Annotated in this window: 51 protein-coding genes, 1 tRNA gene and 2 pseudogenes (1 of these 54 cut by a window edge); 26 read left to right on the forward strand and 28 right to left on the reverse strand. The window is 66.5% G+C overall.

Annotated features, from left to right (window positions below; all coding sequences use genetic code 11):
- Nucleotides 1-116: 116 nt before the first annotated feature.
- Complete coding sequence (locus POM99_RS01815; protein WP_277275373.1) at nt 117-470, forward strand: GNAT family acetyltransferase; 354 nt, start codon at nt 117-119, stop codon at nt 468-470.
- Here the strand turns inward: POM99_RS01815 and POM99_RS01820 are convergent.
- Nucleotides 467-1,318 carry a DODA-type extradiol aromatic ring-opening family dioxygenase gene (locus tag POM99_RS01820; protein WP_277275082.1) on the reverse strand — a complete coding sequence of 284 codons (852 nt, stop codon included), beginning with the start codon at nt 1,316-1,318 and terminating at the stop codon, nt 467-469. The genes POM99_RS01815 and POM99_RS01820 overlap by 4 nt on opposite strands.
- 275 nt (nt 1,319-1,593) lie before the next feature.
- On the opposite strand from POM99_RS01820, the gene POM99_RS01825 reads away from it, so the two are divergent.
- Entirely contained in the window at nt 1,594-5,046 is a 3,453-nt protein-coding gene (locus POM99_RS01825; protein WP_277275083.1) for a trifunctional glycoside hydrolase family 18/polysaccharide deacetylase/glycosyltransferase family 2 protein, read from the forward strand.
- On the opposite strand, the gene POM99_RS01830 is transcribed toward POM99_RS01825, so the two are convergent.
- From POM99_RS01830 to POM99_RS01845, 4 genes are read right to left on the reverse strand one after another with little or no spacing between them, the layout of a single operon-like run.
- Complete coding sequence (locus tag POM99_RS01830) at nt 5,002-6,339, reverse strand: sensor histidine kinase (RefSeq protein WP_277275084.1); 1,338 nt, start codon at nt 6,337-6,339, stop codon at nt 5,002-5,004. The two genes, POM99_RS01825 and POM99_RS01830, sit on opposite strands and share 45 nt — an antisense overlap.
- 4 nt (nt 6,340-6,343) lie before the next feature.
- Nucleotides 6,344-7,039, reverse strand: a complete 696-nt coding sequence (locus POM99_RS01835; RefSeq protein WP_277275085.1) for a response regulator transcription factor — start codon at nt 7,037-7,039, stop codon at nt 6,344-6,346.
- Between the two features lie 57 nt (nt 7,040-7,096).
- The gene (locus POM99_RS01840; protein WP_277275086.1) at nt 7,097-7,852 is read right to left on the reverse strand and encodes a hypothetical protein; all 756 of its coding nucleotides are present in this window, start codon (nt 7,850-7,852) and stop codon (nt 7,097-7,099) included.
- Nucleotides 7,849-8,544 (reverse strand): RNA polymerase sigma factor, encoded by a 696-nt coding sequence (locus POM99_RS01845; RefSeq protein WP_277275087.1) that lies wholly within the window; start codon nt 8,542-8,544, stop codon nt 7,849-7,851. The genes POM99_RS01840 and POM99_RS01845 overlap by 4 nt, the downstream gene beginning before the upstream one ends.
- A 305-nt stretch (nt 8,545-8,849) precedes the next feature.
- Here POM99_RS01845 and POM99_RS01850 point away from each other — a divergent pair, with 305 nt between their 5' ends.
- Nucleotides 8,850-11,990, forward strand: coding sequence for an autotransporter domain-containing protein (locus POM99_RS01850; RefSeq protein WP_277275088.1), 3,141 nt, complete (start codon nt 8,850-8,852; stop codon nt 11,988-11,990).
- Nucleotides 11,991-12,068: 78 nt separating this feature from the next.
- On the opposite strand, the gene POM99_RS01855 is transcribed toward POM99_RS01850, so the two are convergent.
- Nucleotides 12,069-13,214 (reverse strand): aminotransferase class I/II-fold pyridoxal phosphate-dependent enzyme, encoded by a 1,146-nt coding sequence (locus tag POM99_RS01855; RefSeq protein ID WP_277275089.1) that lies wholly within the window; start codon nt 13,212-13,214, stop codon nt 12,069-12,071.
- Between the two features lie 233 nt (nt 13,215-13,447).
- Between POM99_RS01855 and POM99_RS01860 the strand changes: the two genes are divergently transcribed.
- A complete protein-coding gene (locus POM99_RS01860; RefSeq protein ID WP_277275090.1) occupies nt 13,448-13,801 on the forward strand; it encodes a hypothetical protein in 354 nt (117 codons plus the stop codon).
- Nucleotides 13,802-13,867: 66 nt separating this feature from the next.
- On the opposite strand, the gene POM99_RS01865 is transcribed toward POM99_RS01860, so the two are convergent.
- From POM99_RS01865 to POM99_RS01875, 3 genes are read right to left on the reverse strand one after another with little or no spacing between them, the layout of a single operon-like run.
- Nucleotides 13,868-15,454: a DHA2 family efflux MFS transporter permease subunit gene (locus POM99_RS01865; RefSeq protein ID WP_277275091.1), complete on the reverse strand. Its 1,587-nt coding sequence runs from the start codon at nt 15,452-15,454 to the stop codon at nt 13,868-13,870.
- A complete protein-coding gene (locus tag POM99_RS01870; protein ID WP_277275092.1) occupies nt 15,451-16,617 on the reverse strand; it encodes an HlyD family secretion protein in 1,167 nt (388 codons plus the stop codon). The genes POM99_RS01865 and POM99_RS01870 overlap by 4 nt, the downstream gene beginning before the upstream one ends.
- Nucleotides 16,614-18,074: an efflux transporter outer membrane subunit gene (locus POM99_RS01875; protein ID WP_277275093.1), complete on the reverse strand. Its 1,461-nt coding sequence runs from the start codon at nt 18,072-18,074 to the stop codon at nt 16,614-16,616. Before POM99_RS01875 ends, POM99_RS01870 begins: the two co-directional genes overlap by 4 nt.
- A 69-nt stretch (nt 18,075-18,143) precedes the next feature.
- Between POM99_RS01875 and POM99_RS01880 the strand changes: the two genes are divergently transcribed.
- Nucleotides 18,144-18,791, forward strand: coding sequence for a TetR/AcrR family transcriptional regulator (locus tag POM99_RS01880; RefSeq protein WP_277275094.1), 648 nt, complete (start codon nt 18,144-18,146; stop codon nt 18,789-18,791).
- 24 nt (nt 18,792-18,815) lie between these two features.
- Here the strand turns inward: POM99_RS01880 and POM99_RS01885 are convergent.
- From POM99_RS01885 to POM99_RS01900, 5 genes and pseudogenes are all read right to left on the reverse strand, one after another.
- Nucleotides 18,816-18,889 (reverse strand) — tRNA-Cys (locus POM99_RS01885).
- Nucleotides 18,890-18,966: 77 nt separating this feature from the next.
- On the reverse strand, nt 18,967-20,349 hold the full coding sequence (locus POM99_RS01890; protein ID WP_277275095.1) for an RNB domain-containing ribonuclease: 1,383 nt from the start codon (nt 20,347-20,349) through the stop codon (nt 18,967-18,969).
- 3 nt (nt 20,350-20,352) lie between these two features.
- A pseudogene (locus POM99_RS22560) lies at nt 20,353-20,403 on the reverse strand (hypothetical protein); the annotation flags it as partial.
- Nucleotides 20,381-21,160: pseudogene (locus tag POM99_RS01895) on the reverse strand (crotonase/enoyl-CoA hydratase family protein); the annotation flags it as partial. The pseudogenes POM99_RS22560 and POM99_RS01895, both read right to left, overlap by 23 nt.
- Nucleotides 21,161-21,288: 128 nt before the next feature.
- Nucleotides 21,289-22,488 (reverse strand): LL-diaminopimelate aminotransferase, encoded by a 1,200-nt coding sequence (locus tag POM99_RS01900; protein ID WP_277275097.1) that lies wholly within the window; start codon nt 22,486-22,488, stop codon nt 21,289-21,291.
- Nucleotides 22,489-22,668: 180 nt separating this feature from the next.
- Between POM99_RS01900 and POM99_RS01905 the strand changes: the two genes are divergently transcribed.
- Both POM99_RS01905 and POM99_RS01910 read left to right on the forward strand, forming a co-directional pair.
- Complete coding sequence (locus POM99_RS01905; protein WP_277275098.1) at nt 22,669-24,558, forward strand: PHA/PHB synthase family protein; 1,890 nt, start codon at nt 22,669-22,671, stop codon at nt 24,556-24,558.
- Nucleotides 24,559-24,704: 146 nt separating this feature from the next.
- Entirely contained in the window at nt 24,705-25,646 is a 942-nt protein-coding gene (locus POM99_RS01910) for a phasin family protein (RefSeq protein ID WP_277275099.1), read from the forward strand.
- Between the two features lie 111 nt (nt 25,647-25,757).
- On the opposite strand, the gene POM99_RS01915 is transcribed toward POM99_RS01910, so the two are convergent.
- A complete protein-coding gene (locus tag POM99_RS01915; protein WP_277275100.1) occupies nt 25,758-26,309 on the reverse strand; it encodes a glutathione peroxidase in 552 nt (183 codons plus the stop codon).
- 126 nt (nt 26,310-26,435) lie between these two features.
- On the opposite strand from POM99_RS01915, the gene POM99_RS01920 reads away from it, so the two are divergent.
- Nucleotides 26,436-26,852: a DUF983 domain-containing protein gene (locus tag POM99_RS01920; protein ID WP_277275101.1), complete on the forward strand. Its 417-nt coding sequence runs from the start codon at nt 26,436-26,438 to the stop codon at nt 26,850-26,852.
- 1 nt (nt 26,853) lies between these two features.
- Here the strand turns inward: POM99_RS01920 and POM99_RS01925 are convergent, their stop codons facing one another.
- Genes POM99_RS01925 through POM99_RS01935 form a run of 3 tightly spaced genes read right to left on the reverse strand, consistent with a single transcriptional unit; the run spans nt 26,854 to nt 28,914 of the window.
- Complete coding sequence (locus POM99_RS01925; protein ID WP_277275102.1) at nt 26,854-27,537, reverse strand: glutathione S-transferase family protein; 684 nt, start codon at nt 27,535-27,537, stop codon at nt 26,854-26,856.
- A 31-nt stretch (nt 27,538-27,568) separates the two neighbouring features.
- Complete coding sequence (locus tag POM99_RS01930) at nt 27,569-28,204, reverse strand: CoA transferase subunit B (RefSeq protein ID WP_277275374.1); 636 nt, start codon at nt 28,202-28,204, stop codon at nt 27,569-27,571.
- Complete coding sequence (locus POM99_RS01935; RefSeq protein WP_277275103.1) at nt 28,204-28,914, reverse strand: CoA transferase subunit A; 711 nt, start codon at nt 28,912-28,914, stop codon at nt 28,204-28,206. The genes POM99_RS01930 and POM99_RS01935 overlap by 1 nt, the downstream gene beginning before the upstream one ends.
- Before the next feature lie 89 nt (nt 28,915-29,003).
- On the opposite strand from POM99_RS01935, the gene POM99_RS01940 reads away from it, so the two are divergent.
- The gene (locus tag POM99_RS01940; protein WP_277275104.1) at nt 29,004-29,876 is read left to right on the forward strand and encodes a LysR family transcriptional regulator; all 873 of its coding nucleotides are present in this window, start codon (nt 29,004-29,006) and stop codon (nt 29,874-29,876) included.
- A gap of 205 nt (nt 29,877-30,081) precedes the next feature.
- Here the strand turns inward: POM99_RS01940 and POM99_RS01945 are convergent, their stop codons facing one another.
- The gene (locus POM99_RS01945) at nt 30,082-30,726 is read right to left on the reverse strand and encodes an HAD-IA family hydrolase (protein WP_277275105.1); all 645 of its coding nucleotides are present in this window, start codon (nt 30,724-30,726) and stop codon (nt 30,082-30,084) included.
- Nucleotides 30,727-30,866: 140 nt separating this feature from the next.
- On the opposite strand from POM99_RS01945, the gene POM99_RS01950 reads away from it, so the two are divergent.
- From POM99_RS01950 to POM99_RS01965, 4 genes are all read left to right on the forward strand, one after another.
- The gene (locus tag POM99_RS01950; protein WP_277275106.1) at nt 30,867-31,646 is read left to right on the forward strand and encodes a universal stress protein; all 780 of its coding nucleotides are present in this window, start codon (nt 30,867-30,869) and stop codon (nt 31,644-31,646) included.
- 67 nt (nt 31,647-31,713) lie between these two features.
- Nucleotides 31,714-32,163, forward strand: a complete 450-nt coding sequence (locus tag POM99_RS01955; RefSeq protein ID WP_277275107.1) for a COG3650 family protein — start codon at nt 31,714-31,716, stop codon at nt 32,161-32,163.
- A 28-nt stretch (nt 32,164-32,191) separates the two neighbouring features.
- The gene (locus POM99_RS01960; RefSeq protein ID WP_277275108.1) at nt 32,192-32,953 is read left to right on the forward strand and encodes a class I SAM-dependent methyltransferase; all 762 of its coding nucleotides are present in this window, start codon (nt 32,192-32,194) and stop codon (nt 32,951-32,953) included.
- Between the two features lie 277 nt (nt 32,954-33,230).
- Complete coding sequence (locus POM99_RS01965) at nt 33,231-35,543, forward strand: CDC48 family AAA ATPase (RefSeq protein ID WP_277275109.1); 2,313 nt, start codon at nt 33,231-33,233, stop codon at nt 35,541-35,543.
- 73 nt (nt 35,544-35,616) lie between these two features.
- On the opposite strand, the gene POM99_RS01970 is transcribed toward POM99_RS01965, so the two are convergent.
- Nucleotides 35,617-36,957 (reverse strand): sensor histidine kinase, encoded by a 1,341-nt coding sequence (locus tag POM99_RS01970; RefSeq protein ID WP_277275110.1) that lies wholly within the window; start codon nt 36,955-36,957, stop codon nt 35,617-35,619.
- Nucleotides 36,958-37,138: 181 nt separating this feature from the next.
- Here POM99_RS01970 and rpmH point away from each other — a divergent pair, with 181 nt between their 5' ends.
- The 5 genes from rpmH (at nt 37,139) to yihA (ending at nt 40,678) form a co-directional block, all read left to right on the forward strand.
- Nucleotides 37,139-37,273 carry a 50S ribosomal protein L34 gene (rpmH, locus tag POM99_RS01975; RefSeq protein WP_277275111.1) on the forward strand — a complete coding sequence of 45 codons (135 nt, stop codon included), beginning with the start codon at nt 37,139-37,141 and terminating at the stop codon, nt 37,271-37,273.
- Nucleotides 37,274-37,290: 17 nt separating this feature from the next.
- The gene (gene rnpA, locus POM99_RS01980) at nt 37,291-37,713 is read left to right on the forward strand and encodes a ribonuclease P protein component (RefSeq protein ID WP_277275112.1); all 423 of its coding nucleotides are present in this window, start codon (nt 37,291-37,293) and stop codon (nt 37,711-37,713) included.
- Between the two features lie 136 nt (nt 37,714-37,849).
- Nucleotides 37,850-38,059: a membrane protein insertion efficiency factor YidD gene (gene yidD, locus POM99_RS01985; RefSeq protein ID WP_277275113.1), complete on the forward strand. Its 210-nt coding sequence runs from the start codon at nt 37,850-37,852 to the stop codon at nt 38,057-38,059.
- Nucleotides 38,060-38,119: 60 nt separating this feature from the next.
- Nucleotides 38,120-39,919 carry a membrane protein insertase YidC gene (gene yidC, locus POM99_RS01990; RefSeq protein WP_277275114.1) on the forward strand — a complete coding sequence of 600 codons (1,800 nt, stop codon included), beginning with the start codon at nt 38,120-38,122 and terminating at the stop codon, nt 39,917-39,919.
- A 132-nt stretch (nt 39,920-40,051) separates the two neighbouring features.
- A complete protein-coding gene (gene yihA, locus POM99_RS01995; protein ID WP_277275375.1) occupies nt 40,052-40,678 on the forward strand; it encodes a ribosome biogenesis GTP-binding protein YihA/YsxC in 627 nt (208 codons plus the stop codon).
- A gap of 140 nt (nt 40,679-40,818) precedes the next feature.
- On the opposite strand, the gene POM99_RS02000 is transcribed toward yihA, so the two are convergent.
- Nucleotides 40,819-42,690 carry a putative bifunctional diguanylate cyclase/phosphodiesterase gene (locus POM99_RS02000; protein ID WP_277275115.1) on the reverse strand — a complete coding sequence of 624 codons (1,872 nt, stop codon included), beginning with the start codon at nt 42,688-42,690 and terminating at the stop codon, nt 40,819-40,821.
- A gap of 208 nt (nt 42,691-42,898) precedes the next feature.
- Here POM99_RS02000 and POM99_RS02005 point away from each other — a divergent pair, with 208 nt between their 5' ends.
- Complete coding sequence (locus POM99_RS02005) at nt 42,899-43,564, forward strand: glutathione S-transferase family protein (RefSeq protein ID WP_277275116.1); 666 nt, start codon at nt 42,899-42,901, stop codon at nt 43,562-43,564.
- Between the two features lie 2 nt (nt 43,565-43,566).
- The gene (gene dapE, locus POM99_RS02010; protein ID WP_277275117.1) at nt 43,567-44,697 is read left to right on the forward strand and encodes a succinyl-diaminopimelate desuccinylase; all 1,131 of its coding nucleotides are present in this window, start codon (nt 43,567-43,569) and stop codon (nt 44,695-44,697) included.
- A 50-nt stretch (nt 44,698-44,747) separates the two neighbouring features.
- On the opposite strand, the gene POM99_RS02015 is transcribed toward dapE, so the two are convergent.
- The 4 genes from POM99_RS02015 to POM99_RS02030 all read right to left on the reverse strand — a co-directional run bounded on the left by POM99_RS02015 (nt 44,748) and on the right by POM99_RS02030 (nt 48,022).
- The gene (locus POM99_RS02015; protein WP_277275118.1) at nt 44,748-45,353 is read right to left on the reverse strand and encodes a hypothetical protein; all 606 of its coding nucleotides are present in this window, start codon (nt 45,351-45,353) and stop codon (nt 44,748-44,750) included.
- A 190-nt stretch (nt 45,354-45,543) separates the two neighbouring features.
- A complete protein-coding gene (locus tag POM99_RS02020) occupies nt 45,544-46,128 on the reverse strand; it encodes a Smr/MutS family protein (protein WP_277275119.1) in 585 nt (194 codons plus the stop codon).
- Nucleotides 46,125-47,318, reverse strand: coding sequence for a murein transglycosylase A (gene mltA, locus POM99_RS02025; RefSeq protein ID WP_277275120.1), 1,194 nt, complete (start codon nt 47,316-47,318; stop codon nt 46,125-46,127). The genes POM99_RS02020 and mltA overlap by 4 nt, the downstream gene beginning before the upstream one ends.
- Nucleotides 47,319-47,344: 26 nt before the next feature.
- Nucleotides 47,345-48,022, reverse strand: coding sequence for a Tim44/TimA family putative adaptor protein (locus tag POM99_RS02030; protein ID WP_277275121.1), 678 nt, complete (start codon nt 48,020-48,022; stop codon nt 47,345-47,347).
- Nucleotides 48,023-48,297: 275 nt separating this feature from the next.
- Between POM99_RS02030 and secB the strand changes: the two genes are divergently transcribed.
- The 5 genes from secB to POM99_RS02055 all read left to right on the forward strand — a co-directional run bounded on the left by secB (nt 48,298) and on the right by POM99_RS02055 (nt 53,418).
- The gene (secB, locus tag POM99_RS02035; protein ID WP_277275122.1) at nt 48,298-48,816 is read left to right on the forward strand and encodes a protein-export chaperone SecB; all 519 of its coding nucleotides are present in this window, start codon (nt 48,298-48,300) and stop codon (nt 48,814-48,816) included.
- A 28-nt stretch (nt 48,817-48,844) separates the two neighbouring features.
- Complete coding sequence (gene murJ / locus POM99_RS02040; protein WP_277275123.1) at nt 48,845-50,422, forward strand: murein biosynthesis integral membrane protein MurJ; 1,578 nt, start codon at nt 48,845-48,847, stop codon at nt 50,420-50,422.
- A gap of 6 nt (nt 50,423-50,428) precedes the next feature.
- Nucleotides 50,429-51,448 carry a tryptophan--tRNA ligase gene (gene trpS / locus POM99_RS02045; RefSeq protein WP_277275124.1) on the forward strand — a complete coding sequence of 340 codons (1,020 nt, stop codon included), beginning with the start codon at nt 50,429-50,431 and terminating at the stop codon, nt 51,446-51,448.
- A 162-nt stretch (nt 51,449-51,610) separates the two neighbouring features.
- Entirely contained in the window at nt 51,611-52,294 is a 684-nt protein-coding gene (locus POM99_RS02050; RefSeq protein WP_277275125.1) for a DUF4136 domain-containing protein, read from the forward strand.
- Nucleotides 52,295-52,446: 152 nt separating this feature from the next.
- On the forward strand, nt 52,447-53,418 hold the full coding sequence (locus tag POM99_RS02055; RefSeq protein ID WP_277275126.1) for a hypothetical protein: 972 nt from the start codon (nt 52,447-52,449) through the stop codon (nt 53,416-53,418).
- Nucleotides 53,419-53,465: 47 nt separating this feature from the next.
- Here the strand turns inward: POM99_RS02055 and dut are convergent, their stop codons facing one another.
- Both dut and POM99_RS02065 read right to left on the reverse strand, forming a co-directional pair.
- Nucleotides 53,466-53,936 (reverse strand): dUTP diphosphatase, encoded by a 471-nt coding sequence (dut, locus tag POM99_RS02060; RefSeq protein ID WP_277275127.1) that lies wholly within the window; start codon nt 53,934-53,936, stop codon nt 53,466-53,468.
- Complete coding sequence (locus POM99_RS02065) at nt 53,923-55,191, reverse strand: bifunctional phosphopantothenoylcysteine decarboxylase/phosphopantothenate synthase (protein ID WP_277275128.1); 1,269 nt, start codon at nt 55,189-55,191, stop codon at nt 53,923-53,925. Before POM99_RS02065 ends, dut begins: the two co-directional genes overlap by 14 nt.
- A 101-nt stretch (nt 55,192-55,292) precedes the next feature.
- Between POM99_RS02065 and POM99_RS02070 the strand changes: the two genes are divergently transcribed.
- On the forward strand, nt 55,293-55,715 hold the full coding sequence (locus tag POM99_RS02070; protein ID WP_277275129.1) for a hypothetical protein: 423 nt from the start codon (nt 55,293-55,295) through the stop codon (nt 55,713-55,715).
- On the opposite strand, the gene POM99_RS02075 is transcribed toward POM99_RS02070, so the two are convergent.
- On the reverse strand, nt 55,712-56,638 hold the 3' portion of the coding sequence (locus tag POM99_RS02075) for an acyltransferase family protein (RefSeq protein ID WP_277275130.1). Its footprint extends 198 nt past the window's final position; 927 of the gene's 1,125 nt are visible here — the last part of the coding sequence; its start codon lies off the right edge, out of view; its stop codon occupies nt 55,712-55,714. The two genes, POM99_RS02070 and POM99_RS02075, sit on opposite strands and share 4 nt — an antisense overlap.

A 56,638-nucleotide genomic window follows, 5' to 3' on the forward strand; every position in this document is an offset into this window, starting at 1 on the left:
TGACGGCGCGCGACGGCATGCGCGGGCCCCTCCCATGGACTACCGGGATAACCGCCTGCCAGACCGATAGGGGGGTCAGTTTTACGCGCCGATCAGGGGGTCAACTTTGAACGCCGATTGACACCCGCCCGTGGAATGATCCCGCCACCGATTTCCGGCTGGCGGTGGAGGGCGCGGGCAGCGCGGTCCTGCTGGCCGAGGACGCGGGCGCACTGGCCGGTGCGGTGATGGTCGGCTTCGATGGCCACCGGGGCTGGGTCTATTATCTCGGCGTCAATCCGGCGAGGCAGCGGCTGGGCCATGGCCGTACGCTGATGGCGGCGGCGGAACAGTGGCTGTCCGCCCGTCAATGCCCCAAGATCATGCTGATGGTGCGGCACGACAATGCCGCGACCCAGGCCTTTTATGCCGCGCTGGGTTATGATGCACAGGCCGTGGAAACGCTGGGCAAGCGGCTCGACGGGCGCTAGGCCGCCACGCGCTCGGCGATCAGGTCGAACCCGGTTGGCGTGGTGTCCTGCCCGAAACGATAGGACGAGGCGGTGATCCCGCCGCGCATCCGGGCCTCCGAATAGACGCAGGTTGCCGGATCGTCCCCCGCCGCACCCACCGCCACGAACAGGGGGACCAGGTGATCCTCGCGCGCATGGGCCACCCGGGCAAAGGGTGCCGTGCTCCAGCGCAGCATCGCCGCGGCGCGTTCTTCCGGCGGCAGGTCGATCAGCGCATGGCGCAGCCACGCGTCGAACCCAGCGCTGGGTTCAAACGCGCGTTCGTCAAACAGCCGCAGGTTGTGATAGGAAAATCCCGATCCGATGATCAGCACGCCTTCATCGCGCAGCGGGGCCAGGGCGCGACCCAAGGCGAGATGCGCGGCGGGATCATAATCCTGCCGCATCGACAGGCTGACCACCGGAACATCCGCCTGCGGATAGATTGGCTGCAGCATCGAGAACGTGCCGTGGTCAAACCCGCGCTGTGGATCGCGCGCCACGGGAATGCCGGCTTCAGCCGCCAGTTTGACCACGCGCTCTGCCACGGCGGGAGAGCCCGGCGCCGGATAGCGGATGTGGTAGGTGTGTTCGGGAAAGCCCGAATAGTCATAGACCATGTCCGGCTCTGCCGCGGTCGAAACGGCAAAACCCGGCTCTTCCCAATGGCCCGAAACGGCCAGCACGGCCGTGGGCGGTTCGGGCAGCTGCGCGGGCAGCGCCTTCAGCGAGGCTTCCAGCCAGTCGAAGCTGCGGCGAAATTCGCCTTCCAGCCAGGGCCATGGTCCGCCGCCGTGCGAAAGGAAGAAAACGGGCTGTCTGTTCATTCCGCCAATCTAGTGTGGCGGCCGCCTGGCGGAAGAGCGGAAAATCCCGGCCAGACCGTTCGAAAAAGGCGAACAGGCCGCAACGTTGCCTATTTGTAATGTCCTGCTCACGCGCCGGTTCGCCGCCGACGCCTAGAGCGGTTTCCGACGATGGACAGGCCCCGAATCGCGACGTGACGGTCCCCTGTTCCGATTCAATCAGGGCCTTCCATCGTCACCCCGCCCCGCCCAAGCCCCGCAGCGCCGCTGCGCCATGACCTCCGGGGGAAGCGCAGTTGTCACGCCCAATCTTTTTCGATCCCACGGGTAGCCGCCGCCGCTGGACACGCCGCGGCGGTTTTGCGCTGCTGGGCCTGCTGCTGGTGCTCGCTGCGATATTCGCCACCACGCTGGTCACCGTGCCGGCCAGCCAGCCTCTGCCGTTGGGGTTTGAACGGCTTGCCCCGCTACGCTTCAAGTCGCAGGTCAGCCGCCTGTCCCACCGCATCCAGGACCTGTTCGGCCGCCACCCGGTTGCCGCTGCACGGGGCAAGCCCGATGCGCTGACCGTCGGGTTCTACACCAGCTGGTCCGATGGCAGCGCGGAAACACTGGCGCGCCGTATCGGACAGCTGGACTGGGTTGCCCCCACCCTGATGAGCATGGACCACGCCGGTCGACTGGTGGTGACGGAAGATGGCCCGTTGCGACGCGTGCTGGCCGGCTCGATCCATCGTCCGCTGGTGGTCGATGTGCTTCAGAACGCCTCCGGCGGGGTCTGGGATGGTGGTGGCGCAGCCGCCGTCATGGCCGATCCAGTGAAGCGCAAGGCGCTGGTCGATGGCATCTCCGCCGCGTTGGATCGCAATGGTGACAGCGGCGTGATGATCGACTTCGAAAACCTGCCCGCACGCGGCGTGGCGGCAGAGCGGCAGTTCGCGGCAGACCTGCATGCGCGCCTCGCGCCGCGCCACCGCGTGGTCGCCGTCACCATGCCGATCGACGATGCCGCATGGGTTGCGCGCGATTTCCTGCCCGTGACCGACCGCGTGGTGCTGATGGCCTATGACGAGCACTGGCAGGGCGGCAAGGCCGGCCCCATTGCCTCCAACGCGTGGTTTGCCACGCACCTTGCGCAGCAGCTGAAGGGCGTCCCTTCCGGCAAGGTCATCGTGGCACTCGGCAATTATGGCTATGATTGGCATGATGGCCGCGCCGATGCATTGACGGTCGAAGAAGCCTGGCTTTCCGCGCACGACAGCGGAACGAAACCGATGTGGGACAAGGGCAGCGGCAACGCAGGCTTCGCCTTTGATGATGATGTCGACGGCAGCCCCAGCACGCCCGGTGTCCGCCATGATGTGTGGATGCTCGATGCCGCGGCCAGCTGGAACCAGATGCAGATGCTCAGCCGGCTGGATGTCGGTTCGGTGGCGCTGTGGCGGCTGGGTTCCGAAGACCCCGGCTTCTGGACCGCACTGTCAAGCTGGCGCAGCAAGCGCCCCGGCACGCCTGATCTGTCCGCCATTCGCCAGGCCAGCAATGTCGATGTGGAAGGACAGGGCGAAATCCTGCGCGTTGATGCCACGCCGCAGACCGGCGCCCGCTCGCTCGAATGGGATCCGCATTCCCGGCTGGCCATTGGCGAACGCTATGATTCGCTGCCCACGCCTTTCGTCGTGCGGCGCACCGGCGCGCGGCCAAAGCTGGTGGCGCTCACCTTCGACGATGGCCCCGATCCCAAATACACGCCGCAGATCCTTTCGGTGCTGGAACGCTACCACGTGCCAGGCACCTTCTTCGTCATCGGTGAAAACGGCGTTCAGAACCGCCGCATGCTGCAGCGCATGGTCGCCGATGGGGATGAGATCGGCAACCACAGCTATACCCATCCCAACATGGCGGAAGAAAGCGACGCCGGGATCAAGCTTGAACTCAATGCCACGCAACGGCTGATCGAGGCCTATACCGGCCGCTCCACCCGCCTGTTCCGCGCCCCCTATTTCGGCGATGCCGAACCGACCACGCCCGATGAACTCGGCCCGGCGCTCGTGGCGCAGCAGCAGGGCTATACCGTGGTCGGCCTTCACGCCGATCCGGGTGACTGGAAAAAGCGCACCGCCGACGACATCGTGGCACGGACGGTTGCTTCAGTGGAAGGCGCCACGCCCGATCGCACCGTCAACGTCATCCTGCTGCACGATGGCGGTGGTGACCGTTCGCAGACCGCGCTGGCGCTGCCGCAGATCATCACGCGACTTGAGGCGGACGGCTATCGCTTCGTCCCCGCCTCCACGCTCGCCGGGCTGAAGCGTGATGACGTGATGCCCAAGGTGGCCGGGTGGGACCTGCTGGCCGTGCGCGCAGATGTCGGCATCTTCTCGCTGCTGTCGATGATGCTGGGCGCGCTCAACTGGATATTCTTCTTCGCCATCGCGCTGGGCGTGATCCGCGCCGTGGGCATGACCGGGCTCGCCCTGCTCCCCGGCCGCCGCCTGATGCCTCCGCCAGAGCCGGAAGGCCAGCCGCTCGTCACTGTCATCATCCCTGCCTTCAACGAAGAACGCGTGATCGAATCGTCCGTGCGGCGCATCCTCGCCAGTGATTATGCCGCGATGCAGGTGATCGTGGCTGATGATGGATCGAAGGACCGCACCAGCGCCATCGTGGCCGAGGCCTTCGGCAACGATCCGCGCGTCCAGCTGATGACGCTGGTCAATGGCGGCAAGGCCAAGGCGCTCAACCGCGCGCTTGCCCATGCCGAGGGTGAGATCGTCGTGGCGCTGGATGCCGATACCCAGTTCGAACCGCAGACCATTGCCCGGCTGGTGCGCTGGTTCGTGGCCGAAGAGATCGGTGCCGTGGCCGGCAACGCCAAGGTGGGCAACCGCGTCAACATCGTCACCCGCTGGCAGGCGGTGGAATATGTCACCGCGCAGAACATCGAACGCCGCGCCCTGACCGGGTTCGATGCGATCATGGTCGTGCCCGGCGCGGTCGGCGCGTGGCGGCGCAGCGCGCTGGAGCAGGTTGGCGGTTTCCCCGAAGATACCCTGGCCGAGGACCAGGACCTGACCATCGCCATCCAGCGCAAGGGCTGGAAGATCGCCTATGACGAACAGGCCGTGGCCTGGACCGAAGCGCCCGAAACGCTGCGCGCCCTTGGCAAGCAGCGCTTCCGCTGGGCCTTCGGCACGCTGCAGTGCCTGTGGAAGCACCGCTGCGTGCTGCGCGATCGCAATCCCTCGGGCCTTGCCTTCATCGGCATGCCGCAGGCCTGGCTGTTCCAGATCGTCTTCGCGATGATCTCGCCCCTGATTGACCTTGCGCTGGCGGTCTCGATCATCGGCACGATCATCCGCGTGGGCGAACACGGCGTGGCCCAGACCCAGACCGACGTGCTGCGCATGGCGCTCTATTGGGCGGCCTTCACCACCGTTGATCTTGCGTGCGGCCTCGTCGCCTACCGGCTCGATGTGCGCGAACGCAGGCTGCCGGTGCTGCTGCTGCTGACCCAGCGCTTCGTCTATCGTCAGCTGATGTACGGCGTGGTGATCCGCGCGGTCGGTGCCGCGCTTTCGGGTCTGGGCATCGGCTGGGGCAAACTGGAACGCACCGGGCGGGTCAACACGCCCGAAGGTCCGCAGGGGCCGCAAGGGCCGCAGGGGCCGGGCAACGCAGTCGCCGCGCCCTCCGCTCCGCCCTCAACGGGGCAGGCGCAGGATCGCCACGAGGCCGCTTTCGCCTGACAGCACCAGTTCGCCACCATGGAGCCGCGCCACCGCGGCCACCATGGCCAGGCCCAGCCCGCCGCCCGGCAGCGTGCGCGCATTGTCCAGCCTGACGAAGCGCTCCACCACCCGTCCGCGGTCCTCGGCGGCAATGCCGGGGCCGTCGTCGCTCACGCTGATCTCGGCCCAGGTGCTGCTGGCGCGCGTGCCAACAACGATGCGCTTCCCGCCGTATTTCAGCGCGTTGTCGATCAGGTTGGCCAGCGCGCGGGACAGCAGCTCGCGATCCGCGCGCACCGTGGCGTGGGCCAGCTCGGCTTCCAGCGCCACGCCCGATTGCTCGGCCAGCGGCTCGTAAAGCTCCACCAGGTCCTCGGCCACGGTGGCGAGGTCAAGCGTCACGCGCCGGTCTTCCAGCGCGCCGCCTTCCAGCCGGCTGATCTCCAGCGCGTTCTCCAGCATCTGGCGCAGCAGGTCGGCATCGCTGCGCGCCGCCTGCAGCGCATCGGCGGCGGCGGGATCGTCCGCCTTGGCCAGCGCCGTGTCGATTGCCGCCGTCAGCCGCGCCACCGGGGACCGCAGGTCATGCGCCAGCGCGCCGCCGATCGATCCCAGCTGCGAAACCAGGCTGTCGATCCGCTCGGCCATCAGGTTCATCTGCTGGCGCAGGTGGTCAAAGCCATCGCCGGTCTGCGCCAGCGGAACGCGCACGCCGAAGTTGCCCCGGCCCAGCTGGGCGGCCGTATCGGCCAGTTCGTGGGTGCGCCGGCTGATCACCGCGCCCAGCAGCAGCGCGCTCGCCAGCGCCAGCGCCGCCGCCATTGCAATGGTCAGGCCCACCGCCGTGGCAAAGGCGAAGTCCAGCCGCCGCTCGGTGGCGCTCATCACCCCCACGATCAGGCGGTCCCCGTCTGACAGCACGCTGGCCTGCGCCACGCCCTCGATGGGGGGCAGATCGGCACCCCGGTCCACCGTCAACGCGCGCGGCTGCGGGGTAACCGGGATATCGGGCACGCGCGCCAGGTTGGACAGCACCGGCGCATCCTTGCCCAGCAGCGCCACGAACACCGTGGGGTCGGCCGCACTGCCACGCCGGCGCGCGATGAAGTCGGCCAGCCCGTCGTGCCCGCCGTCATAATAGGCGGCCAGCAGGTCGTCGCGCACATCGGTCACCTGCCGCACCCGGTCGCTGTGCACCACCTCCAGCATCTGCCCGCGCAGAAAGAAGATCGCCAGCGCGCTGGAAAGCAGCTGCAGCACGAAGATGGCCAGCACCAGCCGCGCCATCGTGGAGGTCAGGCGGCGGCGCACCCGCTCACTCAGTGCCCAGGCGGTAGCCCGCGCCGCGCACCGTGTGGAACAGCGCTTGCACCTCGCCATCGTCGATCTTGCGGCGCAGGCGGCTGATATGCACGTCGATCACGTTGGTGCCGGGGTCGAAGTGATAGTCCCACACCGCTTCCAGCAGCATCGTGCGCGTCACCACCTCACCCTGGTGCAGCAGCATGTATTCCAGCAGGCGGAATTCGCGCGGCTGCATGGCGATCTTGCGTCCACCGCGCTTCACCACGCGGGTCAGGCGGTCCAATTCCAGATCAGCGCAGCGCAGCACGGTGTCCTGCGGCTTGGCCGTGCCGCCTCCGCCCGCGCCCCGCCGCATCAGCGCCTGCACCCGCGCCAGAAGCTCGGCGAACGAAAACGGCTTGGGCAGGTAATCGTCAGCCCCGGCGGTCAGCCCGGCCACCCGGTCGTCGGTGCTGCCCAGCGCGGACAGCATGATCACCGGGGTCTGCACCTCCGCCGCGCGCATCGCCTTCAGCAGCGCCAGCCCGTCCATCGCCGGCAGCATGCGATCGAGCACCACCACGTCGAACTGGCTGTCAGTGGCAAGGAACAGGCCATCGCGCCCGTTGCCTGCGCGGTCCACGGTAAACCCTTCCTCGTCCAGCCCGCGGGCGATGTAGTCCGCAATCTGCGCGTCGTCTTCGACAAGGAGTATGCGTCCGGCCATCCCGGCTTCATGCCCCTGCCGGAACCGTGCGTCTACCGGTCTTGCATCTCGGTGGGGTCAATGCGGCGCGCTGCCCGATCCGGGGCCGCCGGACATCTGCACCGGCGCGCTTGAAGGGATGGCCGGCCCGCCCATGCTGCCGGTAAAGCCATACCCCTGCGGCAGCACCGGCCCCATCTGCCCGCGATAGCCGGGCGCGGGTGCATTGGCTGAGGTCGCCTCTTCCTTCTCGGCGCTCTGCTCCGCCTTGGGCGGGGTGGCGATGGCCAGTTCGGCGGCAGGAGGCTGGGTGGGGTGCGCCACGGTCTCTTCCACCTTGGGCGCAGCATTGCCCTGCGGGCGAACGGCGGCAGGCGCGGCGGCCATGCGGGCCTGCGCCGCAGCCGGTGGATTACCCGGCGTCTCTCCCTGCGGGGTAGCCGGCGCCGCTGCCAGCGGGGCTGCGGGCGCAACCGGCACGGCCGTTTCCGCCTGCTGTTGCGCCGGCCCCAGCAGGGCGATCACGGCGAAACCCGCTGCAAGCGCACCGATGCCGCCGGTGCCCACGGCCAGCCAGCGCCGACGGGGCAGGGGCGTGCCTGGCTGCACACCGGGCTGCCGAACCTGCGGCAGAACGCCGGTTGCGGGGGTGGCCACCGCTTCGGGCGTGATCGGCCCGGGCTCCACCAACGGCGGCAACTGCGCCATGCGCGGCACCTCGCGCTTGATCCGCGCCGCCAGGCCTTCCGGCACCTTGGGCGCGGCCACGCCATTCAGCGTGCGATCAAGCAGGTCCTCGCCCACCCGGGGCGACGGTGGCACGCTGCGGCTCATGCCCGCGCGCCCGTCTGCGCGGCCGTAACGGAGGCGCGCGCCACAAGGTCCTGCGGCGCGACATCGCGTTCCGTCAGCAAATCGCGCAAGTGCCGGCGCGCCCTGAACAGCAGTGATTCCATCGCCTTAATGTTGAGGTCCATCACCTCGGCTGCAAGGGCATTCGAAAAACCTTCATAATAACAAAGCACAAGCGCCGCCCGATAGCGCTCGGGCAGGTCATTCAGCGCTGCGCTTACCGCGCGGTGCGCTTCGTCCGATTCGATCTGCGCATCCGCCAGCGGCGCCTCGTCGGCCATGTCGGGAAGTTCGGGCGTGGTCACCACGCGAAAGCGCCGCTTGCGGTCAAAGCACAGGTTCATGGTCACGCGGTGCAGCCAGCCGACCAGCCCCGCGCCGGTGGCGCTCCACCGCGGCGCGTTCTGCCACATGCGGGCGAAGCAGTCCTGCACCACATCCTCGGCTTCGTGTCCGTCGCCCAGCATGCGCGCCGCCACGCGGTACAGCGCGGGCATGTGCCGGTCCACCAGCTGGGCAAAGGCGTCCTCGCACCCCTGCGCCACCCGCGCCATCAGCGCCGCATCGTCCGTGTCGATGATCACCGGAACCGCGCCCGCCACGGCATCGGGCTGGAATCCGAAGTCCTCCGCCGGCACAGCGGTGCCACCGGTGATGTCGCCATGGAATGTCACGAGGATTGTCCGCCGTGCACGAGGGTCGCTCCGTCCATTCCCCCAAAGCCCAGCGTGGGTGCTGCCGTTCATCGCATGAACGCCAAATTTACGGAACGGTCATCTCCCAGAAATTTTCTTGAAGGCTTTGCGAAGGGAAAAGGCTAGGCACGCGTTAAATCGCTCGGAAGTCGTGCGTCGGTGCCTCCCCGGGCCACGGGCGTGCGATTTCCATTACCCTGACCGCCCGTGCGGAGCTATACCGCGCGGCAGATCAAACCTCGGCCCGCGTGCGCCAGCGCGCGGGTCCCTTTGCCGGACGGACCATGATCCACACCACGTCGAAGTCGCTCGCCGCCTCCCGTCTCCTGGCTTCGGCCGCTCCGCTCGCGCTGCTGGCCACCGCCACGCCGGCCCTGGCCGATACCAGCGTCAGCACCAGCACCACCTCGCCGCTGGTCACTTCCACGGTGGGCTCGGTCACGGTTACCGGCACCGGCACGATCACCGTCCCGTCGGGCACCGGCGTCACCGTCGATTCGAACAACACCGTCACCGTGAATTCGGGCGGCGCCATCAAGATGGGCGATGCCAATGGCGCCACCGGCGTCGCGGTGAATCCGGGTGTCACCACCACCATCGGCAATGCCGGCACGATCAGCGTGCTCGAAACCTTCAGCGCCGCCGATGCCGATTCGAACGGCATCGCCGATGGTCCGGTCGCCAGCGCCAGCAATCGCTATGGCATCCGCCTGCTGCCCGGCGGCACTGTCACCGGCTCGGTCTCCAACACCGGCACGATCACCGTCGATGGGCTCAATTCGGCGGGCATCAGCAACGAAGGCGTGCTCACCGGCGATCTGTCGAACACCGGCACCATCACCGTGAAGGGTGACAACAGCGTTGCCATCCGCACCGGCACCGTGGGTGGCAATGTGGTCGCCAACGGCACCGTCACCGTTGTGGGCCAGGGCGCGCAGGCGCTGGTGGTCGATGGCAACGTGACCGGGCAGGTCAAGATCGGCGGCGATCTTGCCCAGTCCGCGTCCTACACCACCGATGCCGGCGCCACCCAGGCGCTCTCGCGCAGCGCGCTGCAAAGCGGCAAGGCCGTGGTTGAGATCGACGGCAATGTCGGCGGGGGCGTGCTGCTCTATGTGCCGGCTTCCAGCTCCGCGGCAGACCAGTCGACCGGTTCGATCACCGCCTATGGCAACAGCCCGGGCATCCAGATCGGCGGCGCCACCGACATCACGATCGGCGGCGGCACCACCAATGCCGGCACCTATTCGCTGGGGATCGATGGCTCGGTCTCGGCCAATGCGGTCTACAGTTCCACCAATGCCTTTGGCGTGGTGATCGGTGGCAAGGGCGGCGATGTCACCCTGACCAAGGGCATCGGCGTTTCCGGCAGCATCAGCGCCACCACGGTTGACAGCGCCGCCACCGCCCTGCTGATCAACGCCGGTTCCACTGTCGGCACGCTCTACAACAGCGGCTCGATCAAGTCGGTGATCTCCTCGCCCGGCATCGGCGCGTCCTATGCCATCCGCGATCTTTCGGGCACCGTCACCACGCTGGAAAACGCCGGCACCATCTCGGTCAGCGGCTCCAGCGAAGATACTCTGGCGGCCATTGACCTGTCCGCCAACAGCAGCGGCGTCACCATCAAGCAGACGCTCACCGCCGCCAACGCCACCGCACAGTCGAACGACAAGGCGGCTTCGGGCTACAACCCCGATACGGCCAAGTCCTATTCCACCATCACCGGCGATATCTACACCGGCACCGGCAACGACCTGCTGGATATCAAGACGGGCAAGGTCACCGGCAACGCCTTCCTCGGTGCGGGTGACGATACGGTGAAGCTGGCCGACGACGCCAAGTGGATCGGCAACATCGATTACGGCACTGGCGCGGCGTCGCTGACGATGGCGGGCAATTCGCGCTTCACCGGCACGATGATCCTCAATGGCCAGGCCGGCACGCTGACCCTGGCAGACAATTCGCGCTGGCTTGGCACCGTCACCGGCGGATCGCAGCTGGCGGTCACGGTGAATGGCGGCACCTTCGGCGCCAATGCCGCCACCACCACCACGATCGGCTCGCTCAATGTCGGCGCCAGTGGCACCCTGCGCGTCTATGTCGATGGCGCAACCGGCACCAGCTCAAGGCTGATTGCCGATACCGCCACTTTCGCCAGCGGGGCCAAGGTTTCGGCCACGGTGTCCTCGCTGTCCAAGGCGGAAGGCACCTTCACCGTGCTCAGCGCGGGCACGCTGACCGGCGCAGGCACGATCGATGCTTCGGCGCTCAACATGCCGGTGCTCTACAACGGCACGCTGGCTGCCGTGGGCAATGACCTGCAACTCACCATCGCGCGCAAGACGGCGGCACAGCTCGGGCTCAATGGCGCGCAATCGGCGGCCTACAGCGCGATCATCGCCAATGCGCTGGACAATGTGGGTCTGCAGACCAGCCTGCTGCAGGTGGCAGACACCGCCGCCCTGCAAAGCCAGTTCGCGCAGATGCTCCCGGATTATTCGGGCGGTACGTTCGACATCATCACCCGTGGCGCGCGCCTTGCCGCGCGGCATATCGACGATGATTCCAGCATCTACACGATCAGCGACATCGGCGGCTGGCTCGAACCGTTCTACTTCCGCGGTGAACACAGCCCGGGCGCGGACGCCGGGTTCAAGAACAGCGGTGGCGGCCTTTCGGCGGGTATCGAACGCAAGACCGGCCTCGGCCGCTTCGGCGTCTCGTTCACCTATTTCTCGGGCACGGTGAAGACCGGCGATTATCAGCGCGTGAAGGCCAACGATCTTGAGCTTGGCCTGTTCTGGCGCCTGGCCAAAGGGCCGTTCTACGCCTGGGCGCGCGGCGGCGTGGGCAAGCAGAGCTACACCTCCACGCGCAATTTCATCGGCGCGGCTGATGGCGCCGCACTCGCCTATGCCGCGCAGGGCAAGTGGAAGGGCTGGAGCGCATCGGGCACCGGCGGTCTTTCCTATACCCTCGCCATCGGTGAACACCTGAAGTTCAAGCCCAAGGGCGTGCTGGAATACTTCCGCCTGCACGAAAACGATTACCAGGAAACCGGCAGCGCGCCGATCATCCTGGGTGTCGATGCCCGCAACAGCGAGGCGCTGAACGGCACCGCAACGCTCGCCGCCAGCTGGAGCGCCGGTCAGGGCGATTACGAAAACCGCCCCTTCACGGTCGAGATCGAAGGCGGGCGTCGCAGCCGTCTTTCGGGGCACCTCGGGGCCACCACCGCCACGTTCGGCAGTGGGGACAGCTTCACCATCGAACCCGCCTCGCTGCCGTCGGCATGGGTCGGAAACTTGAGCGTCTATGCAGGCGGGCTGGACTATACCTGGAAGCTCAGCACCGGGGCTGAACGCCTGCAGGGCGGCGGCACCTCCTATTCGGTGCGCGCCTCGCTCTCGATCGCGATGTAACATCTCCGCCTTGGCGGAACCGGCGGACCGGAGGCTGCACCCGCAGTCTCCGGTCCTGTCGTTTCAGGCCCGTTTGGATCAGCCGCTCAGCGGCTTCCTTGCGGCGAACCACGGCTGCATCCGGCGGATCGCCTCCTCCACCAGCGGGGTGGAAACTGCAAAGCTGAAGCGGATGAAGCGGTGGCCCTCCACCGGATCGAAGTCGATCCCCGGCGCGGTCGCCACCCCGGTGTCCTGCAGCAGGTCCGTGCAGAACTGCAGGCTGTCCTGCGTCAGATGGCCGATGTCGGCATAGATGTAAAACGCGCCATCGGGCGGGGCGATCTGCTTCAATCCCATGCCCGGCAGCGCCGCCAGCAAGAGGTCGCGGTTGCGGGCATAGGACCGAACATGGCCTTCCAGCTCGTCGCGGCAGTCCATCGCCACCAGCCCTGCATGCTGCGCCAGTGAAGGCGGCGTCAGGAACAGGTTGCCCATCCGGGCGCGGGCCTGATCGATCAGGTCCGGCGGCACCACCAGCCAGCCCAGTCGCCAGCCGGCCATGCTGAAATACTTGGAAAAGCTGTTCACCACGATCGCCTGGCTGTCGACCGCCAGCATCGACAGCGCCGGTTCGCCATAGGTCAGCCCGTGGTAGATCTCGTCGCTGATCACCGCAATGCCGCGGCGGCGGCACACTTCGGCAATCGCGCGCAGCTCCTGCGGAGGAATCACCGTGCCCGTGGGGTTGGCGGGGCTGGCAATGATCACCCCGTCGGGCGCAGGCTCCAGCGCCTCCAGCGCGGCAGCGGTCACCTGATACCGTTCGTTGTGGCCGCAGGGCAGCTCCACCGGCTCCATGAACAGCGCGCGCAGGTTGTTGCGATAGGCGACATAGCCGGGCCGGGCGATCGCCACGCGGGCGCCGGGGGCAAAGCGCAGTGACAGCGCCATGACCAGCGCGGGCGATGCGCCGCAGGTCAGGATCACTTGCGCCGGGTCCACCTCCACCCCGCAGGAATCCCTGTATCCGGCGGCGATCCGGGCCTTCAGCGCGGGGCTTTCCCAGTATCCCATCGCGTCGCTGTCCAGCACCCGGTGCGCCTCGGCAATCGCGGCTGCGGGCGCGCCGGTGCTCGGCTGGCCGAATTCCATGTGGATGATCGACCGCCCTTCCACGGCAAGGCGGTGGGCAAGGCCGGAAACGGCGATGGCGTGGAACGGTTCGAGCTGGGCGATGGTCATGGCCTGTGGCCTAGCAGGCCCTTTGCCGGGGATAAACCGCGTGGCGTTAACGACTTGTCCATTCGAAGCGGGCCACCGATGCGCTCCATATCGTTACGTAACAATGGTCGCACAGGATGGGTTGGACAGGTTCCGGGAAAGCGCAAGGTCTTCCCGCATTCTCAGCATTCTGGGTAACCCTTGCGCTGGCAATGGCGTGCGCGGCGGGGGTGGCCTTGCGGCTTGGGCCGGCCTTGGCGGGATTCCTGCTGCTGTGCACATCCTTCGCCACGGGAGAGACGGGCGCCTTTGATCTTGAGCGGGCCGTGCTGGGGGCCATTGGCGGGGCTGCCAACGGCGAATTGCTGCAACAGGCCGCGCAGGCCCCGTTCTCGCCATGGGCACTGGCGATCTGGCTTTTCTCCCTGTTCGCCGTGACCCTCTCCCTGTCCTGCAGATTGTCCTGCATCTTCAATCGCCTGTATCTGCTCCTGGCGCTGGCGACGGGCCCGCTGCTGGCACCTGGCCCCGGCTATGGACTGGCTGCCGCCGGGGGCGCGGCCTGGTTCTGGGCCTGTGCCCGGATCGCCCGAAAAGTCGTACCTTGAGAACGACTGAGAAGGGGTTGAGAACGACTGACACGGGGTCAAGCCCGTCTGAGGCGCCTTGAAAGCTCAGTGCGCGCCGGCTCCCGCACGGCCGCGCAGCACCGGGCGCGGAGTCAGCCACACCAGCCCCATCGCGATCAGCACCAGCACCGTGGTAATGGCAAAAACGTGGAAGGTGCCGATCGTCGAAGCCTGCACATCGACCAGCCGCTCGATCGCCGCGCGCGCCTGGTCGGCGCTCATCCCTCCGGCCTGCATCTGGGCCATCGTGCCCTCCGCACCGTTCAGGGTCGAGGTCAGGTTCACCCGCGCCTCTCGCGTGGCTTCGTCCCACAGCGACGTGCCGAGCGCGGTGCCCGCTGCGCCGCTGACGGTGCGCACGAAGCTGAGCAGGCCGGCGGCGGAGGGGATATCCGAAGCGGGCACGTCGACCAGGGCCATGGTCATCAAGCCGATGAAAAAGAACGGCATTCCCGCACCATGCAACAGCTGGGGCAGGGCATAGTCCCAGAACGTGCCGTCGCTGGTCCAGAACATCCGCATCACCGAGATGGAGGCGATCCAGACCATGCCGAGCGAAACCAGCAGGCGCACGTCAAGCTTCTGGATCAGCAGGCCGGCGACCGGAGACATCATCACGGCCAGCACGCCCATCAACGCCATGACATGCCCGGCTTCGCTGGAGGTGTAGCCGATGGCCGATTGCAGCCAGAGCGGGATCAGCACGATCATCGAGAACACGCTGCCATAGCCCAGCGCCAACGCGCTGATCCCCACCCACAGGCTGCGGTAGCGCAGGACGCGCAGGTTCACCGCCGGATGATCGTCGGTCAGTTCCCAGATGATGAACAGCCCGAACGAGATGGCCGCGGTCAGGGCCAGCGCCACGATCATGGGGGAGCCGAACCAGTCGTATTCCCGGCCAAGATCCAGCACCAGCTGCAGGCCGCCGACGAACAGGACCAGCAGGACCACGCCGACCAGATCGATCCGTTCATGCCGGGTCGCGGATTCATAGGGGCGCAGCAGGCGCAGGATGATGAACAGGCACAGCGCCACGACCGGGATGTTGATGTAGAAGATCCATGGCCACGACCAGTTGTCGGAGATGTAGCCACCGATCAGCGGGCCGAGGATCGGCGCGAAAATGGCGGTCACACCCCACAAGGCGTTGGCCGCGCCCATCTTTTCCGGCGGGAAAATGCGCAGCATCATCGTCTGCGTCATCGGCATCAGCGGCCCGCCGCACAGCCCCTGCATCACACGCAGCAGCACAAGGACCTCGATCGTGCGCGCCAGCCCGCACAGCATCGAGAACAGCGCAAAGCCCACCAGCGAGGCGATCAGCACGCGCAGGGTGCCGAACCGGCCAGCCAGCCAGCCGGACAGCGGCACGGTGATCGCTTCTGCCACGGCATAGGACGTGATCGTCCACGTGCCCTGCGAAGGCGAAACCGCCAGTGAGCCTGCGATGTGCGGCACGGAAACGTTGGTGATGGTGGTGTCGAGAATCACCACGAAGTTGGTCAGCGCAAGACCGAACGCCGCGAGCCACAGCGCCCCGCCTTCAAGCGGCCTGGGCCCGGCCGGCCCAGATGCAGGCGCAGATGCCGGCGCAGGTGTCGGCGGGGCGGGAGCGGCCGCCTCGCTCATTGCCCGCGCGTGTCGATCACGGCATCCATCGACAGGCCGACGCGCAGGGGATGCGCCCTGACCTCGGCCGGATCCAGCGTCACGCGCACCGGCAGGCGCTGCACCACCTTGACCCAGTTTCCCGTGGCGTTCTGCGCCGGGATCAGCGCAAAGGCCGCGCCCGTGCCGCCGGCAAAGCCGGCGACCTTGCCGTGATAGACTACGCCCGATCCATAGAAGTCGCTGGTCAGCTCCACCGGTTGGCCCGGCTTCACGTTGCGCAGCTGGCTTTCCTTGAAATTGGCGTCGACATAGGTGGCATCAAGCGGGACCAGCGTCATGATCGGGGCGCCGCCCTGCAGCTTTTGCCCCACCTGCACGGTGCGGTTGGTCACCACACCGCCGATTGGCGCGCGGATCACCGTGCGGCCAAGGTTGAGCCGGGCCTGCGCCACGCGCGCCTGCGCGGCAGCCACATCGGGCGAGGTTTCTTCGGTATAGCCCTGGGTCAATGCGGCGCTGGCCGATGCCTCACCCCGCGCGGTGCCCTGCATGGCGCTGGCAGCGGCAATGCCCGCCTGCGCCTGCGCAAGGGCAGAGCGCGCGGCGGCAAAGGCGGTGCGCGCCTGATCCAGTTCCTCGCCCGAAACCGCCCCTGTTGAGGCAATCGCGCTGCGGCGGTTGTAGGCATCGCGCGCCTTTTCAAAATCCGCCTGCGCCGCGGCAAGGCGGGCACGGGCCTGCGCCACTTCCGCCGCGCGCGCCGCCACGGCCGCCTGGCTGGCAGTGGTGCCGCCGCGCTGCTGGCGAAAGCGCTGTCGCGCCTGGGCCAGCAGCGCCTCGGCATTGGCGAGATCGATACGGGCGTCCGAATCATCGAGCACCACCAGCACATCGCCCTTGGCCACCTGCTGGGTTCCGCCGACGCGCACCGCCTTCACCGTGCCGCCGATCAGCGGCGTGACCACGGCGGTATCCGCCCCGACATAGGCGTTGTCGGTATGCACCCGCCCGCGCTGCGTCACGAAGTACCAGATGGCCCACAGCGCCGCGATGACCGCCAGCGCGATGACGAAGCGCTGCAGCAGCATCCGCCGCTTGCCCGAACGGCCGGGCGCGCCGGCAATGTTATCGGCCAGCGCATCGGCGGGAGCATTGGCAGGAACTGGCGCGGAATCGGTCATGGCTTGGCAGGCTCCGTGCCCGTGGCCGGCGCGGCGAAGCCGCCGCCAAGCGCCCGGACGAGGGTGACATCGAGAAGGAAGGCCCGCGCCTGCAGCTCTGCCAGGGCGCGGTTCGCCTGTGCGGCGCTGTCTTCGGCGGCAAGCTGCTGGATCAGGTTGGAAAGACCCTGCGAACGGCGGATGCGGGCAAGCGATGCGGCCTGTTCCGCCGCGGCCGCGCCGGCCTGTGCCTCGGCCAGCCGCGTTGCCAGCGCGCGGCGCGATGTGATGGCATCGGCCACTTCGCGCACCGCGCCGACCAGCGTCTGGTCATAGCGGGCGACAGCTTCGTCATAGGCGGCATTGCTGGCGCGATAGCTGCCGGTGAGCCGCCCGCCCTGGAAGATCGGCAGGCTCAACGCCGGCCCCGCCTGCGCATAAGTGCTGTCGGATTCGAGCAGCTGGCCGAAGCCGAGCGACTGCAGGCCTCCGGCGACGGACAGGTTGATATCGGGATAGAAGGCGCGACGGGCCGCCTCGACCCGGCTGGCGGCGGCTTCTGCACGCAGACGAGCCGAGACCAGATCGGGCCGCCGGCCAACGAGATCGAGCGGCAGCGTGGCCGGAACGCCGGTGATGGCGGCCAGTGCCAATGCCCGTGACTGTGCCGGATGCGGCAGCGTGGCGGCATAATCGGGACCATGGCCGGTCAGCGCGGCCAGCCGGTTGCGCTCAAGCGCGATGCTTTCGTCCAGCGCGGCCAGTTCCTGCGCCGCAGCGGCGCGGCGCGCGGTGGCAAGCGCGAGATCGGCCTTGTTGTCCAGCCCGCGTTGCTGGCGCTGGCCGACCAGGGTCTCGATCTGCGCCAGCGCATCGGCAGACCGGACCAGCTGCACCCGCGCAGCCTCCAGCGCGGAGATCTGCCCCCATTCCAGCGCCACCCCGCTGGCCAGCAGCAGCCGGGCCTGCGCCGCATCGACGCGGGCCGCAGCGGCTTCTCCGCGCGCGGCGGCCAACAGCGCGCGGTTGCGGCCCCACAGATCAAGATCCAGCCCGAGCGAAAGGGTGAGGCGGCCGGTTTCACGGAAGCCCTTGGGCACGAACTGCTTGGGGAAACCCATGTTGTAGCTTTGCTTGGCCGCGCCGGCGGCCGCTTCTGCCCCCAGCTGTGGCAGCAGCGGTGCGCCCGCCTGCTGCGCCATGGCATCAGCCGCGCGGATGCGGGCGGCGGCGATGGCGATATCGGGCGAATCCGCCAGCGCATCGGCCACCACGCGGTTCAGCCCGGTGTCGCCATATCCCTTCCACCATTCGTCTGCGGGAAAGGCGATGGCATCGCCGGAAAGCGCCTGCGCGCCCAGGGCGCTGGCCGGGCGCAGATCGCGCAAGGGCTGGCGCGCCGGCACGCCGCAGCCCGCGACAAGCGCGCAAATGGCCGCAGCCAATGCGAAACGGGCAGGGATCGAACCGTACGACATGGTACGGCATGTGCGACGAAGAGCCGGGTCTAGTCAATGGCAATAATACCAGCTAGTACGGTTTGCACGATGGCGAAGGATGCACCCACCACCAGTGTCCCGCAGGGCGACCGGCAGGACCGCCGCCGCCGCGCGATCGTGGAAACGGCGCGCAAGGCCTTTATGCGCCACGGCTATGGCGCGACCACGATGTCCGCCATCGCCGCGGAACTGGGCGGATCGAAGACCACGCTGTGGAGCTATTTCCGCAACAAGCAGGATCTGTTCGTGGCGGTGCTGGACGCGATGGTCACCCGTTATGGCGAAGCGCTTCGCATGGAACCGCCGGTGGACGGGGACCCGCCCGAGGTGCTGACGATGATCGGCAATTCGATCATGCGCACGGTCACGAGCCCGCAGATCGTGGCCCTGCATCGCATGGTGATGGCCGAAGCCGGGCGATCGCAGCAGATCGGGCGCCTGTTGTGGGAACGCGGCCCCATGCGGGGGCAGGCCATGCTGGGCGGATGGCTGCAGGCACAGATGGAGCGTGGCACCGTGCGCGTGGCAGACCCGCTGGAAGCGGCGCGCCACTTCATCGCACTGTGCCAGGCGGGCAGTTTCCATCGCCACCTGATGGGCGCGATGCCCAAACCGACGATTGAAGCGCTGGAAGCGGAAGTGGCGGTTGCGGTGCAGACCTTCCTGCGCGCCTATGGCCTGAACGGTGGCGCATGATCGTTGGCAGGCAGCGCTGGAAGGTGGAGGCCCGAGCCGGAATCGAACCGGCGTAAACGGATTTGCAGTCCGGTGCGTAACCACTCCGCCATCGGGCCACCGGTGTGGTTCAGAGCGGCGCGGTTAGCCCAGCGGGGGGCAGACCGCAATCGGAAACTTTCGCACGCCCGGCGAATCAGGCGGGGATGAAGGAAAGCGTGCGGCGGGCGGGATCGGCGCGATCAAGCCGCAGCGCCAGTCTTTGGCCCGGTTGCGCATCCGGCGCCCTGGTGCGGGCGACGATCGGCAGGCCTTCAAGCTGCACGCGGGCCGAGGTGCCGTCCATGTCGGTCACCACGGCGGTGAAGGTCTCTCCTTCGCGCCCATGAAGCATCACGGTTTCAGCCAGGTCTATCGCGGCGCGATCGATGCGGGCGGCGATGGCGTCGGCGCGGGCCATGGCTTCGGGCAGGCGCTGGAACGCGGCGGTGACGGCTTCGGGCACCGGCAGGCCATTGGCGAGCGCGAACGCGGCGCGGATCACAAAGCGGTCTGCCAGCCGGCGCAGGGGCGCGGTTGCGTGAACATAGAGCGCGGCGATGGCGGCGTGCCAGGGTTCCACGCCCGGCGTCCACGGGGCATAGCCGGCCCCGCTGCCGGCGCGGCGTATCGCGGTCATGAACGCGGCATGCGCCGGGTCCTGCGCATCCAGCGTGCGCTCGAACGCCTTGAGATCAAGCGCATCGGGCCATGGCAACGAAAGGGCACGTGCCGTCTGGCGCAGCCGGGCGATGGCGCGATCGTCCGGCCCGGCCATCACGCGGAACAGCCCGGTCCGATGCGCCAGCAGGGCCCGCGCCACGGCAAGGTTGCAGGCGAGCGAGAGCGCGGCGTTGTCTTCTTCCGCACCGCGCATCGGCCGCCACGCCAGCGCAAAGCGATCATGCCCCAGCGCCACCACTTCCTGCTGCGGCGGATCGACGCGCACCGCGCCACGCGCCGATTCGGCCGCGCGGACGCGGCGGGCCAGTTCGGGGAAGGCGGGCGGCAGGTCCTGCGTGCGGACCGTGGCATAGCCGAGCTTGGCGCGGCTGCGGATCATGGCGCGTTCCACCCCGTCGAGCCGCGCGGCTCCATCGGGGCCGATGCGCACTGCAAAGACGATCGCCGGGCGCGGGCCATCGGGCAGCAGGCTGGCGGCGCGCTCGGCCAGCACGGGCGGATAGAGCCCGGCTTTGCCATCGGGCAGGTACAGCGTCTCGCCGCGCTTCCACGCTTCGATATCCACGGCATCGCCATCCGCCACGAACCACGCCACATCGGCGATGGCATAGCGCAGCAGCAGGTCCGGTCCGGCTTCCTCTATCGCGAAGGCCTGATCGAGATCGGTGGAACTGGTGGGATCAAGCGTGACGAAGGGCACGGCGGTGCGATCGGCGTGGTCGGTGGGCTTGCGGGCGGCGGCGGCTTCGGCCGCGGCCAGCACTTCGGGCGGGAAGCCCTGCGGCACGGCGAACTGGGTGCGGATATCCGCCAGGCCCTGCGCCAGGACGCGGCCGGGATCGTGAATGGCCTTCATGCGTCAGATGCGGTCACGGATCGACGAACTCGGGCGGGCGCTTTTCCATGCCGGCGCGCACCGATTCGATCTGGTTGCGCGAATACATCAGTTCGTGCTGGGCCATGCTTTCGGCCATCAGCGCGCGATCGGCATCCATGTGCGCGGTGCGGGTGGAGAGTGACTTGGCGGCGCGCACGGCATGGGGGCTCTTGCCGGCAATCTCGCGCGCCAGGGCCATCGCGCGGCCCAGCGGATCGGCATCGGTGTGGGTGGCAAAGCCCAGCAGGACCGCCTCCTCCCCGCTGAATTCGCGGTGGGTATAGGTCAACTCGCGCAGTACATCGTCGCGCACGTTGCCGTGCCACAGGGCATAGCCGCCCATGTCGGGCACAAGGCCCCACTTCACCTCCATGACGGCAAGCCGCGTATCGGGCGCGACGATGCGGAAGCAGGCCCCGCTGGCGATCTGCAGCCCGCCGCCGAAGCACACGCCGTGGACTGCGGCGATCACCGGCATCGGCAGCTTGCGCCAGACCATCGCCGCCTGCTGCGGACGGTTGGCGTTGCCATGGGTGCGTTCGGTAAGGGCGGTGTCCTTCAGCCTTTCAGGATTGCCCATCGATGACAGGTCCAGCCCCGCGCAGAAGGCCCGCCCCGCGCCCGAAAGGACCGCGCAGCGCACCCCGCGCATGTCGTGCAGGTGGTGGCCCGCATCGATCAGGGCATCGAACATCGCATCGTCCAGCGCGTTCATCTTGTCCGGCCGGTCGAGCAGCACGTGCGCGACATGGTCTTCGATGGTGATGCTGACGCGGTCGTGGAATCGCATGGGTCATCCTGCTCAGGCTTTATGCTCTGGACCCATGTGTTCGCGCATGGGCGGGGCCCGGTCCAGCGCGATCTTTGCCGTTGCCCGCAAGGCCCGCCCGAAGGGCAGCGCCTTGCGGTGCGACAGGGTCAGGCGGCCGAGGCGTTGACGCCCATGCTCTGCAGGTAGCGCTTGATGTTGCGCGCGGCCTGGCGAAGGCGCTGTTCGTTCTCCACCATGGCGATGCGGACGAAGCCTTCCCCGTCCTCGCCATAGCCCACGCCCGGCGCCACGGCGACTTCGGCATGGGTCAGCAGCTGCTTGGAAAACTCCAGGCTGCCGAGGTGCCTGAGCGCCGGGGGCAGCGGGGCCCAGGCGAACATCGAGGCGGGCGGGCTGGGGATTTCCCACCCGGCGCGGCCAAACGCCTCGACCATCACGTCGCGGCGCTTCTGATAGAGCTCGCGGTTCTTGGCCACGATGTCCTGCGGGCCGTTCAGCGCGGCGCAGGCGGCGGCCTGGATCGGCGTGAACGCGCCGTAATCAAGGTAGGACTTCACCCGCTTGAGCGCGGCGATCAGGCGACGGTTGCCCACGGCGAAGCCCACGCGCCAGCCGGCCATGGAAAAGGTCTTGGACATTGAGGTGAATTCCACCGCCACGTCCTTCGCTCCCGGCACTTCCAGGATCGAACGGGTCGGGTTGCCGTCGTAATAGAGTTCGGAATAGGCGAGGTCCGAGAGGATCCACACCTTGTTCTCGCGCGCCCAGGCGACAAGCCGTTCATAGAAGGCAAGGTCCACCGTCTCCGCCGTGGGGTTGGACGGATAGTTGACGATCAGCACAGAGGGGCGCGGCACCGAATACTTCATCGCCCGATCGAGCGAATCCCAATAGCGTTCGTCGGGCGTGGTCGGCACCGAGCGGATCGTGGCCCCGGCGATGATGAAGCCGAAGGTGTGGATCGGGTAGCTGGGGTTGGGAGCCAGCACCACGTCGCCCGGCGCGGTGATCGCGGTGGCGAGGCTGGCGAGCCCTTCCTTCGAGCCCATGGTCATCACCACTTCGGTTTCGGGATCCAGCTCCACGTTGAAGCGGCGGCCATAGTAGCTGGCCTGCGCGCGGCGGATGCCAGGAATGCCGGACGAGGCCGAATAGCCATGCGCGTCCGCCTTCTTCGCCACTTCGCACAGCTTGTCGATCACGTGGTCGGGCGGCGGCAGGTCGGGGTTGCCCATGCCGAGGTCGATGATGTCCCTACCGGCGGCGCGTGCGGCGGCCCGCATGCCGTTGACTTCGGCAATGACGTAGGGCGGCAGGCGCTTCATGCGGTAGAATTCTTCATCCACGGCTGGTTACTCGGTTTCCTTGCGGCGGAAGTGCCGCAGAGGCCGCCCTTACGCCCTTTGTAAGCCGGATGGAACCTAGGCAGCGACACAGGCGTGCAATTGCGCTGCCAAGTTGCAACAAGCGCGCTATAGCCGGAAAGCGCGCCGTGTTTGAGGGAACCGATGGCCAGGCCAGAAAGCATGCATGACGACCAGCACGCCACGATCGGCGACATGACCGTGGTGGAGGACCTGTTCCGCAAGCAGGGCGAGGCGATGCAGGCGATGTTTTCCGCCTTCCTGCCCACGGCCGAAACGCCCCCGCCCGATCCGACCGACATCCAGCACTGGGCCATGTCCGCCGCAAAGCTGCAGAAGATGTGGCTGGATTTCGGCGCCGAGCAGGCCGGGCAGATGGAGCCGGCGATGATGCGGCTGCTGGATCCTGCGCGCTGGACCGGCCTGTTCGAAGGCTGGTTCCGCACCCTGCCCATCGCCCGCGCGGAAACGCAGGCCAAGCTTTTTGAAGACAGCATGGCGTTGTGGAACAGTGTGCTGGCCGCCTATGGCGGTAGCGCGCTGATCGCCCCGACTCCGGCGGAAAAGGCGCCTGACCTGCCGCACAAGGACCGCCGCTTCGCCGATCCCAAATGGCGCGAACAGCCGCTGTTCGCGCTGCTGCACCAGACCTACCTGTTGCTGGCCGACAGCATCAACCGCATGGCGGACGAGGTGGAAGGCCTTTCCCCCGCACGGCACAAGCAGCTGAAGTTCGCCACCCGCGTGCTGACCGAGGCGTTGAGCCCCGCCAACTTTCCGCTGACCAACCCGGTGGTGATCGAAAAGACGCTGGAAACGCGTGGCGAAAACCTGGTGAAGGGGGTGGAGCACCTGTTGGCGGACCTGCGCAAGGGCCAGCTGACCCACACCGATCCCCACGCCTTCGAACTGGGCCGCAACATCGCCGCCACGCCGGGCAAGGTGGTCTATGAATCGCCGCTGTTCCAGCTGATCCAGTATTCACCGACGACCGACACGGTGCTGGAAGTGCCGCTGGTGATCTTCCCGCCGTGGATCAACCGGTTCTACATCCTCGATCTCAATCCCAAGAACAGCTTCATCCGCTGGGCCGTGGCGCAGGGGATCAGCGTTTTCGTGGTCTCGTGGAAATCGGCCGATGCCGAAATGGCGGACCTGACCTGGGATGATTACATCCTGGGCCAGATCGAGGCGATCGACCATGTGCGCGCGCGGCTGGGCGTTCCGGCGGTCCACACTATCGGTTATTGCGTGGCGGGCACCACGCTGGCCGCCACGCTGGCAATGCTGGCCCGGCGCGGACAGGCGGACAAGGTGGCCTCGGCCACGTTCTTCACCGCGCAGGTCGATTTTGACGATGCGGGCGAACTGAAGACCTTCATCGACGACCAGCAGATTCGCCTGTTCGAAAGCATGACCACCGACGGCTTCCTTGACGGGCGCTATATCGCGGCCACGTTCAACCTGCTGCGCTCCAAGGACCTGATCTGGAACTACGTGGTCAACAACTACCTGCTGGGGCAGGACTATCCGGCGTTCGACCTGCTGCACTGGAACGGGGACACCACCAACCTGCCGTTCAAATGGCAGAAGGCCTATCTGGAAGACCTTTATCGCGACAACCGCCTGATCGTGCCCGATGCGATGGTGGCCGATGGCACGCCGATCGACCTTCGCCGCATCGCAACACCGTGCTACATCCAGGCTGGGCGCGAGGACCATATTGCACCTGCGGAAAGCGTGTGGAAGCTGACCCGCCATCTCGATGGCCCATGGAAGTTCGTGCTCGCGGGATCGGGGCACATCGCCGGGGTGGTGAACCCGCCCGAGGCCAACAAGTATCAGTACTGGCTGAACGACGGCGATCCGGATTCGCTCGCCGAGTTCACGGCCAACGCGCGCGAGATCAAGGGCAGTTGGTGGCCGGACTGGCTGGCTTGGCTGACCGCGCTCGACGGTGCGCAGGTGCCTGCCAAGGGCAAGCGCGCGCCCGGTGGCCGGGGTGACAGGGTGATCGAGGATGCCCCGGGCCGGTATGTGAAAACGCGCTGAAAATACCTCCAAACTGGCATATTGTGCAGTGCACAATCCGTATTGACTTTTATCGCGCAAACTCTACTTTGTGCAGTGCAGCAAACGAGGCGGTCTGACACGATGTCCGGCGGTCTCGGCAGCTGCACAGCATGGAGTCGCCAGTCATGGCCGAAGACGCGAATGAAATCACCGGGATCGCTCCTGAAGCGGAAGGCGCCGTTGCGGCTCCTGTCGTGGAAGTGGTGGAACCCGTTGCCGCCGCGCCGGAAGCGATCGTGGAAGCGGCTGCTGCAGATGCAGGAATTGCGGCCGAACCGGCTCCGGTAAAGAAGAAGGGCGGCCGCCCACGCAAGGATGCGGTGAAGGTGGAGGCCGAACCTGCGCCGGTGGCGGAAGCGCTCCCGGCCGAAGCTCCGGTTTCCCAGGTCCCGACGGCAAAGCCGGCCAAGGTCAAGGCGCCCCGCAAGGCTGCGTCCACGACCGTGAAGGCAAAGCCCGTGGCCAAGCCGGTCAAGGCGAGCCCCGTGAAGGTGAAGGCGTCCAAGCCAGCACCTGTTGCACGCCCTGCCAAGGCGCCGAAGATTGCCGTGTCCAAGTTCAAATCCAGCGTGATCAACGCCGCCGCCCCCGCTCCGGGTGCCGCGACGGCCCCCAGGAAGGAACAGTTCAAGATGGCTACCCCCACCGAAATGACCGAAAAGTTCACCAGCGCGTTCAAGGACGCTAGCGAAAAGGCCAAGGCCGCGTTCGAAAAGAGCCAGGCCAGCCTGGGCGACGTGACCGAGTTCGCCAAGGGCAACGTCGAGGCGATGGTTGAATCGACCAAGATCCTCGCTTCCGGCCTGCAGGAAATGGGCAAGGGCTATGTGACCGAGAGCAAGTCGGTGATGGAAACCCTGACCGAAGAACTCAAGGGCCTCACCTCGGTGAAGTCGCCCACCGAATTCTTCGAAAAGCAGAGCGCGCTGCTGCGCAAGCAGTTCGACGCGGCTGTCGCCGCCAGCTCGAAGAACAGCGAAGCGATGCTCAAGCTCGCCAACGAAGCCTTCCAGCCGATTTCGAACCGCGTCAGCATCGCTGTCGAAAAGATGAAGCAGGCCGCCTGATCACCTGATTGGCGGCGCGTTCAATCGGCGTGCGCGCGCCGCTTCGGCCTGACGAAGGCGGGCCGGGAGGGTAGACCCTCCCGGCCCGTTTCTATTTGCAGGCTGTTTCGTTCAGCCCTTGGCCAGTTCCGCCTCGATCGTCGCCACCAGGTCGGCATCGTCGGGCGCCACCGTCGGCGCAAAGCGCGCAGCCACGCTGCCGTCGCGCGCCAGCACGAACTTCTCGAAATTCCACAGCACTTCCGGGTCTGGGTTAGGCGTCATGCCATAGCCGCGCAGGCGTTCGCGGAAAGCTTCCGGATCGCCGCGCTTTTCGGGGACAGCCTCGGTCAGCGCGGCAAAGAGCGGCTGCTTGCCTTCACCCACCACGCTCGCCTTGGCGAAGAGCGGGAAGCTGACGTTGAAGCCGGTTTCGCAGAAGGTGCGGATCTCGTCGTCGCTGCCCGGCTCCTGCGCGCCGAAGTCGTTGGCGGGGAAGCCCAGCACCTCGAAGCCCTGCGGCCCGTACTTTTCCTGCAGCGCCTGCAGGCCGGAATACTGCGGCGTCAGGCCGCACTGGCTGGCGGTGTTGACCACCAGCAGCACCCTGCCGCGATGCGCGCCAAGGCTGTCGGGCGTGCCGTCGTTGCGGGTGAGGGCGATATCGGGAAGCGGCTGGGACACGGCACTTGCTCCTGTCGGGAATCGGGTTGGGGCCGGAGCATGCTTTGCCTGCGCGGATTGGGCAATGGTCGTGCTTGCCCCCCTGCGCGCGCAGGCCTATCGCGCCCCCAGCACAAGGAACCGATCATGGCGCTCTTCTCCAACCCGAAATTCCGCTGGATCGTCCATTGCGGGTGGAAAGGCTTGTGCCCCCGCTGCGGCAAGGGCGCCATGTTCGATGGCTGGCTGAAGCTCAACAAGACCTGCCCGGAATGCGGGCTGGACTACAGCTTCGCCAATGCCGACGATGGCCCCGCGTTCTTCGCGCTGTGCATCACCGCCTTCCCGTTGACCTTCATCGCCGTTTGGCTGGAAGTGAAATACAGCCCGCCGTGGTGGGTTCACGTGCTCACCTCGGTGCCGATCCTCGGCTTCGGCTGCCTCGCCACGCTGCGCCCGTTCAAGGGCTGGCTGGTCGCCTCGCAATACGTGAACAACGCGGTGGAGGCCGGAACCGAAAACCTGTGGGCCAAGCTGAACGAGCGCGAGAAGCGCGGGGAGTGAATCAGCTGCGGCGGTAGTCGGCGATGATCTCGCCGGCTTCGGCCAGCTCCGCTTCGTGGCTTTCCTCGCGCCAGGTTTCGGCCAGCGCTTCCTCTTCCCACTGGCGCATGGCGGGGTGGGCCAGCACGTGGTCGACCCAGGCCTGCCCCTTGCCCACGTCCAGCCCATAGGTGCGGATGCGGAAGGCGACCGGGGCATAGAACGCATCCAGCGCGGTGAATGCGGAGCCGGCCAGCCATGGCCCACGGAACCGCGCCAGCCCTTCCTCGAAAATCTCGCGAATGCGGGCCACGTCCTTCACCAGCGCCGGGCGCATCGGGCGCGGCTCCACCCGCACGCCCACGTTCATGGTGCAATCGTTGCGCAGGGCGGAGAAACCGCCGTGCATTTCGGCGGCGGCGCACAGGGCGAAGGCGCGGGCGGCCTCATCCTGCGGCCAGACGCCGGGGTGCCGCTCGGCCAGATAGAGCGCGATGCCCAGCGAATCCCAAACGGTGCGGTCCTCGTCAATCAGCACCGGCACCTGGCCCGTGGGGGAAAAGGCGCGGAACTCCTCGTAGTTCACCGGCTTGGTGAACGGCTCGAGCCGGTCGGCAAAGGGGATGCCCAGCGCCTTCATCAGCACCCAGGGCCGCAGCGACCAGCTCGAATAGTTCCGGTTGGCGGTGATCAGGGTGTATGGCATGCGCGGCTCCTTCCGGACCCGCGCCGCCCGGTCAATCCACGTAATGCGCGGTGGTCTTCGCCCGCACTTCCTCGACCGTCACCCCCGGCACCAGCTCCACGAGGCGGAATGGCGAGGAGTGGTCCGGCCGCTGGAACACGGCGAGGTCGGTCACGATCATGTCCACCACGTTGCGGCCCGTCAACGGCAGGGTGCAGGCGGGGATGAACTTGGGGCTGCCGTCCTTGGCGCAGTGCTCCATCACCACGATGATCTTCTTCACGCCGGCGACGAGGTCCATAGCGCCGCCCATGCCCTTGATCATCTTGCCGGGCACCATCCAGTTGGCGATGTCGCCGTTCTCGGCCACTTCCATTGCGCCCAGCACGGTCAGGTCGATATGGCCGCCGCGGATCATCGCGAAGCTCTGCGCGCTGTCGAAATAGGCCGACTGCGGCAGTTCGCTGATCGTCTGCTTGCCGGCGTTGATCAGGTCGGCGTCCTCCTCGCCCTCCAGCGGGAAGGGGCCGATGCCCAGCATCCCGTTCTCGCTTTGCAATGTCACCGTCATCCCCTGCGGAATGTGGTTCGCCACCAGCGTGGGGATGCCGATGCCGAGGTTCACATAGAACCCGTCCTGCAGCTCGCGCGCCGCGCGGGCGGCCATCTCGTCACGACTCCAGCCCATCACGCGGTCTCCTTCTGCCGCACGGTGCGGAACTCGATCTTCTTGTCATAGGGCGCGCCCACGATCATGCGCTGGACATAGACGCCCGGCAGGTGGATCGCATCGGGGTCGAGGCTGCCGGTGGGGACGATTTCCTCCACCTCCACCACGCACACCTTGCCGCAGGTGGCCGCCGGCACGTTGAAGTTGCGTGCGGTCTTGCGGAACACCACGTTGCCCGTCTCGTCCGCCTTCCACGCCTTCACCAGCGCCAGGTCGGCAAAGATGCCCTGCTCCAGGATATATTCCTGGTCGCCGAAGACCTTGGTTTCCTTGCCCTCGGCCACCAGCGTGCCCACGCCGGTCTTGGTATAGAAGCCGGGAATTCCCGCGCCGCCCGCGCGCATGCGCTCGGCCAGCGTGCCCTGGGGGGAGAATTCCACCTCCAGCTCGCCCGAAAGATACTGCCGCTCGAATTCCTTGTTCTCGCCCACGTAGGACGAGATCATCTTCTTCACCTGCCGCGTGCGCAGCAGCTTGCCGATGCCTTCATTGTCGATGCCGGCGTTGTTGCTGGCGAAGGTCAGGTCCTTCACCCCGCTGTCACGCACCGCATCAAGCAGGCGTTCGGGAATGCCGCAAAGGCCGAAGCCCCCGCATGCGATCAGCAGCCCGTCGCGCAGCAGCCCGTCAAGGGCGGCGGCGGCGTCGGGATAGAGCTTGTTGGCCATGGAACTCTCCCAGTGAGTGCCAAGCTTCTACTCCACCGGAACAATCGAAAACAGCGATACTTTTTGATCGATAATGATAAACAAAGGCTATGAAACGGCTGGCCATCTATCACCTTGAAACGCTGCTGTGGATCGCGCGGCTGGGCACCTTCCGCGCCGCGGCGGAGCGGCTCAACACCACGCAGCCCGCCATTTCCGCGCGGGTGAAGGAGATGGAGGACCAGCTCGGCGTCGCACTGTTCCGGCGTGAAGGGCGCGGCATGGTGCTCACCGCCAAGGGGCGCGATCTGGTCAAGGACTTCGAGCCGCTGTGGGCCGGGTTCGAACGCGCGCTGTTCAAGGCCAGCGACTTCGCCGGCGCCACCGGCGTGGTGCGCATCGGCGCGGGCGAGATCGCGGCGGCCAGCTGCCTGCCCGGCTTCGTGGCGCAGGTGGAGCAGGACCTGCCCGGCGTGACGCTCGAGCTTGAGCTGGACCTCACCGCGCGCATGCTGCAGCAGCTGCTCGGCGGCACCAGCGACATCGTGTTCCTGGCCGGCCCCGTGGCCAGCCCCGGCATACGCACCGCCGCCATCGGATCGGTACGGCTGGTGTGGGTGGCAAGCCGCGCCACGGCGCAGGCGGGCGGCTTCGCCAATCCGCTGCCGGTCTGGTCCATTCCCAGCCATTCGCCGCTGCACGGCGTGATGCGCGAATCGCTCGCCCAGCACGGCATCGCCCCGCCCACGATCGCCACCTGCAACAACGTGCGGACGCTGGTGGAGATCGTGCTGGCCGGGCGCGGCGCGGCGGTGCTGCCCGAAACCATGATCCGCGCCGAACTCGCCAGCGGCGCGCTGGTGGAAGTGCTGCCCCGCCCCAAGCGCCAGGTCCGCTTCGAAGCCGCGATTCGCAGTACCGAAAGTGACCCCCTGATCCTCGAACTCTTCCGCCGGGCGTCTGCCCTGCGCATCGATCCTTAGGAAGAGCGTTTCGCGCAGAGAAGAGAAGAGGATTTTCTCGCGAAGACGCAAAGACGCGAAGAGGTTGCGCGTGCGGCGGAGCCGCCATTTGACCCGTCTGCTTGAAGCGGAAAGCATGCGGCGCGGCCGATCCTCTTCGCGTCTTTGCGCGAACCAGACTCCCTTCTTCTCCGCGTCCCCTGCGCGCTCTGCGCGAACCAAAAACCTAAAGCGCCACCCCCAGCACTGCCGACAGATCCGCCAAGGCCTGCTCCCCGCTCGTCACCTTGATCGCGTGCATCCCCAGCATCGCCGCCGGCTTGCAGTTGATGCCCAGGTCGTCGAGGTACACGCAGCATGCCGGCTCCAGCGCCAGCGCTTCGCACATCATCTGGTAGATTCGCGGGTCGGGCTTTCTCACCCCTGCCTTGCTGCTTTCGATCACGTGTTCGAACCGTGCGAAGATGCGCTCCATTTCATCCGCCGCATCGCCGCTGCGCGCCATGCCCGCGCCGTGGCCGGTGGGCACGTTGTTGGTGATGCAGCCCAACCGGTACCCCTGCGCCTTCAGCACATCCAGCGCGCGCACCATCGCCGGCCGCACTGCACCCGCCAGCACGGCCAGCACCGCGCCGCCTTCCAGATCGTGCCCCAGCGCCCGCGCCTCCTCGGCAAACATCCGGTCAAACGTCGCCGCATCGATCTCCGCCCGCTCGAACAGCGCCCAGGCGTTGCCGTCGGGGTTCAGCCGGTTGACGCTGCGAACGAAGTCCTGCGGCAGTCCGCGCTCCGCCTCCAGCCGGTTGAACGCCTCGAACGGACTGGCGGTGATCACCCCGCCGAAATCGAAAATCACTGCGTCAAACGCCATGCGCCTCTCCTGTCGCGCCCTGCTTACCGCGCGGCGATAACGGAGCAAGCTGGATCGACGGCAGGGGAATTGACGCAGGTCATGGCAAAACGTTGAGAGCGCGCGCAAATCCGGTGCAGACCAAAAGAAGGAGGATCCCCATGCGCTCCATTCTCTGCCCGGCCGACAGCGCCGATTCGCTCAACGATCGTGTCGAAACCGCACTCGCGCTGGCCCGTGCCACCAACGGCCACGTCACCTTCCAGATCGCCACTCCGTTTGCCCAGATGGCGATGTGGGAGCCATTTGGCGGCGCCGCGCTCAGTGCCGAAGCGATCAACCAGGTGCGCGTTGCGGATGAAAAGCTCGCCGCCGATCTCGATGCCCGCCTGGCGCGGCAGGATGTCGCCTTCGATGTCGAGATCGTTGACGAAGGCCGCATCGAAGGGATCGCCGCCGCCGCGCGCTTCGTCGATGTGATCGTCGCCAGCCTCGATGATCCGGGGCTTGAGGAAGTCGGCCTTGGCGTGCGCTGCCCGGTCCTCGCCGTGCCGCGCGGTGCGCCGCTGCTCGCCTTCGATGCGCCGGTCATGGTGGCGTGGGACGGCGGCCACGAATCCGCCGCCGCCCTGCGCGCCTCGCTGCCGCTGCTGCGCATGGCCAGCGCGGTCCATCTCGTCACCGTGCGGGAAAAGTCGTCGGATTTCCCCGCCAGCGACGCTGCCTGCTATCTCTCGCGCCACGATATCCATGCCGAATGCCATGAAGTGGAGCGCAACCACTCCATCGCCTTCACGCTGGAAGACATGGCGCGAAAGCTTGATGCCGGGCTGATCGTCATGGGCCTCTACGGCAAGAGCCGCCTGCGCGAACTGCTGCTTGGCGGCGTTTCACGCGATCTGCTCGATCGCTCCACCGTGCCCCTGCTGCTCGCGCATTAAGGAACTGGTCGTCCCGCCGGTAACTCGCTAGACCGTCCCGCGATCGGGGGCGGTCAGGAGTTCCGGCGTGAAGGTCCAGTGGCTGCTACCCATGCTGGCGCTGCCCCTGTTGACGGTGGCCGCGTGCCACCCCGCCGCGCCGCCGCCGCCGGTGGACGATACCGCCAGGGACGCCGCTCCCCAGCCCGATCCCGCTCCTTCGCCAAAGGCCGCCGCCAAGCCTGCCATCCCTGCAAAGCTGCACGCCACGGGTACCGAGCCGTTCTGGGGCGCGATCGTCGATGGCGCCGTGCTCACCTACAGCACGCCCGAATTCCCCAACGGCATCCGCATCACCGTGTCACGGGCGGAAAAGCCGGGCAGCGCGGTGTTCACCGGCGCGCTCGATGGCAAGCCGCTGACTCTCACCGTCGCGCCCGGCACCTGCAGCGACGGGATGAGCGACAAGGTCTACAGCTTCACCGCCCTGCGTGAGATCGGCCCCGATTCCGCGCGCGGCTGTGCCGATCCGCAATGATTCATCACCTCACAGGGGAGATTTCGCGATGAAGAGGACCTTTGCCTTCACCCTTCTGGCCGCCGCCGCGCTGGCGCTGCCGGGGGCCGCATCTGCCAAGCCGATGAAGGCCGATCCGGTCGTTGCCGCCCTGGCGGACAAGACCCGCCCCGAAGCGGACAAGGCGCTGGATGCTGGCCGCAATCCCGCCGCCGTTCTCGCGCTCGCGGGGATCAAGCCGGGGATGACCGTGGTCGATTGGGGCGCGGGCGGCGGTTACTACACCCGCCTGTTCAGCGATATCGTCGGGCCCAAGGGCCGCGTCTATGCCACCGGCCACCCCAAGTATTCCAAACCCGCCGTTTGGGAAGCCATCGTCAAGCAGCATCCCAACGTGCTGCCGCAGATCGCCCTGCCCGAAGCGCAATGGCTTGCTCCGAACTCGGTCGACGCCATCTTCGCGCACCTGGAGTTCCACGATCTCTACCTGCCGGCGCAGGATGGCGGCAATGTCCCCGCGCTCGATGTGCCCGCGCGCCTGCGCAACTGGCTGGCCGCGCTCAAGCCCGGCGGCACCGTCACCATCGTCGATCACGTCGGCCTGCCGGGTGAACCCGCCGTGGTGGCCGATACGCTCCACCGCATCGATCCCGCGCGCGTGCGGGCAGACATGGAAGCGGCCGGCTTCGTCCTCGATGGATCGATCGACACGCTGCAGAACCCCGCCGATCCGCACACCGGGCTGGTGTTCGATCCTGCCATCCGTGGCAAGACCGATCGCTTTGCCATGAAGTTCCGCAAACCGGCCTGATCCGTCCTTGAATTGCAAAAACCGCAATTGCGTTTGTCTCTTTCGCACTTGCACAAAAATAGGTTGCTAGGCATACAGACCATGCCTTTCAGGCATCCTCTCCCAAGACTTAAACGGCCTGGCTGGCAACAGCCGGGCCTTTTTTTGTCCCTGATTCCAGCGCTCTTGGCCAAGCTGCGCCGGGCCACCGCAACCAATCCGCGCCAGCCGTGTTTGAAAACCCGCTTGCCGCTTCCTAGTTCAGGTTCCGGCACTTCACCACGGACGGAGCGGGCACATGGCAGACGCGGCAACCCTCGATCAGGACAGGATCGTGCGGCTTCAGGTCGCCGGATCGCGGCAGGAGGAATCCGGCCATGGCATCGCCCGCATAAGCCGCGCGGTGATGGGCCGCCTCGGCGTGACCGAGGGCGACGTGATCGAGATCATCGGCAAGCGCAGCACCGCGGCGCGCGCCGTACTGCCCTACCCTGAGGACGATGGGCTCGAGCTCATCCGGCTCGATGGCCTGCAGCGTGCCAATGCCGATGTCGGCTCGGGCGAGCACGTGGAAGTGCGCAAGGCGGAAAGCCGCCCGGCGCAGCGCGTGGTCTTCGCCCCGGCGCAGCGTGACCTGCGCCTGCAGGGGCCTGCCGCCGCGCTGAAGCGCAACTTCGCCGGGCGCCCGCTGGTGACGGGCGATCTCGTCGCCACCGCCGGGCAGCAGCAGGTCAACCGTGGCGACATGCCGCCAGCCTTGCGCCAGATGCTCAATGCGCCGGCCTTCGCGCTCACCCAGATCCGCCTCACCGTCGTCTCCACCGTACCCAAGGGGGTGGTCCACATTGACGAGAACACCGAGGTGGAGCTGCGCGCCGAATACGAGGAGCCGCGGAGCAGCCGTGCCGACGTCAACTATGACGACGTCGGCGGCATGGGTGACACCATCCGCCAGCTGCGCGAGATGGTGGAACTGCCGCTGCGCTACCCCGAACTCTTCACCCGCCTTGGCGTCGATCCGCCCAAGGGCGTGCTGCTGCACGGCCCGCCGGGCACCGGCAAGACGCGCCTCGCCCGCGCCGTCGCCAATGAAAGCGACGCCTCGTTCTTCACCATCAACGGGCCCGAGATCATGGGCTCCGCCTATGGCGAGAGCGAGAAGCACCTGCGCGAGGTGTTCGAGGAGGCGACCAAGAACGCGCCCTCGATCATCTTCATCGACGAGATCGATTCGATCGCGCCAAAGCGCAGCGAAGTGCATGGCGAGGCGGAAAAGCGCCTTGTCGCGCAGCTGCTGACGTTGATGGACGGGCTGCATACCCGCTCAAACCTCGTCGTCATCGCCGCCACCAACCGGCCCGACGCGATTGATGAGGCGCTGCGCCGTCCCGGCCGCTTCGACCGCGAGATCGTGGTCGGCGTTCCCGACGAATCCGGCCGGCGCGAGATCCTGGGCATCCACATGCGCGGTATGCCGCTGTCCGATGATGTGGATCTCAAGGAACTGGCGCGCACGACCCACGGCTTCGTGGGGGCGGACCTTGCCGCCCTGGCGCGTGAGGCGGCGATCGAGGCGGTGCGGCGGATCATGCCCCGGCTGGACTTCGAACAGCAGACCATCCCGCAGGACGTGCTCGACAGCCTGCGGGTGGAGCGCGACGACTTCCTGGAAGCGCTGAAGCGCGTGCAGCCTTCGGCGATGCGCGAGGTCATGGTGCAGGCTCCCACGGTTGGCTGGGACGATGTTGGCGGGCTCGACACGGCGCAGGAAAAGCTGCGCGAAGGTGTTGAACTGCCGCTGAAAAATCCCGAGGCCTTCCACCGCCTCGGCATCCGGCCGGCCAAGGGCTTCCTGCTCTATGGTCCGCCCGGCACCGGCAAGACCCTGCTGGCCAAGGCCGTGGCCAAGGAGGCAGAGGCGAACTTCATCGCGATCAAGTCGTCAGACCTGCTCAGCAAGTGGTATGGCGAGAGCGAGCAGCAGATCGCGCGCCTCTTCGCCCGTGCCAGGCAGGTGGCCCCATGCGTTGTTTTCATTGATGAAATTGACAGCCTGGTGCCCGCGCGCGGCACCGGGGTGGGCGAACCGCAGGTGACGGCGCGGGTGGTCAACACCATCCTGGCCGAAATGGACGGGCTGGAGGAACTGCAGTCCGTGGTGGTGATCGGCGCGACCAACCGCCCGAACCTGGTCGATCCGGCGCTGCTGCGCCCCGGCCGGTTTGACGAGCTGGTCTATGTCGGCACCCCCAGCCGCGAAGGACGGGAGCGAATCCTGCGCATCCACACGGCCGCCATGCCGCTTGCCGACGATGTTGATCTGCTTGAAATCGCGCGGGAAACCGAACGGTTCACGGGTGCCGACCTGGAAGACGTGGTGCGCCGCGCCGGCCTCAACGCCATTCGCCGCGCCGGCGGTGCGGTGCAGCAGGTGACCGGGGCAGACTTCACCGCGGCGCTGGCCGACAGCCGGGCGACGGTGACGGCGGAGATGGAAGAGGACTATGCGAAAATGAAGGGCGAGCTGAAGAAGCGCGCGATGGAGCCCTCGCCGATCGGCTTCCTTGCCCCCGGCATGGTCCAGCCGACGCGGGAATCGAAGCACAAATGACGTAAGTTGAGAACGACTGAGACGGGGTTGAGATGGACTGAGAGCGACTGAGAGGTGGTTGAGCGATGCTGAACTACCCCTCGGTCACCTCGTCCGCAGCCATCGGAAAGGCGATCTCGACGACGATGCCGTGGCTCTCGAACGAGCGGGCGATCTTGCCCCCCAATTGCCGTTCGGAACTGCGGATCAGCATCGAACCGAACCCCTCGCGCCCCGTCTTGCCACCGGGGGGCGGGGTGATCGGGCTGGCGGCTTCCTCGCGCCAGTTCAGCTGCACGGTCCCGCCGCTTTCCCGCCATTCCACATGCACCAGCCCGCCCGGCTGGGACCATGCGCCGTATTTCACCGCGTTGGTCACCAGTTCGTGCAGCACCAGTCCCAGCGGGACGGCGTGGCGACCGGGGATCACCAGTTCGCCGCCCGCCATCTCGCAGCGTTCGCTGCTGGAGCGATAGGGGGCGATGACCTTGCCCACCAGTTCCGCGATGTCGACATGGGTGTCGCCGTGCGAGCCCTGCGTCACGTCGTGCGCGGTCACCAGCGCGTGGATGCGCTTGGCGATGCGGTCCACCGCGGGGGCGGCGGCGGTGTCTCCGCGGGCGGACATCTTCACGATGGCGAGGATCACCGCGAACAGGTTTTTTACTCGGTGATTCAGTTCCTTGGCCAGAATGTCGGCCCGATCGTGGGCGATCGCCAGCGCCTCGGCATTGGCGGCGGCGGATTCGGCCCGCGCGGTGCGGATCGCCTGCCACAGGCCAAGGCCCAGCGCGACCACGATCACCGCGAACAGAAGCGCGAGCAGGGGCACGACGCGGTGTTCGGCAACGGCAGCCGCGCCGGTCGCCTCTTCCAGCCGGGCGCGCTCGATCGCTTCCAGTCTGCCCACGCTGCGGCGCAGGGCCTGCATGGCGAGCTGGCCTTCGTCGCTGAGGATGCGGGTGTGCGCATCGACCACGCGGCCCCGCTCCACCATGGCGACGGTGCCCGCCATCTCAGACCACTTGGCGTCGCCCAGCCGGTCGATCTCGTCCACCAGCGCGGCCTGGTCCTCGCTCAGGGTGTCGCCCATGCGCTGGCGCAGCGCTTCCTGCTCCGCCTCGTAGGCCCTGCGCCCGGTGTAGTAGGGCGCAAGATAGCGGCGGTCGGTGGTGATGAAGTAGCCGCGCTGCGCCGATTCACCATTCAGGGTGGCGGAAACGATGCCATTGAGCGCGGAAATGACCGAGGCGGTGCGCCGGGCCTGTTCGCGCTGCACCCGTTCGGCCTCAACCGTGGCGAAGATCAGGGAAAAGCTGCCGAGCAGGGCCAGCGCGACCACCGCGAGCAGTGCAAGCGCGGGCACACGCGGGGTCTTGCGCCACCAGCCCCGCGCGGTGGGGCGCGGGTTGTCAGGATCGTTATTGGCGGCCATTGGGGCGGTGCCTAACGAAAGAAGCGTTGGGCGGCAAGCATATGCGGGTTCCCGCGAAACGGGCCGGGCACCGCACAGCTTGACGGGAAGGCGGCCTTCGACTACGGCCCGGCCCCTGATTCCGGACCTGCCCGAAACGGCGGGGTTCCGCCATTCCGATTCGAAAAGAAGAGCCAGACCAATGAAGCGCACCTTCCAGCCCAGCAACCTTGTCCGCGCCCGCCGCCACGGCTTCCGCGCCCGCACGGCCACTGTAGGCGGCCGCAAGGTGCTGCGCGCGCGCCGCGCCCGCGGCCGCAAGAACCTGTCGGCCTGATCGCCGCTGGTCTGCAAGTGACGGCGGATGCGCCCGCGGCGCCTTCCGCCCCCAAGCTTGCGGTTATTCAGAAGAGGGCGGACTTTCTGGCCGCCAATCGCGGGATCCGGGTCGCAAGGCCCGGATTCGTGCTGTTGGTCAACCCGCTTGCGCGCGCCGACGGGCTGCAGCGCTTTGGCGTGACGGTGACCAAGAAGATCGGCAACGCGGTTGTCCGCAACCGCATGAAGCGCCGTTTCCGCGCCCTGCTGCGCGAGATCCTGCCGGTGCAGGGCATCGCCGGGGCGGACCATGTCCTGATCGGCCGCGAAGGCGGGATCGAACGGGACTTTGCCGCGATGCGCGCTGAACTGGAACAGGCCCTAGGCCGGGCCAGGGACGGCAAGAGCGATGCCCCAAGATCGCGCGGCAGGGGCAAGCCGCATGGGCGGGGGAAGTGATGGTTGGCGCCATGCCCACCCCGCTGCGACTAAATCTGCTGCGCAGGCCAAGTCTCGCGCCCCTCCCGCAGGCGGGAGGGGGAAGGCACGCCCCTGCTCCCCTCCCGCTTGCGGGCGGGGTTGGGGGTGGACTGTTATGAAGCGCCTGATGATCCTTGTCGCCCGGGGCTGGCAGCTGGGACCGTCGCGAATCCTGCCGCCTTCCTGCCGGTTCATGCCTTCGTGCTCGCAATATGCGATCGAGGCGCTGGAAAAGCACGGTGCGATTAAGGGTGGCTGGCTGGCGTTGAAGCGGCTATTGCGCTGCCACCCGTGGGGCGGCTGCGGTCATGATCCAGTGCCCTGAAGCCGCCCTGCACAGGGCGGCAAATCCTTTCACGATGACGACAACAGAACGCGAGGCAGTGTGGAAAATCAGCGCAACCTGATCTGGGCCGTGGTGCTCATGGGCCTGCTGCTGATCGGCTGGGACCAGGGCGTGCGGTACTTCTATCCGCAGGCCAACAAGCCCAAGCCGGTGGCTTCTGCCCCTGCCAACGCAGATGCTGCGCCCGCCAAGCCAACCCGCGAAGGCGGGCTGCAGGCGCCGGCCGATGTCGCGCTGGAAGCGCAGGACCTGAAGGCCGCGCTCGCCTCGCCGCAGCGCGTGGCCATCGATGCGCCGGGCCTGAAGGGGTCGATCAACCTGGTTGGCGGCGTGATCGACGACCTGACGCTGGTCCGCCACCGCGAGGCGCTGGACAAGAGCAGTGCGCCGGTGCGCATCTTCAGCCCTGCCGGCACCCCGGCGCAGCACTTTGCGCAGCTGGGCTGGCTGGGCGAGAACGGCCTTGCCGCGCCCAACGGCCAGACCGTGTTCACGGCGCAGGGCGGCAAGCTGACCCCGGCGACGCCGGTGACGCTGAGCTGGACCAACCCGACCGGCCAGACATTTTCGATCCGCTATGCGATCGACCAGAACTACCTGATCACCGCGACGCAGAGCGTGGCCAATGCGGGCGGCGCGCCGGTGACGGTGAAGCCCTTTGCCTTCGTCAACCGCACCGACAAGACCGCCAGCCTCGATACCTGGCAGGTGCATTCCGGCCCGATCGGCGCGTTCGATGGTTCGGTGAACTTTGCCACCAACTACAAGGACGTGGCGGCAACCGGGCAGGTGACGCCGGCGGGCACGCCCAACTGGATCGGCTTTACCGACATCTACTGGCTGAGCACGCTGGTGCCTGCCGAAGGCAGCAAGGCGAAGGCCGATTTCCGCGCGCTGGGCAACGGCGTGTTCCGCGCCGACCTCGTCTGGCCGCAGACGCAGGTTGCGCCGGGGCAGACGCAGAGCCAGCAGGTGCGCCTGTTTGCCGGAGCCAAGGAGAACTCGGTTCTCGAATCTTACGAAAAGCAGGGCGTCACCAACCTTTCGCTGTCGATCGACTGGGGCTGGTTCCGCTGGTTTGAAAAGCCGATCTTCTGGCTGCTCGATTCGCTGTTCCGCGCGGTGAAGAACTTTGGCGTGGCGATCATCCTGCTGACGCTGATCGTGCGCGGCATCATGTTCCCGGTGGCGCAGCGCCAGTTCGCCAGCATGGCGGCGATGAAGGCGATCCAGCCGAAGATGAAGGCGATCCAGGAACGCTACAAGGACGACAAGCAGAAGCAGCAGCAGGAAGTGATGGCGCTGTACAAGCAGGAAGGCGTCAACCCGCTGGCCGGGTGCCTGCCGATCTTCCTGCAGATCCCGGTGTTCTTCGCGCTGTACAAGGTGCTGGTGCTGACCATCGAGATGCGTCACCAGCCGTTCGGCCTGTGGATCCATGACCTTTCGTCGCCCGATCCGCTGCACGTGCTGAACCTGTTCGGTCTGCTGCCGTTCACCCCGCCGAGCTTCCTTGCCATCGGCCCGCTGGCGATCCTGCTGGGCATCACCATGTGGGCGCAGTTCAAGCTGCAGCCTTCGGCGATGGACCCGGCACAGCAGCAGGTGATGAGCATCATGCCGTGGATGATGATGTTCGTGATGGCGCCGTTTGCGGCCGGGCTGCTGATCTACTGGATCACCAGCAACCTGCTGACCATCGGGCAGCAGCGCTATCTCTATGCCCGCCACCCGCAGTTGAAGGCGCAGGCGGACAAGGACCAGCAGAACATCGACCGCAGCGTGGCGCGCGACAAGAAGGCGGTGCCGCCGCCGGCGAACAAGCCCAAGCGGCGATAACAGGCCGGGGCTGGCTTCGTCGTGCTGGCGGAGGGCCCCCACTCCAACCCTTCCCCCTGACGGGAAGGGGCTTTTGAAGGCAGTTTGAACGTGAGCAGCAAGACCGGACCCGACGAGGAAGGCCTGCGCCTGATGGCGCTGGAGGAGCGGGCGCGGGTGCTGTTCTCTGGCCGGGTGGAGTTCCTGAAGAGCGCGCCGTCGCTGAAATTCCTGCCCGATCCGGCAGAGCCCGAGATCGCCTTTGCCGGACGATCCAACGTGGGCAAATCATCGCTGATCAACGCGATCACGGGGCGAAAGTCGATTGCGCGCACATCGGTGACGCCGGGGCGCACGCAGGAGCTGAACTGGTTCGAAGTGGGCGAGCCCACCGTTCTGCGGCTTGTGGACATGCCCGGCTATGGCTTTGCCAAGGCCCCGCCCAAGGTGGTGGAGGCGTGGCGCCGGCTGGTGCGCGATTTCCTGCGCGGGCGTGTGGTGTTGAAGCGCACGCTGTTGCTGATCGACAGCCGCCACGGGGTGAAGCCGGTGGATGCCGAGATGATGCAGATGCTGGACGAGGCGGCAGTCGGCTATCGCATCGTGCTGACCAAGGCGGACAAGATCAAGGCGAGCGAGCTGGCCGAGGTGATCGCCGCGACCGAGGCGGCTGCGCGCAAGCGCACGGCGGCCTATCCCAAGGTGCACGTGACCTCTTCGGAAAAGGGAATGGGCATTGCCGAACTGCGCGCGGCGGTGCTGGAAGACAGCGAGATCTAGGAAGGATTTTGGTCTGTTTCAGTTTCACTGAAGCAGGTTGGGCACCGGCCCACTCCCCCGCCCGGCCACCCACGAGAGTACCCTGAATGGGTGGCCGGGCGGGGGAGTGGGCCGGTGCCGCCTCCGCGTTAGCCGCCAAATCAGGCGGCGCTGGCTTCGTTCAAAGGCAACTGTGCTTCCAAGATTTCGTCCAACGGGGCGGGGCGCGCAATGTAATACCCTTGCGCATAATGGAAGCCGGCCAGCGTAGCCTCCATCAACTGCATCTCGGTCTCGATCCCTTCGAACACGCATTCAAGGCTGAGCGAGCGGGCGAGGTTGCGGATCGCGCCGACGAGGCGGCGGCCCACGGAATCGTCCAACCGCACGGCAAAGCTGCGGTCTATCTTGACGATGTCGATCGGCAGCATGTGCAGCGAGCTGAGGCTGGAATAGCCGGTGCCGAAATCGTCGAGCGCGATCTGCGCCCCGCTGGCGCGCAGGCGGCCCAATGCTTCTCGCGCGGAATCGAAATCGGCGATCAGGCTGCTTTCGGTGATCTCGAACACCAGGCGGCGCGCGCGCACGCCGGTACGCTCGATCCGGTCAAGCAGGGCCGTGACGGTATCGGGATCGGCGATGTCGGGCGCGGCGAGATTGAACGAGACACGCATCGTCGAGGGCAGTCGATCGAAATCTGCCAGCACGCGATCGAACAGGGACAGCGTGACCGCGCGGGCCATGCCCAGGCGTTCCGCCGTGGCGAAGAGCATTTCTGCTGGAACCGGACCCATCAGGGGCGAGACCCAGCGCGCCAGCGCCTCAACGCCCGCAGGGGCCATAGAGCGGGTGGCGACGATGGGCTGGTAGGCGAGCGTGAGTTCCTTCGACAGGTCCGCCACCTGCAGCGCGGATTCGAGCGCCTGTTCGGAGCGGATCATCTGCTCCAGCTCTGCCGAGAAGCGCACCATCGTGCCACGCCGCGCCTTCTTGGCATGATAGAGCGCGAAGTCCGCACGATCGAACAGGGCGTGGGCGGTGGTGCCCGCATCCGGCCAGGCTGCAAGGCCGCCCGAGCAGCCGACCGATACCGTGACATCGCCGATCTGCACGGGCAGCTGAACCAGCTCGCACAGCGACTGGCCGATCGATTCGGCAAGGTCCAGCGGGCCTTCGACGATCAGGCCGAACTCGTCACCACCCAGGCGGGCGATGGTCACTTCCGGCCCGCAGGCGCCGCGCAGCCGGTCTCCGATGGCCTGCAGCAGACGATCGCCCTGGGCATGGCCGTGGGTGTCGTTGATCGGCTTGAACCGGTCGAGATCGAGCACGCCGATAGAGAAGGGCGCGCGATCCCGGTCCCGGGCCAGCATGCTGTCGAGCCGCGAGAAGAAGTAGCGCCGGTTGGGCAGGTGGGTGAGCGGATCGGAATGGGCGAGGCGGGCGTTGTCTTCACTGAGCCGTTGCGCCTGCGCGCGTTCCGCCTCAAGCGCGCCGCGCGATTCTTCCAGCCCTACGAACGAGGCATAGGAATCGCGCAGCACCTTCAGCACCACCAGCCCGACCAGCGCGATATTGGCGCCCATGGCCATGATCGCCGGCTGGCCGCTGGCCATGCAATAGATCAGGAAGGTGCCGAGCACGATGATGAACACCGCATAGGCCGCGCGGGGCAGATAGGTGAGGCAGAAGATGCAGCCCATCACCGTGACCGCGACGAACACCCCGATATGGCCGTGTTCATAGGCGCCGCCATAGCCATCGAGCATGAGCGCCCAGGTTACGAAGCCGACCGACATGAGGCTGGCGAAGAATTCGGTGCGGCGCAGCATGCGGCTGGCGTGCTCGGCGCTGATCTCCTCTCGCAGCGGGCGCAGCCATGCGACCAGGCGGATCAGCGCCAGGGTGATCAACACCACCGGAATGTAGACGCACAGCCACGCCGGGGCATAGGCAAAGTGGGTGAAGGCCAGAAGAGCCGCGCTGGTGGCGAGCAGAAAGTACATCGGCGGCAGTTGGCGCCGCAGGTTCATGAACTGCGCAACCGCAAGCGGTCTTTGCCCGGCGATGCGGGCAACAGGCTGCAGAGGTGGCGGATCTGGCGAGTCCATCCTGCCGGGCCTAGGCCGCAGTGGTTTCCCAAACGTTTAGCATATGGCTCCGCAAGACTGCGCAGGGAGCCGTTCGCAAAGGCGGCGTTCAGCCTCGACACCGTGGGGATGAATGGGTAGGCGAAGGGCCATGAAGCTCGTGATCGGCAACAAGAACTATTCCAGCTGGTCGCTGCGCGGCTGGCTGGCGGCGAAGCAATCGGGCCTGGCCTTCGAGGAGATCACCGTCCCCCTGTATGGCGAGGACTGGGACGAGGCGAAGAAGACCGACGAGCTGGCGCCGTCATCGGGCAAGGTGCCGATCCTGTGGGATGGTGATGCGGTGATCTGGGACAGCCTGGCGATCATCGAATACCTGGCCGACAAGGTGGGGCGCGACCGCTTCTGGCCCAAGGACGACGCGGCGCGCGGCATGGCGCGATCGATGGTGGCGGAAATGCATTCCAGCTACCTGCCGCTGCGCCGCCAGCTGCCGATGAACATCCGCAAGCGGATTGAAGGCGTGGCGGTGACGGCGGACGTGCGGGCGGACATCGTGCGCATCCTGACGCTGTGGGCAGAGGCGCGGGCCCGGTTCGGGCAGGGCGGGCCGTTCCTGTTCGGCACGTTCTGCGCGGCCGACATCATCTATGCGCCGGTGGTCTCGCGCTTCACCTCCTACGGCATTCCGGTGCCGGGCTTTGCGCAGGTCTATATGCAGGCGGTGTGGGAACACCCGTGGATGCAGGCGTGGGTCTCTGCCGCCGAAGAGGAGGAATGGACCATCGAACAGTTCGACACGCCGGGGGTGGCCTGACCATGACCGAACTCGACCCTGTCCTCCTGGCCGAGCGGCTGATCGATTGCCCCAGCGTGACCCCGGCCACCGGCGCGGTGTTCGATTGCTTGGCAGAGATGCTGGAGCCGCTGGGCTTTGCGGTGCATCGCTTCATCGCCGGCGAACCGCCGGAAGGGCCGGTGGAGAACCTCTATGCCCTGCGCAAGGGGCCCGAGGGCAGCCGCCACTTCGCCTTTGCCGGGCATCTCGATGTGGTGCCGCCGGGCGAGGGCTGGTCAAGCGCGCCGTTCACCTCGGAGCGGCGGGGTGAGCTGCTTTACGGGCGCGGCGCGGTGGACATGAAAGGCTCGATCGCCTCGATGGTGAGCGCCGTGGCGCAGATTCCCGCTCAGGCCGGTTCGATCAGCTTCATCATCACCGGTGACGAGGAAGGCCCGGCCAGATACGGCACGGTGCCGCTGATCGAGCATATCCGCGCCATCGGCGAAGAGCCGGACCTGTGCCTGGTGGGCGAGCCGACCAGCGTGAACCGGCTGGGCGACATGGCCAAGATCGGCCGGCGCGGATCGGTGAACATCTGGCTGACGGTGAAGGGCGCGCAGGGGCACGTCGCCTATCCGCATCTGGCCGACAATCCGATCCCGCGCCTGATCGCGATGCTGGCCGAACTCGATGCGCTGGTGCTGGACGAAGGCAGCGAGTGGTTCCAGCCGAGCAACCTGGAGATCACCGACCTTGAGGTGGGCAACCCCGCCACCAACGTGATCCCCGCCGAAGCGCGGGCGCGCCTGTCGATCCGCTTCAACGACCTGCACACCGGGCAGGGGCTGGTGGACCGCGTGACCGCAATCGCCCAGCGCCACGGTGGCGAGGCGCGCGCGGTGATATCTGGCGAAAGCTTCGTCACCCTGCCCGGCGCGTTCTCCACGCTGGTGGCGCAGGCGGTGGAGGCGGAGACCGGCCTCTCGCCCGAACTTTCCACCACCGGCGGCACCAGCGATGCGCGCTTCCTGCGCGCGGTGTGCCCCGTGATCGAATTCGGCCTGTGCAACGCGACCATGCACAAGAAGGACGAGGCCGTGGCGATGGAGGACCTGCGCGTGCTGGCGCGGATTTATAAGCGGATTGCGGAAGCGGCGCTGGGGGGGTGATGCAAAGGCGAAGCGTGGGGCCGGGCAGGTACGAAGAATTGACTCGGTCGTCAGCGGACAAGTCCGGTGGCATCCCACTTCAATCGGGCTAGCCGAACAACCTCGTTGACCAACGGCATCAGCTTTGCCGGTCGGTTGCAGCTTAGATTGACCGAAGAGTAGCGGTAACCGGTTGTCGCTGCGCGCTCCATTTCAAGCAGCTGGCAGTGGACGTAGAGATCGTCGCCGTCCCACGACCCATAGTCGAAGTCCCAAGTTCCCGACTCGGTTGCCAGTCTTTCCAGTTCAGCCACCTCAGCGGAGGACAGATTGCGCCTTCGGGACCAGCTTTCTGGCTCAGAGCCACGCTTGCGATCTTGAGCGAGCAAGAGCAGCTTGGCGGTACCATTGCTGCTTTGCGTGACGGTAACGGCTCGGAAGAATGAATCGTGACCTTCCGTGAACGTGAACCGCAAAACCGCAGTGTCCTCGTTCGACTCCCGCTTCCACAATGCCTTGGCTCCCATGTCGCGAAGCTCGCATCCATTCCAGCCGCCGCCGCGCTCAAGCACATCCTTGGGATACATCCCGCATGACCGGTCATCGGTCGTGCGTCCAGCCGATGGAACAACGAAAAGCGCGAGAGTAATCGTGAGGACGGACAAGCGCATCCACATTCGTGCCTCCCCATGCCTAGCTTGAAGCTGCCCACACAGTAGAAACTCAAACACCACTCGTCATCCCGGACTTGATCCGGGATCCCGCTTTCCTTTCTCCGACCTTGCGCGTGTACGGATCGTTGCGGAAGGCAGCGGGATCCCGGGTCAAGCCCGGGATGACCGGAGTTTGGATCACTGCCGGTGCGCTTTAGCGCGCCTTCCTGAGCACGATGTAGACCGCGCCTGATCCGCCGTGCTTTGGCTGGGCGGGGCGGACGGCGGCGATGCGGCTGGCGTGGGGGCTGTGGGCCAGCCAGTCGAGCAGCTTGGCGCGGATGGCGCCGCGCTTTTCGCCGCGCAGGTCATGGTCGCCGTGCGGGCGCGGCTTGCCGGCGATGAGCAGGATCACGCGGTAGCCCATGGCTAGGGCCTGGCCGATGCCGCCCACGAGGCGGCCGTGCGCCTGATCGAGGTTCATGCCGTGGAGGTCGATCGTCACATCGGGTTCGATGCCGCCGCGCGCCAGCTTGCGGTCCCAGCTGGCATCGAGGCCGTGCTGGGTGATGGGCCGGGTTGGAGGTGGCGGTTGGGCCGCAACCGGACGGGGTGGGGGGACGCGGCCTTTCTGCGGCTTTGGTGGAGGCGGGAGTTCCACAACAGGCCCTCCCCCGGCCCCTCCCGCAGGCGGGAGGGGAGCAACTGCCTTTGCCGGGTGGAGCGGGGTGACGGTTTCGGCCACCTTGCGCCACAGCGCGGCTTCTTCGGCGCTGAGGCCGCGGGGGACCTGTCTCATTTGCCCAACCGGGCCAGCGTGCCCTTGGGCAGCAGGATCAGCGCCTGCCCCTTGGCGCTCATGCCGCCGGCAACGGTGCGCGCGTCCTGCCCTGCACCCCAGAAGCTGTCGAAGCGGTTGGCGCCCTTGATCGCGCCGCCGGTGTCCTGCGCCACCCACAGGCCGCCCACCTCGGGCCGGTCAGTCTGCAGCCACACCGGCGCGCCCAGCGGCACGAAGGCCGGATCGGCGGCGAGCGTGGTGCGCGGGGTGACCGGGATGTTCAGTGCGCCCACCGGCCCGGCGGTTGGCGCAGCACCGGTGGTATCGCGGAAGAACACATAGCTGCGGTTCATCCGCATCAGCGCATCGCCATCGGCAGGGTGTTCGTGGATATAGCGCAGGATGCCCTGCATCGATCCGGGGTACTGGCCCGGCCCGGTGCCGATCAGCCCGCGATCGCGCATCACGCTGCCGATGCCGGTGTAGGGAAAGCCGTTCTCTCCCGCATAGCCGACGCGCATCACCGTGCCATCGGGCGCGCGCAGGCGGCCTGAACCCTGCACCTGCAGGAAGAACAGTTCGGCCTGGTCCGCCACCCAGGCAATTTCCAGCCCTTGCCCCGCAAGCGCGCCGTCCTCGATCTGGCCGCGATCCCAAAAAGGTACGAAGCGCGCGTTCTGGTCATAGCGGCCGAGCGGCTGCTTTCCGTCAGGGTTGGGCGGGGCATCCCCCACGCGCGCGCGGACGAGATCGGGCGGCAGGCGATAGACCGGGATATCGAAGCCCGGCTGGCGCGTGCGCACGCCGGCGATTTCGGGTTCATAGTACCCGGTGACGTAGGCGCCACCATCGGCGACACGGGCGGTTTCAAAATAGGTGGCGAAGAAGCGGCTGGCATCTGCAGCAGGCCAGCCGACCGCAGCCGCGCAGGCGGGCGCCCAGTCCCCGGGCTGGGTCAGCCCGCTGGTGTCGGTGCGTTTCGTAAGGCGCGGGCAGGATGTGACGAATGCGGCCAAGGCGGCGCGGGCGTTGCTGTCGGCAAAGCCGAGGCCCGCAGCAACCGGCCCCCTGCTGACGCCGACCAGCGCGGCTGTTGTGGCTGAAGGCGGAGGCGGCATCGGCCCGGTGGGCCTGCCTTCGGGAATGATGCGGGTGCAGGCAGACAGCAGGGCCAGCACTATCAGCAGCCCTGCCGCGCGCACCTTCATATCGGAAAACGTCCTGCCGTAAGCCTTCAGGCTTCGTCGGTTTCGTCGAGCAGCCAGTCAGGATCGCGCGAGGTGAGATCGCGCGAGAACGTCCACAGGTCGCGGCTTTCCAGCGCGTCGTGAAGCGAACCGGCGATAACGTTGCCCTCGGCATCACGGGTGACCGATGCGACGTCGGCCACGAAGCGCACGGCGATGCGGGCAACGGGCGCGGTATAGTCGGCCGAGACGATCTTGGCTTCCTCGATGCGGATCAGCTTGGCGTCGAGCTTTTCGCCCGCGGCATCGCGCGCGTCGATCGCTTCGGCGAAGCCTTCATAGACATCGCGGTCGCACAACTGGGCCAGCGCGTCCTTGTCACCGCGCCAGAAGGCGTCAAGCACCATGCCATAGGCACCCTTTGCGCCCACCAGGAACAGGCCGACGTCAAAGCGACGGTCCGCAGCGATGATCGCACGGATGCCCGCTTCGGCGCTGCTTTCGAAGCTAGAGGCTTCGGGGGCAAGGGCGACCGGGCGCGGTGCGCCGGCAACCTTTTCCGGAAGCTTCGGCGTAGCGGCGCGAGGGGCAGCCGAAGGATCGGGCTGCTCCACGCGGCGACGCATGGGTTCTTCGTTCTGTTCGGGGCGGCGGCCGAGCACGGCATAGAGCCGCAGGCCCAGGAAGGCCGCGATCATCGCCAGGATTACAATCTCAACAATCACACGCACTCGTCCCGCATGGGTGCCGCAACCGCAGGAACATCCGCCGTTTGGTGACGGACTCGTTGCAAGCACCGTGTTACCCTGCCTCAAATAGGTACGTTTTACAAATGAACAACGCGTGGACGGCGTGTGGTTGCCTTTCCGGGGGGAATAAAGGTGTGCCCTTTGGGGCACGATCGGGCGTGGAGACCTGTCCAAGCCCGATTGCCCGGCTTTCGCGCAGGTGCTAGGCGCGCCGGCAACCAGACGACAATTCTTGCAGGAAAGCGCGTTCCATGGCCGACGAAGGCAACATCATCAGCGACCTGAACCTCGACCAGCCGGTTCCCAATGGCGAGGATACCGCGCCTGCGATCGGCCTGATCTCGCAGTACATCAAGGACCTGTCGGTCGAGAATCCGAACGCACCAGAATCCTATCAGTGGACCGAAGCACCGGAAATGCATGTCGATTTCAACATCGGCGCGCGCACCATTGCGCCCGAGGTCCACGAGATCGAGCTGAAGATCAACGTGACGTCCAAGGGCGCGCAGGGCACCGCCTTCATCGTCGAGCTGGCCTATGGCGCGCTCGTCGGCATGCGCAACGTGACCGACGACCAGGCCCACCCGTTCCTGTTCGCGGAATGCCCGCGGCTGGTGTTCCCGTTCGCCCGTCGCATCATTGCCGACGCCGTGCGCGATGCCGGCTATCCGCCGCTGATGCTGGAACCCATCGATTTCAACGGGCTGTACTACGCCCAGATGCAGCAGCAGGCTGATCTGGCGGCCGGGGCTCCGGCGGGCGAAGCCTGATCGCTTCGGGCCTCAGGGCCGTGCAGCCATGAATCTCGCCAAGGCACTCGGCACGGTCGGCGGGCTCACGCTCGCCAGCCGGGTGCTGGGCCTTGTGCGCGACAGCCTGTTCGCGCGCTTCATCGGCGCCAGCTTTGCGTCGGACGCGTTCCTGATCGCGTTCCGCCTGCCCAACATGTTCCGCGCGCTGTTTGCCGAGGGCGCCTTTGCCAGCGCCTTCATCCCCATGTTCAACAAGAAGGTGGGTGATCCCGAAGGGCGCGGGCTGGCCGACGGGATGGCGTTTGCGGAACAGGCGCTGGCCGTGCTGTTCCCGGCATTGCTGGCGATGACGGTGGTGCTGGAAGTCTTCGCCTGGCCGGTCACGCTGCTGCTGTCGGGCAAGTTCAACGGGGCGAGCGCCGACCAGTTCGCCTTCGCGGTCATGCTGTCGCGAATCACCATTCCCTATCTGATGCTGATCAGCCTGGTGTCGCTGTTCGGCGGCATCCTCAATTCGCTGCACAAGTTCTGGGTCAACGCGGCCGCGCCGATCCTGCTGAACGTGACGCTGATCGCGGCGCTGCTGCTGTTCCACCATGCCGATCCGCTGGTGACGGCGCGCAACCAGGCGATTGCCGTTTCGGTTTCGGGCGCTCTGCAGCTGGGGTGGCTGGTGTGGGCGTGCCGGGCGAACGGGGTGAGCCTGAAGCTGCGCCGGCCGCGCATGAACCCCGAGGTCAAGCAGCTGCTCAAGCTGATCTGGCCAGCGGCCGCAGGGGCGGGTGCGGTGCAGATCAACCTTGTCATCTCCACAGCGCTGGCCGCGTCGCTGCTGGCGCATGGATCGGTCACCTACATCTATATGGCCGACCGGCTGAACCAGCTGCCGCTGGGCCTGATCGGCATCGGCCTTGGCACCGTGCTGCTGCCCACGATCAGCCGCCACCTTGGCGCCGGGGAAGAGGCCGAGGCGATGGAGACGCAGAACCGCGGCATGGAGCTGGCGCTGCTGCTGACCCTGCCGGCCACTGTGGCGCTGGTGGTGGCGGGCGAACCGATCGCCGCCGCGCTGTTCGGCTATGGCAAGTATACGCCGCAGGACACGCATTTTACCGCGCAGGCGCTGGCGGCGTTCTCCATCGGCCTGCCGAGCTACATCCTGGTCAAGGTGCTGACGCCCGGCTTCTATGCCCGGCACGATACGAAGACGCCGGTGCGCTTCGCCACGATGTCGATGGTGGTGAACCTGATCGGCAACCTTCTGCTGATCGTGCCGCTGCAGCACATGGGCCCGCCGCTGGCCACGGCCATCGCCTCTACCGTCAACACCTGGATGCTGTGGTCCACGCTGAAGAAGCGCGGGCACTTCGTGGCCGATGCGCAGCTGCGCCGCCGCGCCCCGCGGCTGCTGCTGGCGGCGCTGGCCATGGGGGTGGTGCTGTGGGCCGCGCAGGGGCTGCTGATGCCCTATGTCCACGGGACATGGCCGGTGCGGTTCGGCGCGCTGGCGGTGCTGGTCTCGGCGGGCATGGTCGTCTATGGGCTCGCCACCGTTCTTTCCGGGGCATTCTCGAAGGACGACCTGCAACTCCTCCTGCGGCGCAGGCGCAAGACGACAGAGTAACGACCAATGCGCATCGTTTCCGGCATCCAGCCCACCGGCAATCTCCACCTCGGGAATTACCTCGGCGCGATCCGGAACTGGGTGCGCATGCAGGACGAATGGTCGGCGCAAGGGGGCGAGTGCCTCTATTTCCTGGCCGACCTGCACGCGATTTCGATGCCGCACGTGCCCGCCGAACTCGCGGCGAACACGCGCGAGATGGTGGCTGCGCTGGTTTCCTGCGGGATCGATCCTGACAGGTCGATCCTGTTCAACCAGGCGCAGGTACCCCAGCATGCGGAACTGCAGTGGCTGCTGAACGGCACCGCGCGCATGGGCTGGCTGAACCGCATGACGCAATGGAAGGACAAGGCGGGCAAGAACCGCGAAGGCGCCAGCGTGGCGCTGTACACCTATCCGGTGCTGCAGGCGGCCGACGTGCTGCTTTATCAGGCGACGCACGTGCCGGTGGGCGAGGACCAGAAGCAGCACCTGGAGCTGGCTCGGGACATCGCGCAGAAGTTCAACAACGACTTCGCTTCGGAAGAGAAGCCCGTCTTCACCCTGCCCGATCCGATCATCCCGCCCGAAGCGGCGCGCATCATGAGCCTGCGCGACGGCACCGCCAAGATGAGCAAGTCCGACCCTTCGGACATGAGCCGCATCAACCTGACCGACGATGCCGACGCGATCATGGCCAAGGTGAAGAAGGCCAAGACCGACCCCGAACCCCTGCCGAGCGAGAAGGCGGGGCTGGAAGGCCGGCCCGAAGCCGCCAACCTCGTCGGCATCTATGCCGCGATGGCGGGCACGAGCGCCGAAGCGGTGCTGGCCGATTTCGGGGGCAAGGGCTTCGGCGCGTTCAAGCCCGCGCTTGGCGAACTGCTGGTGGAACGGCTGGCGCCGATGGCTGCGCGCTATCGCGAACTGCGCGCCGATGGCGAGGCGCTGGACGCGATCCTGGCCAAGGGCGCGCTGAAAGCGCGGGCGCTGGCGGTGCCGACGCTGAACGCGACCTATGCCGCGCTGGGTCTGGTGCGCGGGTAGCCACTTGAATCGAGGCTGAACACCATGGGGCTTGCAACAAAAGTTGCAGGCCCCATTCAACGCGCATTCAGCACTTTCCGCCTATGGAAAGGGCGTGCTACCATCGCTGCACGCCCAGCCTGCCGGGGACGAAGGACGGGCCACTTGAGGAGTCGCGTTCACATGACCAATCGCCCCATGCGCGCCCGGATGGCCGCCATTGCACTTCCCCTGCTGCTTTCACTTTCCGCCTGCGCCACGTCGTTCGACGCCAAGGTCTCGCGCTTCCAGCGCGAATTGCCCGCACCCGCGGGCCAGACATTCGCCATCGTGGCGGAAGACCCGCGCGATCAGGGCGGGCTCGAATTCTCGCAATACGCCAGCGTGGTCGCGGCGCAGCTGCAGAAAATCGGCTATGTGCCGGGTGACCCGCAGACCTCCGACCTTGTGGTGCGCTTTGACTATGGCGTGGACCAGGGGCGCGACAAGATCCGCTCGACCGGTTTCGGCGATCCCTTTTGGGGTGGCTGGTATGGGCCGGGCTGGGGTGGTTGGGGTGGCTGGGGCCGTCCCGGCTTCTATGGCCGCCGCGGCTGGGGCTTTGGCTTCTACGATCCGTGGTTCTATGGCCCGGGCTATGGCGGCGTGGACGTGACCACCGTCTATACCAGCGGCATCGAATTGAAGATCGACCGTCGCGCCGATGGCCGCCGCCTGTTCGAAGGAAAGGCGGAAGCGGCCTCCACCTCGAACCGGCTGAATTACCTGGTGCCCAACCTGGTCGAGGCGATGTTTACGAACTTCCCTGGCAACAACGGTGAAACGGTGCGCATCTCGGTGCCGCCCGAGAAGGTGAAGAAGAACTGAGGCGCGGATTGCGCCGCTGACAGCAAGAACCCCGCTTCGGAAGAAGCGGGGTTTTTTGTCGGATAAGTGCTGCTGGGCAAGCCGTTTTGAACAAGGGGACGGAGCAAATTGGTGGATGTTGCAATTGACTTCGATTTTGGAGCGCTGAACCAATGCGCATTGCAACCCCTTCTGCTCCCGCTTTAGCAGACAGGGAGAGCGACCAGGGCAATCTACAGATTGCCTTGGCTGGCATGATTAAATGGAGACGGCCGATGGTTGCAAAGTGGGTTGCTAAAATTGCCTTTCTTGGCGGCTGTTTTGTGACCCTAACTGCCGCGAAGCTTGGCCTCTATGAGTTGCCGGACAGCATTGTACCTGACGAAAAACTAGTTCTTGGCGAACCCTTGGTCGCGAAACTGGGCCAACCGCTTGTTTCGGCGAGATTGGTCCATACCGTCGACATGGTGTTGGATCAGCCGATCAACGCCAAGATGGGCAAGTTCTCGAGGGATTTTGCTGTTGGTGATCGGCTTACCCCGATGATCGTCTCTGACGAGAGCAAGAGTCTGGTTGGAGAGAATTCCGAGATATTTTGTGGCAAGGAGATTGAGTCTCGCTCCAAAGTCGCAAACGCGATTTGGGGAAATTTCCTATCAAAGTACGATAAAACAGTAAAATTCTGTTTTGCGGATACAAACGGAGACATGAAGATTGATCGTATGCTTCTTGCCGGATCTTTTGAAAAAAGCCTTCAAGAGGGTATCACGATCGAGCCTCTCGGATATCACTTGGAATCGCTCAAGCCGGAGCGTGATGACGACATAATATATATCAATTATGAAAAGAATAGAAATGGAAAATTGATATTATGGGTATTCTATAGGAAATCAGGAATTCACTATTCTCCAAATGGATACAGCACGCCAGAGCGATTTGGTAAGAATTCTTATGGATTTTTTAGAGAAATCGATACCCGAGGTGCAAAATTTCCAATTTTGGTCGATGATGTGTTGGGAGCTTCTCTTCAGGTCGATGGTGTGGATCCGGATGGAAGCATCATCTATAGATTGACAAAGAATTTCAGTAAAACACTCGTAAAGCCTTTGTTTACTCAACAGTATACGCTTTACGTTTATTATTGAGATTTTAGTCGATTTTTATGGCAGTGGTCCTGTGGTCGGCGTGCATTTCAGCCCTTGAGCGCGGCCAGTCCACCCGTCGAGCCGAAGCCGCCTTCGCCGCGGGCGGTTTCGTCGAGTTCGCTCACCTCCACCCAGCCGGCGCGGGTCACGGGGGCGAGGACGAGCTGGGCGACGCGGTCGCCGCGGCGGATGGCGAAGGGTTCTGTGCCGAGGTTGATCAGGATGGCCTTCACTTCGCCGCGATAGTCGCTGTCAATCGTGCCGGGCGCATTGGCGACGGTGACGCCGTGCTTGAGCGCGAGGCCCGAGCGCGGGCGGACCTGGACTTCGTAACCCGCCGGAATTGCTATGGCGAGGCCGGTGGCGACGGCATGGCGCGCGCCGGGAGCCAGTTCCACGTCCTCGGCGCTGACCACGTCCATGCCCGCAGCGCCATCGGTGGCATAGGCGGGCAGGGGCAGGTCCTCGTTGCCCGGCAGGCGCTTGACCAGAACGGGCACGGATTCAGGCGAGTGCATGGGCAACCTTTTCAATCAGGGCGGCGGCGGCCGCGTCCTTGGGCAGTTCGGGCAGGCTTTCGACCCCCGCTGCGCTGACAATGTGCAGGCGGTTGATATTGCCGCCCATGGCATGGGTGGCAACATCGTTGGCCACGATCCAGTCCGCGCCCTTTCGCGCCAGCTTGGCCGTGGCGTGGTCGATCACGTCGTTGGTTTCGGCAGCGAAGCCGATCACCAGTGGCGGGCGGCGATCCGACCGGCACAGCGTGGCCAGGATATCGGGGTTCTCCACCAACTGGAGCGGGGGCACGCTGCCCGATCCATCCTTCTTGATCTTCCGCGCAGCTTCACCCGCGCTGCGCCAGTCCGCCACGGCGGCGACCATGATGGCGACGTCTGCCGGCAGCGCGGCCTCTACCGCCGTGGCCATCTGGCGTGCGGTTTCCACATCCACGCGGGTGACGCCGGGCGGGGTGGGCAGGGCCACCGGGCCGGATACGAGCGTAACTTTTGCCCCGGCGCGCGCGGCGGCGGCGGCAATGGCATAGCCCTGCTTTCCGCTCGACCGGTTGGCGATGTAGCGCACGGGATCGATCGGTTCGTGCGTGGGGCCGGCGGTGATCAGGATGTGCTTCCCGGTGAGGTTGCTCCGGCATCCTTCGACAGGCTCAGGATGAGCTAGGTCTGTCTTGCCACTCTGCTCAACCGTTCGTGCCGAGCTTGTCGAAGCACCGGTCGCCGTCATCTCGACAATGCGGTTCCAGACCGCTTCCGGTTCGGGCAATCGGCCGGGTCCATATTCGCCGCAGGCCATCATGCCTTCGTCCGGCTCCATCACCGTCACGCCGTCACCGCGCAGGGTGGCGACGTTGCGCACGGTGGCGGGGTGTTGCCACATGCGCACGTTCATCGCTGGCACGGCCAGCACCGGCTTGTCGGTGGCGAGCAGGAGTGTGGTGGCAAGGCTGTCGGCAATACCGCCAGCCATCTTGGCCATGAGGTCTGCCGTGGCGGGGCAGACGACGACAAGATCGGCCGCGCGGCTGAGCTGGATATGGCCCATCTCCGCCTCGTCCTTCAGGTCCCACAGCGTGGTATGGACGGCGTTTTCGCTCAGCGCGGCCAGCGTCATCGCGGTGACGAAGTGCGATCCGCCTTCGGTCAGCACGCAGGTGACGCTGCCGCCCCCCTTGCGGATAAGGCGCACCAGCTCGCACGCCTTGTAGGCGGCGATGCCGCCGCCGACGATGAGGAGGATTTTCGGACCGGTCATAGGGCGCGCTTGTGCATGGGCGGCAGGCGGTGCGCAATCCTTTTGCATGGCGCGTCCCTTTGCTGCACCTTGCGCAATGACAAGACAAGGAGGGGCGGGCCATGGGCTTCGTGTTGATCGTGCTGATTTTCCTGGCGGGGATGTTCGATCTCTACATGGCGGGATCGTTCCTGTTCACGCCGCTGGATGCCGGGGCCGGGCTGGGCGTGACGGCGATCGGCCTGATGGGCGGGATGCAGGGCGCGGCGGCGGGCATCTCCACCATCCGCGCCGATTTCACCGCGTTCTTCGGCATTGCCGCGCTGTGCATGATGTGGGGCGCGTGGCGACGCAACGGTGATCTGCTTCTGGTGCCGGGGCTGTTGTTCGGCGCCTCGTTCCTTGGCCGTGCGGTGAACGTGGCCGTGATCGGGCCCTATCCGGCATGGTGGTTCCCGATGCTGATCGAGGCATTCCATTTCGCGCTGCTGGTGGCGGCGTGGCGCATCCTGCCGCATCACCGCCTGCAGGAACTGGCGGATTAGGCGGGCGCGGTTTTCGTCGGCATGATCCGCTGGGCAAGGCGGAACACCGCGCGCTGTGCCGGGCGTTCGATCCAGCGGTTGGAAGCGAAGCCGACGAGGATCGACAGGCCGACGAAGAACAGCATGAATTCGGGGTGGCGGGCAATGCTGCGCGTGCCGACCGTGGCATCGACCAGCAGCACCAGCGCCAGCTGCAGCGGGAAGTGCCACAGGTAGATGCCATAGGACGCATCGCCCAGTGGCCGGCCGATGCGGAAGCGGTCCGCCCGGTCACGCAGGTCTGCCGCGAGCACAAGCGCAAGCACGCCGAAAGTGGCGGCCAGCGTCACCGCATCCTGGGGGCGGCGCATGTGGTGGCCCAGCCACCATGCCAGCACGAGCATGGCTGCGCCCAGCGCAACCAGCGATGGCAGGCGCAGCCAGCCCCTGAGCATGGCGCCATAGACCGAGGCGCCGCCGAAGAAATAGCCGATGCAGGTCAGCACCGGCTTGTCCGGCGCGCCCTTGAAGAAAGCCGTCAGGGTGACCGTGCCGACCACGGCCGCCAGCGCCAGCGGTGCCTTGCGCAGCGCGGGCAGCAGCAGCCAGAACGCGGCGTAGGCGAGGATTTCGGTGGAGAGCGACCACGAGGGGCCGTTGAACGACTGGTTGTCCTGCCAGCCCCAGTATTGCGCCAACGGCAGGCTGAGCAGGAAGTGCTTCATGTCCTGCTCGTGATAGATGAAGTCCGTGCCGTTGATTCCGGAATAGGCCGCCTGCAGCACCGCCACGATCACCAGCGTCAACAGATGCAGCGGCCATAGACGCGCCACCCGGGCCAGCCAGAACCGTCCACGCGCGTTGCTGTCGGCAAGGTAGACGTGGGCGAAGACGAAGCCCGAGACAGCCCAGAAATACTGCACGGCGGCGTGGCCATAGTCATA

The sequence above is a fragment of the Novosphingobium cyanobacteriorum genome, from assembly GCF_029436685.1.
In the GTDB taxonomy this organism is placed as follows: Bacteria; Pseudomonadota; Alphaproteobacteria; order Sphingomonadales; family Sphingomonadaceae; genus Novosphingobium; species Novosphingobium cyanobacteriorum.

Coding starts and splice junctions, on each gene's coding strand:
- POM99_RS01820 (WP_277275082.1), bottom strand. CDS start 1,318: ATGAACAGACAGCCCGTTTTCTTCCTTTCGCACGGCGGCGGACCATGG.
- POM99_RS01835 (WP_277275085.1), bottom strand. CDS start 7,039: ATGGCCGGACGCATACTCCTTGTCGAAGACGACGCGCAGATTGCGGAC.
- POM99_RS01840 (WP_277275086.1), bottom strand. CDS start 7,852: ATGAGCCGCAGCGTGCCACCGTCGCCCCGGGTGGGCGAGGACCTGCTT.
- POM99_RS01850 (WP_277275088.1), top strand. CDS start 8,850: ATGATCCACACCACGTCGAAGTCGCTCGCCGCCTCCCGTCTCCTGGCT.
- POM99_RS01855 (WP_277275089.1), bottom strand. CDS start 13,214: ATGACCATCGCCCAGCTCGAACCGTTCCACGCCATCGCCGTTTCCGGC.
- POM99_RS01865 (WP_277275091.1), bottom strand. CDS start 15,454: ATGAGCGAGGCGGCCGCTCCCGCCCCGCCGACACCTGCGCCGGCATCT.
- POM99_RS01870 (WP_277275092.1), bottom strand. CDS start 16,617: ATGACCGATTCCGCGCCAGTTCCTGCCAATGCTCCCGCCGATGCGCTG.
- POM99_RS01875 (WP_277275093.1), bottom strand. CDS start 18,074: ATGTCGTACGGTTCGATCCCTGCCCGTTTCGCATTGGCTGCGGCCATT.
- POM99_RS01880 (WP_277275094.1), top strand. CDS start 18,144: ATGGCGAAGGATGCACCCACCACCAGTGTCCCGCAGGGCGACCGGCAG.
- POM99_RS01890 (WP_277275095.1), bottom strand. CDS start 20,349: ATGAAGGCCATTCACGATCCCGGCCGCGTCCTGGCGCAGGGCCTGGCG.
- POM99_RS01905 (WP_277275098.1), top strand. CDS start 22,669: ATGCATGACGACCAGCACGCCACGATCGGCGACATGACCGTGGTGGAG.
- POM99_RS01910 (WP_277275099.1), top strand. CDS start 24,705: ATGGCCGAAGACGCGAATGAAATCACCGGGATCGCTCCTGAAGCGGAA.
- POM99_RS01920 (WP_277275101.1), top strand. CDS start 26,436: ATGGCGCTCTTCTCCAACCCGAAATTCCGCTGGATCGTCCATTGCGGG.
- POM99_RS01925 (WP_277275102.1), bottom strand. CDS start 27,537: ATGCCATACACCCTGATCACCGCCAACCGGAACTATTCGAGCTGGTCG.
- POM99_RS01930 (WP_277275374.1), bottom strand. CDS start 28,204: ATGGGCTGGAGTCGTGACGAGATGGCCGCCCGCGCGGCGCGCGAGCTG.
- POM99_RS01935 (WP_277275103.1), bottom strand. CDS start 28,914: ATGGCCAACAAGCTCTATCCCGACGCCGCCGCCGCCCTTGACGGGCTG.
- POM99_RS01940 (WP_277275104.1), top strand. CDS start 29,004: ATGAAACGGCTGGCCATCTATCACCTTGAAACGCTGCTGTGGATCGCG.
- POM99_RS01945 (WP_277275105.1), bottom strand. CDS start 30,726: ATGGCGTTTGACGCAGTGATTTTCGATTTCGGCGGGGTGATCACCGCC.
- POM99_RS01950 (WP_277275106.1), top strand. CDS start 30,867: ATGCGCTCCATTCTCTGCCCGGCCGACAGCGCCGATTCGCTCAACGAT.
- POM99_RS01960 (WP_277275108.1), top strand. CDS start 32,192: ATGAAGAGGACCTTTGCCTTCACCCTTCTGGCCGCCGCCGCGCTGGCG.
- POM99_RS01965 (WP_277275109.1), top strand. CDS start 33,231: ATGGCAGACGCGGCAACCCTCGATCAGGACAGGATCGTGCGGCTTCAG.
- POM99_RS01970 (WP_277275110.1), bottom strand. CDS start 36,957: ATGGCCGCCAATAACGATCCTGACAACCCGCGCCCCACCGCGCGGGGC.
- rpmH (WP_277275111.1), top strand. CDS start 37,139: ATGAAGCGCACCTTCCAGCCCAGCAACCTTGTCCGCGCCCGCCGCCAC.
- yidD (WP_277275113.1), top strand. CDS start 37,850: ATGAAGCGCCTGATGATCCTTGTCGCCCGGGGCTGGCAGCTGGGACCG.
- yihA (WP_277275375.1), top strand. CDS start 40,052: ATGGCGCTGGAGGAGCGGGCGCGGGTGCTGTTCTCTGGCCGGGTGGAG.
- POM99_RS02000 (WP_277275115.1), bottom strand. CDS start 42,690: ATGAACCTGCGGCGCCAACTGCCGCCGATGTACTTTCTGCTCGCCACC.
- POM99_RS02005 (WP_277275116.1), top strand. CDS start 42,899: ATGAAGCTCGTGATCGGCAACAAGAACTATTCCAGCTGGTCGCTGCGC.
- dapE (WP_277275117.1), top strand. CDS start 43,567: ATGACCGAACTCGACCCTGTCCTCCTGGCCGAGCGGCTGATCGATTGC.
- POM99_RS02015 (WP_277275118.1), bottom strand. CDS start 45,353: ATGTGGATGCGCTTGTCCGTCCTCACGATTACTCTCGCGCTTTTCGTT.
- POM99_RS02020 (WP_277275119.1), bottom strand. CDS start 46,128: ATGAGACAGGTCCCCCGCGGCCTCAGCGCCGAAGAAGCCGCGCTGTGG.
- mltA (WP_277275120.1), bottom strand. CDS start 47,318: ATGAAGGTGCGCGCGGCAGGGCTGCTGATAGTGCTGGCCCTGCTGTCT.
- secB (WP_277275122.1), top strand. CDS start 48,298: ATGGCCGACGAAGGCAACATCATCAGCGACCTGAACCTCGACCAGCCG.
- murJ (WP_277275123.1), top strand. CDS start 48,845: ATGAATCTCGCCAAGGCACTCGGCACGGTCGGCGGGCTCACGCTCGCC.
- trpS (WP_277275124.1), top strand. CDS start 50,429: ATGCGCATCGTTTCCGGCATCCAGCCCACCGGCAATCTCCACCTCGGG.
- POM99_RS02050 (WP_277275125.1), top strand. CDS start 51,611: ATGACCAATCGCCCCATGCGCGCCCGGATGGCCGCCATTGCACTTCCC.
- POM99_RS02055 (WP_277275126.1), top strand. CDS start 52,447: ATGCGCATTGCAACCCCTTCTGCTCCCGCTTTAGCAGACAGGGAGAGC.
- dut (WP_277275127.1), bottom strand. CDS start 53,936: ATGCACTCGCCTGAATCCGTGCCCGTTCTGGTCAAGCGCCTGCCGGGC.
- POM99_RS02065 (WP_277275128.1), bottom strand. CDS start 55,191: ATGACCGGTCCGAAAATCCTCCTCATCGTCGGCGGCGGCATCGCCGCC.
- POM99_RS02070 (WP_277275129.1), top strand. CDS start 55,293: ATGGGCTTCGTGTTGATCGTGCTGATTTTCCTGGCGGGGATGTTCGAT.